The 57,671-nt window shown below is 42.2% G+C and carries 54 protein-coding genes (1 of these 54 running past the window's edge); 12 read left to right on the top strand and 42 right to left on the bottom strand.

The window, feature by feature from the left end; genetic code table 11:
• From A0765_RS07710 to A0765_RS07685, 6 genes are all read right to left on the bottom strand, one after another.
• Positions 1-214 carry the 5' portion of an RNA polymerase sigma factor gene (locus A0765_RS07710; protein WP_179856155.1) on the bottom strand. It extends 257 nt beyond the left edge of the window, so 214 of the gene's 471 nt are visible here — the first part of the coding sequence; its start codon is at positions 212-214; its stop codon lies beyond the left edge, outside the window.
• Positions 215-485: 271 nt separating this feature from the next.
• Positions 486-1,421 carry a DUF805 domain-containing protein gene (locus tag A0765_RS07705; protein ID WP_062005782.1) on the bottom strand — a complete coding sequence of 312 codons (936 nt, stop codon included), beginning with the start codon at positions 1,419-1,421 and terminating at the stop codon, positions 486-488.
• A gap of 107 nt (positions 1,422-1,528) precedes the next feature.
• The gene (locus A0765_RS07700; protein ID WP_062005781.1) at positions 1,529-3,769 is read right to left on the bottom strand and encodes a DNA internalization-related competence protein ComEC/Rec2; all 2,241 of its coding nucleotides are present in this window, start codon (positions 3,767-3,769) and stop codon (positions 1,529-1,531) included.
• Positions 3,750-4,445: a helix-hairpin-helix domain-containing protein gene (locus A0765_RS07695; RefSeq protein WP_062005779.1), complete on the bottom strand. Its 696-nt coding sequence runs from the start codon at positions 4,443-4,445 to the stop codon at positions 3,750-3,752. Before A0765_RS07695 ends, A0765_RS07700 begins: the two co-directional genes overlap by 20 nt.
• Positions 4,446-4,592: 147 nt before the next feature.
• On the bottom strand, positions 4,593-5,141 hold the full coding sequence (locus A0765_RS07690; RefSeq protein ID WP_179856154.1) for an HXXEE domain-containing protein: 549 nt from the start codon (positions 5,139-5,141) through the stop codon (positions 4,593-4,595).
• Positions 5,142-5,213: 72 nt separating this feature from the next.
• Positions 5,214-5,954 (bottom strand): lysophospholipid acyltransferase family protein, encoded by a 741-nt coding sequence (locus tag A0765_RS07685; protein ID WP_005590662.1) that lies wholly within the window; start codon positions 5,952-5,954, stop codon positions 5,214-5,216.
• 156 nt (positions 5,955-6,110) lie between these two features.
• Here A0765_RS07685 and A0765_RS07680 point away from each other — a divergent pair, with 156 nt between their 5' ends.
• The 3 genes from A0765_RS07680 to A0765_RS07670 all read left to right on the top strand — a co-directional run bounded on the left by A0765_RS07680 (position 6,111) and on the right by A0765_RS07670 (position 9,542).
• Positions 6,111-8,450 (top strand): cation-translocating P-type ATPase, encoded by a 2,340-nt coding sequence (locus A0765_RS07680; protein ID WP_062005775.1) that lies wholly within the window; start codon positions 6,111-6,113, stop codon positions 8,448-8,450.
• 92 nt (positions 8,451-8,542) lie between these two features.
• Positions 8,543-9,289, top strand: coding sequence for a tRNA1(Val) (adenine(37)-N6)-methyltransferase (locus A0765_RS07675; RefSeq protein ID WP_062005773.1), 747 nt, complete (start codon positions 8,543-8,545; stop codon positions 9,287-9,289).
• Positions 9,279-9,542 (top strand): GIY-YIG nuclease family protein, encoded by a 264-nt coding sequence (locus A0765_RS07670; RefSeq protein WP_062005772.1) that lies wholly within the window; start codon positions 9,279-9,281, stop codon positions 9,540-9,542. The genes A0765_RS07675 and A0765_RS07670 overlap by 11 nt, the downstream gene beginning before the upstream one ends.
• A 39-nt stretch (positions 9,543-9,581) precedes the next feature.
• On the opposite strand, the gene lacD is transcribed toward A0765_RS07670, so the two are convergent.
• From lacD to cshA, 10 genes are all read right to left on the bottom strand, one after another.
• The gene (lacD, locus tag A0765_RS07665) at positions 9,582-10,562 is read right to left on the bottom strand and encodes a tagatose-bisphosphate aldolase (protein ID WP_062005770.1); all 981 of its coding nucleotides are present in this window, start codon (positions 10,560-10,562) and stop codon (positions 9,582-9,584) included.
• A 1-nt stretch (position 10,563) separates the two neighbouring features.
• The gene (locus A0765_RS07660; RefSeq protein ID WP_062005767.1) at positions 10,564-11,493 is read right to left on the bottom strand and encodes a tagatose-6-phosphate kinase; all 930 of its coding nucleotides are present in this window, start codon (positions 11,491-11,493) and stop codon (positions 10,564-10,566) included.
• Between the two features lie 10 nt (positions 11,494-11,503).
• A complete protein-coding gene (lacB, locus tag A0765_RS07655; RefSeq protein WP_005590668.1) occupies positions 11,504-12,019 on the bottom strand; it encodes a galactose-6-phosphate isomerase subunit LacB in 516 nt (171 codons plus the stop codon).
• A 148-nt stretch (positions 12,020-12,167) separates the two neighbouring features.
• Complete coding sequence (lacA, locus tag A0765_RS07650) at positions 12,168-12,593, bottom strand: galactose-6-phosphate isomerase subunit LacA (RefSeq protein WP_005590669.1); 426 nt, start codon at positions 12,591-12,593, stop codon at positions 12,168-12,170.
• Between the two features lie 145 nt (positions 12,594-12,738).
• Complete coding sequence (locus A0765_RS07645) at positions 12,739-13,635, bottom strand: aldose 1-epimerase family protein (protein ID WP_062005765.1); 897 nt, start codon at positions 13,633-13,635, stop codon at positions 12,739-12,741.
• A gap of 157 nt (positions 13,636-13,792) precedes the next feature.
• Positions 13,793-15,268: a PTS galactitol transporter subunit IIC gene (locus tag A0765_RS07640; RefSeq protein WP_062005763.1), complete on the bottom strand. Its 1,476-nt coding sequence runs from the start codon at positions 15,266-15,268 to the stop codon at positions 13,793-13,795.
• Positions 15,269-15,320: 52 nt separating this feature from the next.
• Positions 15,321-15,626 (bottom strand): PTS sugar transporter subunit IIB, encoded by a 306-nt coding sequence (locus A0765_RS07635; RefSeq protein ID WP_005590672.1) that lies wholly within the window; start codon positions 15,624-15,626, stop codon positions 15,321-15,323.
• Positions 15,627-15,646: 20 nt separating this feature from the next.
• Entirely contained in the window at positions 15,647-16,123 is a 477-nt protein-coding gene (locus A0765_RS07630; protein ID WP_048763634.1) for a PTS sugar transporter subunit IIA, read from the bottom strand.
• A gap of 324 nt (positions 16,124-16,447) precedes the next feature.
• Positions 16,448-17,194: a DeoR/GlpR family DNA-binding transcription regulator gene (locus A0765_RS07625; RefSeq protein ID WP_005590674.1), complete on the bottom strand. Its 747-nt coding sequence runs from the start codon at positions 17,192-17,194 to the stop codon at positions 16,448-16,450.
• Positions 17,195-17,481: 287 nt separating this feature from the next.
• Positions 17,482-19,056, bottom strand: coding sequence for a degradosome RNA helicase CshA (gene cshA / locus A0765_RS07620; protein WP_062005761.1), 1,575 nt, complete (start codon positions 19,054-19,056; stop codon positions 17,482-17,484).
• 357 nt (positions 19,057-19,413) lie between these two features.
• Here cshA and A0765_RS07615 point away from each other — a divergent pair, with 357 nt between their 5' ends.
• A complete protein-coding gene (locus A0765_RS07615) occupies positions 19,414-19,764 on the top strand; it encodes a hypothetical protein (RefSeq protein ID WP_062005759.1) in 351 nt (116 codons plus the stop codon).
• Between the two features lie 297 nt (positions 19,765-20,061).
• On the opposite strand, the gene pyk is transcribed toward A0765_RS07615, so the two are convergent.
• The 6 genes from pyk to ftsW all read right to left on the bottom strand — a co-directional run bounded on the left by pyk (position 20,062) and on the right by ftsW (position 31,489).
• A complete protein-coding gene (gene pyk, locus A0765_RS07610; RefSeq protein ID WP_005590680.1) occupies positions 20,062-21,567 on the bottom strand; it encodes a pyruvate kinase in 1,506 nt (501 codons plus the stop codon).
• Positions 21,568-21,619: 52 nt separating this feature from the next.
• Complete coding sequence (gene pfkA / locus A0765_RS07605; protein WP_005590682.1) at positions 21,620-22,630, bottom strand: 6-phosphofructokinase; 1,011 nt, start codon at positions 22,628-22,630, stop codon at positions 21,620-21,622.
• A gap of 84 nt (positions 22,631-22,714) precedes the next feature.
• Positions 22,715-25,825 carry a DNA polymerase III subunit alpha gene (locus A0765_RS07600; protein ID WP_062005758.1) on the bottom strand — a complete coding sequence of 1,037 codons (3,111 nt, stop codon included), beginning with the start codon at positions 25,823-25,825 and terminating at the stop codon, positions 22,715-22,717.
• Positions 25,826-26,148: 323 nt separating this feature from the next.
• Positions 26,149-27,153, bottom strand: coding sequence for a catabolite control protein A (gene ccpA, locus A0765_RS07595; protein WP_005590686.1), 1,005 nt, complete (start codon positions 27,151-27,153; stop codon positions 26,149-26,151).
• A 227-nt stretch (positions 27,154-27,380) separates the two neighbouring features.
• Positions 27,381-30,227: a phosphoenolpyruvate carboxylase gene (ppc, locus tag A0765_RS07590; protein ID WP_062005756.1), complete on the bottom strand. Its 2,847-nt coding sequence runs from the start codon at positions 30,225-30,227 to the stop codon at positions 27,381-27,383.
• A 47-nt stretch (positions 30,228-30,274) separates the two neighbouring features.
• Complete coding sequence (ftsW, locus tag A0765_RS07585) at positions 30,275-31,489, bottom strand: cell division peptidoglycan polymerase FtsW (RefSeq protein ID WP_062005754.1); 1,215 nt, start codon at positions 31,487-31,489, stop codon at positions 30,275-30,277.
• A 227-nt stretch (positions 31,490-31,716) separates the two neighbouring features.
• Between ftsW and A0765_RS07580 the strand changes: the two genes are divergently transcribed.
• The 5 genes from A0765_RS07580 to lysS all read left to right on the top strand — a co-directional run bounded on the left by A0765_RS07580 (position 31,717) and on the right by lysS (position 36,272).
• Complete coding sequence (locus A0765_RS07580; protein ID WP_062005752.1) at positions 31,717-32,562, top strand: glycoside hydrolase family 25 protein; 846 nt, start codon at positions 31,717-31,719, stop codon at positions 32,560-32,562.
• A 133-nt stretch (positions 32,563-32,695) separates the two neighbouring features.
• Positions 32,696-33,538, top strand: coding sequence for a DUF368 domain-containing protein (locus A0765_RS07575; protein WP_062005750.1), 843 nt, complete (start codon positions 32,696-32,698; stop codon positions 33,536-33,538).
• Positions 33,538-34,014 (top strand): aminoacyl-tRNA deacylase, encoded by a 477-nt coding sequence (locus A0765_RS07570; protein WP_005590691.1) that lies wholly within the window; start codon positions 33,538-33,540, stop codon positions 34,012-34,014. The genes A0765_RS07575 and A0765_RS07570 overlap by 1 nt, the downstream gene beginning before the upstream one ends.
• Before the next feature lie 33 nt (positions 34,015-34,047).
• Positions 34,048-34,689 carry a histidine phosphatase family protein gene (locus A0765_RS07565; RefSeq protein ID WP_062005748.1) on the top strand — a complete coding sequence of 214 codons (642 nt, stop codon included), beginning with the start codon at positions 34,048-34,050 and terminating at the stop codon, positions 34,687-34,689.
• A 92-nt stretch (positions 34,690-34,781) separates the two neighbouring features.
• Positions 34,782-36,272 carry a lysine--tRNA ligase gene (lysS, locus tag A0765_RS07560; protein ID WP_062005746.1) on the top strand — a complete coding sequence of 497 codons (1,491 nt, stop codon included), beginning with the start codon at positions 34,782-34,784 and terminating at the stop codon, positions 36,270-36,272.
• 98 nt (positions 36,273-36,370) lie between these two features.
• Here the strand turns inward: lysS and A0765_RS07555 are convergent, their stop codons facing one another.
• Genes A0765_RS07555 through A0765_RS07545 form a run of 3 tightly spaced genes read right to left on the bottom strand, consistent with a single transcriptional unit; the run spans position 36,371 to position 39,460 of the window.
• Positions 36,371-37,627: an ABC transporter permease gene (locus A0765_RS07555; RefSeq protein WP_062005744.1), complete on the bottom strand. Its 1,257-nt coding sequence runs from the start codon at positions 37,625-37,627 to the stop codon at positions 36,371-36,373.
• Positions 37,627-38,325: an ABC transporter ATP-binding protein gene (locus tag A0765_RS07550; RefSeq protein WP_048763610.1), complete on the bottom strand. Its 699-nt coding sequence runs from the start codon at positions 38,323-38,325 to the stop codon at positions 37,627-37,629. The genes A0765_RS07555 and A0765_RS07550 overlap by 1 nt, the downstream gene beginning before the upstream one ends.
• A complete protein-coding gene (locus A0765_RS07545) occupies positions 38,309-39,460 on the bottom strand; it encodes an efflux RND transporter periplasmic adaptor subunit (RefSeq protein WP_005590698.1) in 1,152 nt (383 codons plus the stop codon). Before A0765_RS07545 ends, A0765_RS07550 begins: the two co-directional genes overlap by 17 nt.
• A gap of 213 nt (positions 39,461-39,673) precedes the next feature.
• Here A0765_RS07545 and gorA point away from each other — a divergent pair, with 213 nt between their 5' ends.
• Both gorA and A0765_RS07535 read left to right on the top strand, forming a co-directional pair.
• The gene (gene gorA / locus A0765_RS07540; protein WP_062005742.1) at positions 39,674-41,023 is read left to right on the top strand and encodes a glutathione-disulfide reductase; all 1,350 of its coding nucleotides are present in this window, start codon (positions 39,674-39,676) and stop codon (positions 41,021-41,023) included.
• A 644-nt stretch (positions 41,024-41,667) separates the two neighbouring features.
• A complete protein-coding gene (locus A0765_RS07535; RefSeq protein ID WP_062005740.1) occupies positions 41,668-42,222 on the top strand; it encodes a biotin transporter BioY in 555 nt (184 codons plus the stop codon).
• Positions 42,223-42,231: 9 nt separating this feature from the next.
• On the opposite strand, the gene A0765_RS07530 is transcribed toward A0765_RS07535, so the two are convergent.
• Entirely contained in the window at positions 42,232-42,447 is a 216-nt protein-coding gene (locus A0765_RS07530; protein WP_005590703.1) for a YdbC family protein, read from the bottom strand.
• A gap of 89 nt (positions 42,448-42,536) precedes the next feature.
• On the opposite strand from A0765_RS07530, the gene A0765_RS07525 reads away from it, so the two are divergent.
• Positions 42,537-42,893, top strand: coding sequence for a hypothetical protein (locus tag A0765_RS07525; RefSeq protein ID WP_062005738.1), 357 nt, complete (start codon positions 42,537-42,539; stop codon positions 42,891-42,893).
• 146 nt (positions 42,894-43,039) lie between these two features.
• On the opposite strand, the gene A0765_RS07520 is transcribed toward A0765_RS07525, so the two are convergent.
• The 16 genes from A0765_RS07520 to ybeY form a co-directional block, all read right to left on the bottom strand.
• Positions 43,040-44,326, bottom strand: coding sequence for a peptidase U32 family protein (locus A0765_RS07520; protein ID WP_061422553.1), 1,287 nt, complete (start codon positions 44,324-44,326; stop codon positions 43,040-43,042).
• A 208-nt stretch (positions 44,327-44,534) separates the two neighbouring features.
• Positions 44,535-46,241 (bottom strand): C69 family dipeptidase, encoded by a 1,707-nt coding sequence (locus A0765_RS07515; protein WP_062005736.1) that lies wholly within the window; start codon positions 46,239-46,241, stop codon positions 44,535-44,537.
• Between the two features lie 325 nt (positions 46,242-46,566).
• Complete coding sequence (gene tehB / locus A0765_RS07510) at positions 46,567-47,430, bottom strand: SAM-dependent methyltransferase TehB (RefSeq protein WP_062005734.1); 864 nt, start codon at positions 47,428-47,430, stop codon at positions 46,567-46,569.
• A gap of 313 nt (positions 47,431-47,743) precedes the next feature.
• The gene (locus A0765_RS07505; protein WP_235285270.1) at positions 47,744-48,727 is read right to left on the bottom strand and encodes a hypothetical protein; all 984 of its coding nucleotides are present in this window, start codon (positions 48,725-48,727) and stop codon (positions 47,744-47,746) included.
• Positions 48,728-48,879: 152 nt separating this feature from the next.
• A complete protein-coding gene (smpB, locus tag A0765_RS07500) occupies positions 48,880-49,347 on the bottom strand; it encodes an SsrA-binding protein SmpB (RefSeq protein ID WP_002894882.1) in 468 nt (155 codons plus the stop codon).
• Entirely contained in the window at positions 49,310-51,658 is a 2,349-nt protein-coding gene (gene rnr, locus A0765_RS07495) for a ribonuclease R (RefSeq protein ID WP_062005732.1), read from the bottom strand. The genes smpB and rnr overlap by 38 nt, the downstream gene beginning before the upstream one ends.
• Before the next feature lie 83 nt (positions 51,659-51,741).
• Positions 51,742-51,975, bottom strand: a complete 234-nt coding sequence (secG, locus tag A0765_RS07490) for a preprotein translocase subunit SecG (RefSeq protein ID WP_061422549.1) — start codon at positions 51,973-51,975, stop codon at positions 51,742-51,744.
• A 41-nt stretch (positions 51,976-52,016) separates the two neighbouring features.
• Complete coding sequence (gene rpmG, locus A0765_RS10020) at positions 52,017-52,166, bottom strand: 50S ribosomal protein L33 (RefSeq protein WP_005590723.1); 150 nt, start codon at positions 52,164-52,166, stop codon at positions 52,017-52,019.
• Positions 52,166-53,362: a multidrug efflux MFS transporter gene (locus A0765_RS07485; RefSeq protein WP_371259520.1), complete on the bottom strand. Its 1,197-nt coding sequence runs from the start codon at positions 53,360-53,362 to the stop codon at positions 52,166-52,168. The genes rpmG and A0765_RS07485 overlap by 1 nt, the downstream gene beginning before the upstream one ends.
• A 10-nt stretch (positions 53,363-53,372) precedes the next feature.
• Complete coding sequence (gene coaE / locus A0765_RS07480; protein WP_062005727.1) at positions 53,373-53,969, bottom strand: dephospho-CoA kinase; 597 nt, start codon at positions 53,967-53,969, stop codon at positions 53,373-53,375.
• Positions 53,970-53,974: 5 nt separating this feature from the next.
• The gene (gene mutM, locus A0765_RS07475; protein ID WP_062005726.1) at positions 53,975-54,799 is read right to left on the bottom strand and encodes a DNA-formamidopyrimidine glycosylase; all 825 of its coding nucleotides are present in this window, start codon (positions 54,797-54,799) and stop codon (positions 53,975-53,977) included.
• 24 nt (positions 54,800-54,823) lie between these two features.
• Positions 54,824-55,033, bottom strand: coding sequence for a helix-turn-helix domain-containing protein (locus tag A0765_RS07470; RefSeq protein WP_005590727.1), 210 nt, complete (start codon positions 55,031-55,033; stop codon positions 54,824-54,826).
• Positions 55,033-55,524 carry a hypothetical protein gene (locus tag A0765_RS07465; RefSeq protein ID WP_062005724.1) on the bottom strand — a complete coding sequence of 164 codons (492 nt, stop codon included), beginning with the start codon at positions 55,522-55,524 and terminating at the stop codon, positions 55,033-55,035. Before A0765_RS07465 ends, A0765_RS07470 begins: the two co-directional genes overlap by 1 nt.
• A gap of 131 nt (positions 55,525-55,655) precedes the next feature.
• Positions 55,656-56,555 carry a GTPase Era gene (gene era / locus A0765_RS07460; protein ID WP_062005722.1) on the bottom strand — a complete coding sequence of 300 codons (900 nt, stop codon included), beginning with the start codon at positions 56,553-56,555 and terminating at the stop codon, positions 55,656-55,658.
• A 15-nt stretch (positions 56,556-56,570) separates the two neighbouring features.
• Positions 56,571-56,975, bottom strand: a complete 405-nt coding sequence (locus tag A0765_RS07455) for a diacylglycerol kinase family protein (protein ID WP_062005720.1) — start codon at positions 56,973-56,975, stop codon at positions 56,571-56,573.
• The gene (ybeY, locus tag A0765_RS07450; RefSeq protein ID WP_062005718.1) at positions 56,956-57,453 is read right to left on the bottom strand and encodes an rRNA maturation RNase YbeY; all 498 of its coding nucleotides are present in this window, start codon (positions 57,451-57,453) and stop codon (positions 56,956-56,958) included. Before ybeY ends, A0765_RS07455 begins: the two co-directional genes overlap by 20 nt.
• Positions 57,454-57,671: the final 218 nt, after the last annotated feature.

The raw sequence follows: 57,671 nt of genomic DNA, 5'->3' as shown, positions 1-57,671 counted from the left end.
GCAAAATTTCTAGATAATGCCGATCGCGCCTATAGCGATCGATGTAGCGGCGGATGGAGACCTGATACATCCAAGCTCGCATCTTCTCTGCTGGGATGACCAGATCAGTCTCTAACATTTTGACAAAAACATCCTGCACCACATCCTCTGCCTCGGCCTTAGAAGCTCCTGACTTTTGCAGGTAGAAAACAATCTCTCGGGCAAAGCCAATCAAGATGTTTTCGTATTCATCCAGTTTGATAATCTCACCTCCCCACAACTTCTCCTAACATCTCTCTTTATTTGTACTTCTTTAAAAAGAATAACAAAAAAGCCTTTCTATCCCAAATCTCGCAGCTGCTATTTTTCATTTGAAACTGCTTTTCTATTCTTCCCCCTTTCTACTAGTATAACGAATAGAAAGTCATTTTGGTTACAAAAGTTTAAAAGACGACAAAGAAACCCCAGATAGATTGAAACTATCTAGGGTTAATATCTTATAGATTTTATTGAGAGATTGACTCTGAGTTAGTGATTTGTTCAGAAGCAGTTCCCAGAGCCTGTTCTGCAGTTTCAGCTTGAGACTGATGAGTTTCTACTGAATGAACTGATTCAGCTGGTTCTGAAACTGAGGCTGAGAATGCTGATTGAGTTGATTCTTGAGTTTGGGCTTGGCTAGCAGCAAACGGTTGAGTTGGCTGGTTCACTTGATTCTGACCAAAAGGTTGCTGAGGCTGACCAAATCCTTGATTTTGAACTGGTGCTTGTTGCTGAGCAAATGGTTGCTCTTGGTTAACAGGCTGACTAAACTGTTGGTTTTGAGCTGGCTGTTGAACTTGACCAAATTGTGGGTTTTGTGTCGGCTGTTGTTGTCCTTGGAATCCAGGCTGAGCAAACTGTTGGTTTTGAACTGGTTGTTGAGCTTGACCAAATTGCTGACCTTGGAATCCTTGTTGACCATAAGGAGCCCCTTTAACTTGCTGAGCTGGTTTGCTAGCTTGGCAAAGCAAGACAATCAGAGCAATACCACATGGCAGAGAAACCAAAGCAGCTAAAATATTCAAAATTGGAATGAAAGAAGCTATTGTTGGCCCTACTCCCAGAAAAATAAATGCCCAGTGGAAGCCAGCGTCGCGAAGACGACGAACTGTGATAGCAAGATGGGGAACGATCGTTGCAAGCCAATAGATGGTAAGCAAGAACATGATGAACACAGCTAAACCAGCGCCAGCCATAGCTCCAGATAAATCAGGTTCATAATCGTACAATCCCGCATAATAAATTTCACTAAAAAGTGGAATGAGGAAGCCGAAAAAGGCAATCAACGAAAATGGTAGAGTAATCAAAAAATTACATAGGACAACCCACCAGTAATCCGAACGGCTTGAACGACCACTAAAGTCTGCATAACGAGTCCAAAATTTTTTATAAGCAGAAAACATAGAAATCTCCTCTAAATTTTTATTAACAGAATTCATTGTATCATAATTTTAGCTCGAAATCAAGGTAAGTTATCTCTAGCTCGCTATTAGAGCAAGGAAACAAAGCTTTACTTTACCGTCTCAATCTGCCATGAACCCCAGCCGCTGAAGCGAATAGCTCCTTGTTCATCTGTTCGGAAAATCTGTGTCTGAATGTTCTCAAATCTGTCCAGAGTTTCCTGATGGGGATGCTTGTAGCGGTTATTCTTACCAGCAGAGATGAGGGCAATTTTGGGTTGAAGCTGATGTAAAAATTCTGGGCTAGAGGAGCCCTTAGAACCGTGGTGTCCTGCTTTTAAAACATCCACCTTGAGTTGCGGAAAACGCCGCATCAAGGTAGCTTCGCCTTTCTCCTCTAAGTCTCCCGTAAACAAAAAACTGGTTCCAAAAAATTGCCCATACAAGACGACAGAGTCGTCATTACTACCGTCGCCCGTCTCCTCAGGATAAAGAACCTGCAAAGCTCCATCAAAAATCGGAAGCTTATCCCCTACCTCTACCGCATGGACTCTCGTCTGCATCCGCTCCAGTTTCTCAACAAAATCCGACTGGGTCAAACTTCCCTTAGATACATAAATTTCCTTTATAGAAAAATGCTTGGCTACTTCCAGCATATCGCCCATATGGTCCGTATCGGTGTGGGTCAAAACCAGCACATCCAAGCGGCTCACTCCCCGACTTTTCAGATAGGGAATCAAGGTCTTTTCTGCATTTGTCGAAGAAATCCGCTTCTGCCATGCTTCTTTCTTGCCAATCTCCACTCGACCACCTACATCAATCAGAACAGATTTTCCCCGCCAATCGCGCAAGAAAATGCTATCTCCCTGCCCAATATCAATAACTGTAATTTCATTTTGCAAGGGATGCTTAGTGAGGAAAAATAGCAGAGCAAGAGCCAAGCTAAGTAAGGTCACAACTTTCTTCTGTCTGCGAAAATCATAGAGCATGCCTAGAGTGACAAGCAGACCTAGCATCATCCAGATAGATGGCTGACCAAAAATCACTGGCCGTGAGGAAATAGACGCCGTCCAACGGATTAGCCCTTCTAACAGTTCAAATAAGACATTGACCTGAGTGATTTTCAAAAGAGGTGATAGGGCAAAAATAAAGGTCAGAGCTGGAAGCATAAAAAGATCAAAAACAACTGAGAATAGAAAGGTCAGCAGAATAGACCATGGCTGAAATTCGGAAAAATAGAAAATCAGAATCGGCAAAATTCCCAGCGAAATAGTCAGACTTTCTGCCAGCACCTTTCTTATAGAAGGTAAATGCTCAAAATCCATGACAGAGATGACAAAAGCATAGGCGCAGGAAAGAACGCCACCCGTCGTCAAGAGAAAATTGGGCATGAACATGGCTAAGAGCATGATTGTCAAAGCAAAGTTGTCCAGCTTAGTCACACCAAACTGCGAGAGCAGCTTTTGTACTAAACTCCTCACAACCGATACTGAAAAGCCCGTTAAACCTGCATAGATAAAGAAAAAAGGGAGTTGTATCCAATCAACAGTTTCTCTTTTTAAACCAGATTTGAGGAGAAGCTTGCGAAAACCATCCATGAAATAGCCGACCTGCATGCCAGATAGGGCAAAGAGGTGGATAATCCCCAGACTGGAATAAAGTTCATTCATCTCAGCAAAATCTGTGTCCAAATCGCCAAACAAGAGTCCAGTCATATAATGGTTCATGGGACTAGGAAAGTTTTCTTTGATGTAAACTAAGGCTTTTCTCCGCCAAACCGACAGCCAGTCCCAAGGATTAAGACTGCTAAAATGCTGACTGGACTTGATGTGATTGATTTTCAAAATCCTGTAAATCCCTTGCGTTTTTAGATAAGCCCGATAGTCAAAGCCTGAAAAATTGCGTTGGTCTTCTGCTAAACTGAGTTCTCCATCAATCTTCAAAAGGAGTTGATCGTTCAGCTTTTGAAAAGCTTGTTTTTCCTTTTCTGACTGGATTTTATAAAAAGCCTGATAGGTTCGACCATTGGAATAGCCACGAAAAGAAAGCAAGTCGCCATTGACTTTGATCGTATCTGGCTTAATTACAATGGCAGAAATGATTTTCGGTTCATCTTGAAAGGCTTGATTAGCCACTTCTCTCCGAAATAGGAAAAATCCTGAAAAGAGACTCAAGAACGCCAAAACAAGCAGACTATTTCTGGTCGAATAAAGCCAAAAGAGCCGAACAAGGAGGACTGCCAAACCTAGATAAGCTGGCAGACTACTAGTGTAAATCGCAAAGTAGGCCAGCACCAGCAAAAGACAAAAATAGATGGGTTTGATAGGAAATTTATTTATCCACTGTGACATAGTCTTTTAATTTTTCTAAGGTTTTTGCACCGATTCCTGAAACATTTTTCAGCTCGTCTACTGACTTAAACTTACCATTGGCTTCCCGATAAGCAATGATGTCTTGCGCTTTCTTTTGACCGATGCCTGAAACTGTCTGAAGTTCAGCTTCGGTCGCCGTATTGAGATTGACCAAGCCAGACTTCCCTTTCTCTGTTCCCCCATTTCCAGCTGGCGTCTGACTAGTTTGCGTCACATCTGCCCCTTCCTCACCGACTTTAGCTACATAAACAACCGCTTCATCTGTTAATTTTTGAGCTTGGTTGATAGATTTGGACTCAGCATCCGGCAGTAAACCACCTGCTTTTTGTAGGGCATCATGCACACGCGCTCCTGCCTGCAACTGATAAACTCCTGGATTTTTGACAGCTCCTTTAACATCAACTGTTACTTCTTCCTCAGATTCCTCTGAATCCATATCTTTTTCTGAGTCGATTTTTTCCTGATTTGTACTTCTTTTTTCTGTATTGGTTTCAGATGAAGCTGATGTAACCACTTCCTGAGCCAGTGCACTGACCTGATTCTGTGGCTGAGGATTGCCCTTCAACAAGAAAAAGCCAGCCAAGACGACCCCCAATAAGGAAAGTCCAACAAAAATTTTGTATTCCTTTAATTTTTCAATGATTTCTTCAAGCATATTTTTCTCCTTTGTCTTTTTATTCGTAAAAAATTCAAAAAAAAATATGACAAACCGAGAGAATTTTCAGCTTGTCATATTTTAAAATCTTTATTTTGCAAGAAGTAGTAGATAGAAAGGACATTGATGAAAATAGAAGCTGTAATATCAATCTGCTTTGCTTATCCTGTATATCCAAGCTTCTATCTTTTGAGCTCTGCTATGTAAAAAAGCCAGATTTGCCAAAAGAAAAGCCATCACAAGCACGCTTAGAATCAGAAGCAGCGGCCAAGAAACTGAATGCTGACTCAGATAAAGGACCAAGACTAAGATAAGCATAGGAAAAGTCGTCAAAGCTGTGAAGCCGCCCGGTACCCAGCGACGAAAGCGAAACACTTGCATGATATGGCCCAGCAGATGGAGGGTATGACAGAAGCCAATAGCCAGAGCCAGCTCGGGAATGCGAAATAGAATGGCAAGCAGCAAGAGAATAAAAGCCAGTAGAAATTCCTCCGCAATCATCAGAGCAATGCTTTCAGCAGAAAGATAACTTCCTCTTCTGGCAATGAACATCTCCTTTTGATAGCCTTGATGGTTTTGATTCTGAGAAATCCAAGGCCGAATCAGGATAATCTCATCAAACTCGTGCAGCATAAACAGTGATAAGGTTACAAAAGATAAAAAAGCAAGAGACATAGCATCCTCCTTATAAAACATACCAACATTATAGCTCACTCGCATAAAAAAATCAGCTCCCAAGCAAGATTGCTAAGGAAGCTGATTCGTATCTTATTTTCTATGCTTATCTGGATCCCAGACAAAGCTTGCAAGGAAACTAAAAATGAAGGTCAAAATACCAATCAAAGCTGCTGGGATAAAGGCAATTGCTCGTAAAATCCGCCAGAAGATATTTGGTTTTTTACCTGTCTGGTAGGGCGCTACTTCTGCATCCAAGCGGTCAAACTCTGCCTGAATCCGGCGAGCTACTTCCTCAACTCCTTCATCATTCATCTTTTTGATATCCGAAATATCAATTGGATTACCGAAGTTCATATCCACGCGCTCCCCAGCTGCCAAGCCTTTGAGGCTCATGGGACCAGCATAGACTACAGGCATGATACGGACCTTAGCCATCTTAGCAATCACTGCCACTCCTCCCTTGACATCCGTAGAATGACGGCTGCCGCTCGGGAACATAATCAGAGAGCGATTGCTCTTTTTCAGCATATTGACAGGGTATTTGATAGCTGACGGGCCAGGATTTTCTCGGTCGATAGGAAAGGCACCACACATGCGAATCCACCAGCCGAACACCCGATTTTCAAAGAGCTGTTTCTTAGCCATGAAAATAAACTGCTTGGGCTTGGTCGCAAAAGCCATGTAAACTGGATCCCACCATGTTCGGTGAGGAGCCACTAAGATATAGTTTTCATCTTGTGAAGGAATCTTCTCTTTATTATGGTAATGGGCATTGCCATTCAAAGCCCAGAGAATAAAAATCACCAGACCTCGCAAATAGGTATAAAACATAAACTCTCCTTATTTAAACTGTGATTATACTTGCGATCTTTTACATCCTTTCCCATTATACCCTATCCCCTTGTAGTCTGCAATATTTTTCCAAACTTTGGCTGTAACAGCTGATTCTGATAGCCATTTCCATAAAAAAATGGTATCATTAGTCTCATGAACAAGAAAGAATTAATCGGTTTAAACCAAACCCAAGTAGATGAAAAGATTTCGCAGGGCTTGACCAACGATTTTACAAGTGACACCAGTACTAGTAACTGGCAAATCGTTAAGCGGAATGTTTTCACCCTTTTTAATGCCCTTAACTTTGTTATTGCTGTAGCCTTGGTCTCTGTCCAAGCCTGGAGCAATCTGGTCTTCTTCGCAGTCATCAGCTTTAACGCCGTCACTGGTATTATTACAGAGCTGCGAGCCAAACACATGATTGACAAGCTCAATCTGGTCAGCCGAGAGCTGGTCACAGTCATCCGAGACGGCCAGGCAGTCAAGATTCAGCCAGAAGAAATTGTACTGGGCGATCTGATCAAGCTGTCAGCCGGCGAGCAAATTCCCAGTGATGCCCGTGTAGTAGAGGGTGTTGCCGAGGCCAATGAAGCCATGCTGACAGGGGAGAGTGACTTGGTTCTCAAGGAAGAAGGCGCTGAACTGCTGTCTGGTAGCTTTCTGGCCAGTGGGCAGATCTATGCTAAGGTGCATCATGTCGGCGCAGACAACTATGCCAACAAGCTCATGACTGAGGCTAAAACTCTCAAGCCGATCAACTCGCGCATTCTTTACAATCTTGGGAAAATTTCCCGCTTTACCGGAAAAATTATCATTCCTTTCGGATTGGCACTCTTTTTTGAAGCCCTGATGATAAAGGGACTGCCTGTCAAGAACTCTGTCATTACCAGCTCGACAGCCCTTTTGGGTATGCTACCTAAGGGAATCGCCCTGCTGACAGTCACGTCACTCCTGACAGCTGTCATCAAGCTCGGCATGCGCAAGGTGCTTGTTCAGGAAATGTATTCTGTTGAAACTCTGGCCCGGGTAGATACTCTCTGCCTGGACAAGACCGGGACAATTACCCAAGGTAAGATGACTGTTGAAGCCTTGCATAGTCTGTCAGATAAGTTTTCTGATGAGACAGTCGGTCAAATCTTAGCAGCCTACATCCAAACCAGCGAGGATAATAACCCAACTGCTCAGGCTATCCGCAAGGGCTACGGCCATCTGGACCATGCCTATACTAGCGACAATGTCATCCCATTTTCTAGTGACCGCAAATGGGGCGCTATGCATTTATCCAGTATCGGAACCATCTTTCTGGGAGCGCCCGAAATGCTGCTGGACAGCAATCCTGCAGCGGTTAGAGAGGCTCAAAAACGCGGATCGCGGGTTTTGGTGCTGGCTCACAGCGACCAAGTGCTAGACAAACACAGTATCCAACTGCCTGAAGATATGACTGCTCTGGCTGTTCTGGAAATCACTGATCCTATTCGCGAGGGAGCGGCTGAGACACTGGACTACCTGCGCTCTCAAGATGTTGATTTGAAAATCATCTCTGGTGACAATCCTGTGACCGTTTCGCATATCGCGAGCCAGGCTGGATTTGCCAACTACGACAGCTACATCGACTGCTCTAAAATCAGCGATCAAGAACTGGTTGAGCAGGCAGAAGAAACAGCCATCTTCGGCCGAGTTTCTCCTCATCAGAAGAAGCTACTCATCCAGACTCTTAAGGCCGCCGGTCGTACAACAGCCATGACAGGAGATGGTGTTAATGATATATTGGCCTTGCGTGAAGCAGACTGCTCCATCGTCATGGCCGAGGGCGACCCCGCAACTCGGCAAATTGCCAACTTGGTCCTTCTGAACTCCGACTTTAACGATGTCCCTGAGATTCTTTTTGAAGGCCGCCGAGTCGTTAACAATATCGGCCGGATTGCTCCGATTTTCTTCATCAAGACCATTTATTCCTTCCTCCTAGCTATCATCTGTATCGCCAGCGTCCTGCTAGGCAAGCCGGAATATCTATTGATTTTCCCATTCATCCCGATCCAAATCACCCTAATTGACCAGTTTGTCGAAGGTTTCCCACCCTTTGTCCTCACCTTTGAACGCAATATTAAGCCGGTTGAAAAGCACTTCCTCAAACGCTCCCTGCAGCTGGCTCTGCCAAGCTCCCTCATGATTATCTTCAGCGTGCTATTTGTTCGCATCTGGGGCAGCAGCCATGGCTGGAGCGACATTGAAATGGCCACTCTGACCTACTACTTGCTAGGCAGCATCAGCTTCTTGTCCGTCATCCGGGCCTGCCTGCCACTCAACCTCTGGCGCGCTCTTCTGATCATTTTTTCAGTCGCAGGCTTCTATCTATCAGCCTTTGTCCTGCAACACCTTTTGGAAATTGCAACGCTGACAGCCGCAACCTTGCCAGTCTATCTGATTCTCATGGTTTTCTTTATCGGAATTTTCATCGCTTGCACCATCAAGCAAAAATATGAATTCAACTAAAATTCGCACCTGACAGACATAGTCAGGTGTTTTTTCCTATAAAATTTCTCTTTCTTCTTTGGAATAGCACTTAATCATGCTATAATGTTGGTATGACAGAAGCAAAATTAAAAGACGGGGAAAGAGTCAACCAACTCTTTTCCACTGATATAAAAATCATTCAAAATAGCGAGGTTTTTAGCTATTCAGTCGATAGTGTCCTGCTTTCTCGCTTTCCAAAATTACCCAAACGAGGGCTCATCGTTGATCTCTGCGCTGGAAACGGGGCTGTTGGTCTCTTTGCTAGCACACGGACTCAGGCCCAGATTCTAGCGGTGGAAATTCAGGAGCGTTTAGCCGATATGGCCCAGCGTTCCATTGAATTAAATCACCTTACTCAACAGATGCAGGTCATCCATGACGACTTGAAAAATCTAGGCGCCCATATATCTGGCAGTAAGGTTGACATCATTCTCTGCAATCCTCCCTATTTCAAGGTTGATGAACATTCCAATCTCAACGGCAGTGAACATTATTTGTTGGCGCGTCACGAAGTTGCTACGAATTTAGAAGAAATTTGCACGATTGCCCAGCGAGTTCTCAAGTCCAATGGTCGCTTAGCAATGGTTCACCGTCCTGACCGATTTTTGGATATTTTAGAAACTATGAAAAACCATAATCTAGCGCCCAAGCGCATCCAGTTTGTCTATCCCAAGCAGGGGAGAGAAGCAAATATGCTCTTAATCGAGGCTATCAAAGATGGTTCACCAGACGGCCTGAAAATCCTCCCGCCCCTCTTTATCCACGAGCAAGACGGCAGCTATACACCAGAAATTCAAGAGATTTACTATGGAAAATAAAGCCTATATGTACGTCCTTGAATGCGGGGATGGCACCCTCTATACAGGCTATACCACCAATGTAGAAGCTCGTCTAAAAACACATCAGTCTGGAAAAGGAGCCAAGTACACCCGTGCCCGATTGCCCGTCACACTCATCTATCAAGAGGAACATCCCGACAAATCTGCAGCCATGTCGGCTGAAGCCCTCTTCAAAAAGAAGAAACGAGCTGAAAAACTAGCTTATATAGAAGAAAAACGTAGTAAGTCCTGAAACTTACTACGTTTTTTGATTTCTACATTCAAGATTAAATTAGATGCGTTCTTTCCATGAAGTCGCTGTTGTTTGAAGAACCTTGTTGAGTTCATCAATGTTCTCAAATCCAGTTGTGCGAAGCCATTCACGAGCTGCCGCCTCACCGTCTTTGATGTAGGCTTCAACTGATCCAGCCCAAGTTGCACGTCCACAAAGAACACCATTGAAGTTTGCGCCTGATTCATGGGCAAATACAAGTGTTTCTTGAAAGAGTTTAGCTGACACTCCCGCACTCAAGTAGATGTATGGCAGGTTAGTTGCTTCATCTTGCGCTTTGAAGAAGGCTGCTGCTTCTTCACGAGTATGCACGATTTCACCATCGCCAAAACCTTCAACGTATTTAACATTGACTGGAACTTCTACTTTCAAGACATCGATGTTAAAGCGTGGGTCTGAGAAGACTTTCATGGCACCGATAACCTTGTGTGGTTTTACTTTAGCGTATTCAGCAGAACCTGCGTCAGCGATTTTTTCATCGTAAGCCAAGATTTCAAGGAAGAATGGAATGTCTTCTGCCACACACTCAGAGCCGATGCGTTCGATGTAGGCTTGTTTTTGTTGGTTGAGTTCGTCAGAGCTGTCTACGTCATAGTAAAGCAAGAACTTAACAGCATCCGCGCCTTGTTCTTTGATACGTTTGGCAGACCAAACATCCAAGCAGTCTGGCAAGCGTTTGGTGCTAGTTGTGTCATAACCTGTTTTTTCATAAGCAAGGAGAAGCCCTGCATTTGGTGCAAGTGCTTTTGTAGCTGGAAGTCCGTACTCAGGGTCAAGAAGCATAGATGAAGCGTATTTAGTCAATTCATCTGCTACCAAGACTTTAAGTTCTTCCATTTGAGCTACTGTTGGTTCTTCTGTTTGGTGTTGAGCCATGAGGCGTTTCAAAGCACCACGTTGGTCAAAGGCAAGAGCTGAGATAATGCCGTTCTCGTCAGAGAGTTTTTCTAAATATTTACGTTTTTGTTCTGTTAAAGCCATTTTATACCTCTTTTACTATTAATTGATCATATAGAGCTTGATAGTTGGCCATATTGACATGACCTGTCATTTTTTCTTGAGCATTGAGCATACCAAGGACATTTGCCTTGATGAGAAGTTCTGCATCTGATTCCTTATGAAGAAGTCCTGATGAAATGCCTGCAACAGTAGAATCTCCAGATCCGACAGGATTGACTACCTGAATTCTTGGAATATCTACCTTGTAGAAAGTATCATCATGTTTGGCAAAAGCTCCATTAGCACCAAGTGAAACGATAACCCACTCAATCCCTGCAAATAAAGGTTCTTGAAGAACTTCTTTTAATTCGTCCAAATCCTCCGAAACTTCTTTCCCAAGAAGTTGAGATAATTCTTCGTTATTTGGTTTAATTACTGTTGGTTTATGTGGTGATTCAAGAACTGCCTGAAGGGCAGCACCTGAGCAATCCAGAACAACTGGTTTTCCTGCGCGATTAGCAAGTTCTACCAAGTTTGCATAGTAGTCAACTGGAAGACCTGCTGGCAGACTACCAGAGATAGCCACTACTTCCACAGTGTCAAGAAGATTTTCAAAATGAGCCAAGAAATCTTGACCTTCTTGTTCCAGAACTTCGGGCCCTTTCTCAAGAATTTCTGTTTGGTTGTCTCCGTGTAGGATAGCGATACAGTTACGAGTTTCTCCTTGAATGGAGAAGAAACGTTTCGTTACTTTATCATCGATATGTTCTACCAAAAACTCACCAAGTTTACCCCCAACTAAACCAGTAGCAGCAACAGAATCACCAAATTCTGAAAGAACTCGTGTAACATTGAGACCTTTACCACCAGCTGTCTTGGTCACGTCCACCACACGGTTGACAGTGTCAATTTTCAATTTATCCAAAGGATAAGAAATATCAATGGATGGATTCATTGTGACTGTTAAAATCATGCGTCACCTCTTAGTCGTGGTATTCACCGCGATCCCATTTTTCAAGGAATTCTGTAAAGAAGTTTGCATCTGCTTGATGAGCATTGTGACTTTCAACGTGCTCGATTTTCGCAATTAATTTTTTGTTTTCTTCAGATGGTTTGTATTCAGCATTGATGAAAGCTTCGATGATATCACACATGAGCAATTCACCAGTGATTTTTCCACCAAAACCAATAACGTTGGCATTCAACTGTTCTTTAGCGTAAAGAGCTGTTGTCATATCACGAACCAAGGCAGAGCGTACACCTGGAACTTTGTTGACAGCGTTATTGATACCAACTCCAGTACCACAGATACATACCCCAAGATCAGCTTGACCGCTAGTTACAGCTTCCCCCACTTTTTTACCAAAAATTGGGTAGTGTGTACGAGCATGGTCGTAAGTACCAAAGTCAATGACTTCATGTCCCTTTGATTTCAAAAATTCTGAAACCGCCATTTTTTCATCTGTTACGATGTGATCACATCCAATTGCAATTCTCATTAGTTATTCCCTCCGATTAATTATATAAATCTCATATCATTTATCCTTACTCAAGAAAAATCAAGATTAGCTTAGGAAGCGAGCTGCGAGCATAACTGAAGTTAGCTAAAGGGAGCTGACGACAGATTATCTTGATTTTTGAAGAGTATTAGCACATTTTGTTCAACATATCGACACGAATCTGGTGACGACCACCGTCGTATTTACCATTAACAAAACCTTTAGCAATGTTTTTCGCCAATTCATCACCAACAGTTTCTGCTCCCATAGTAATCATACGTGAGTTGTTGTGTCCACGAGTCATATAAGCTGAACGTTCATCAGATACTTCTGCGGCAACCATTCCTTTAATCTTAGTTGCAACCATGAACGGACCAGCACCATAGGCATCAATCACGATACCAAGGTTTTGTTCTTCTTTGTTTACTTCTGCAGCAACAGCAAGAGTCACATCAACAAAGTCTTGACCTTCAGCCGTAACATCCACTACGTGGAAGTTTTCTTTTTCCAAGAAGTCTTTCACAACTTCTTTCAATCTCAAACCTGCAGCATCTGCACCAATGATAATAGACATATTAAGTCCTCCTTTAATTTTCTATATAATGAACTAAAATGTTTTAAAACATTAAACGTTATTTGATTCACAAGTTTATAATACAACATTTTGTGTTCGTTGTCAACATTATATGTTTGTTTTTAAACATTTTTAAAATTTTTCTTTAAAAAATAGTAATATCAAATCCAATTTCTTCTTTTTCTCCTGCTGGGAGTAGACGGACATTTTTCTTGCTTTCTAAATAATCTCCCTCTTCTAACGAGGTCGACAAGCCTGACCAAGGTTCCAAGGCTATAAATGGTCCTTTGTTAATAGTTGACCAGATGATTAGATTTGGAAATTCTTGAAAATCCAAACGTAACCCTTTATCATGATTCCGAGAACGAAGAGCAACAGTCCGCGATTTTAGCTCATCAAGAGTCACTGCATCTTTAGCAAAGATAGCATAGCCCAAATTTAGTTCTTTTTGATGATCTAGGAAACTTGAACGTTCGAGAAAGTTCAACATACCAGTTTCAGGATAAGAGAGAGGAACACTGCAGGTTTCTTCCTCTTCAAACTCCAAATAGTAATCCTCATACTTTTCATCATCAAATAAAGGGCAGTTAAATCCCGGATGACCTCCGATGAAGTACGGCATAGCGCCACTATCTCCACGATTTTCTACGATATACTGGGTACGAAGCTTCTTACCAGTTAAGCTATAGCGAATCGATAAGCGGAAATGATAGGGATAGTTCTGAAACATCTCCTCTGTGTCCTCAATAGCAAAAGTCACACTCGTATCCGTTTGTTCTACTAATTCAAATTCTTTCTTGCGAACGAGCCCATGCCGAGGAATGACTCCACTCGCTTCTTGACCATCTTTTAATACATAGTGAGCGGTGTCATTGCGCAAACTCCCACAAATGGGGAAAAGAACTGGAGCTTGACCACTCCAATAGGTCGCATCTCCCTGCCAGAGGTATTCTACACCATCCTTATCCTTGATTGAAGAAAGTGCTCCTCCCAATTTCTCAAACTGCACTGTCAATTCATCATTTTCTAGCGCGATCACCATCCAAATCTCCTCTCTACTTCAGAGAAAAAGGCAGGCTTCTGACTTCTCTCTGCTTTGTATTCATCACATAGGAAAAGCTAGATTATCAACATTCCCATTTGGAAATGGACAATCTAGCTTCCCTAGTCTTACAATATTTAACAATAGTTAACGGATATTATTTTGCTTTTGCTGCATATTCTGCATTCCGTTTGATCATTTGCTTTCTGTACCAAGCAAAGATTCCAATATAAGCACCAAGGAAGACAATAGCACCAATGATAGCTTTAATATCACCTGTAGTAGTATTACCAATAGTCCAGCCCAAGAGTTTTTCGATTGGTCCTTCAAGTGTTGAGTGAGTGATCAATTGAGACTGGCTAACTCCTTCGGGGAAGGCACCTACGCCTTTAGCAAGTTCTGTTGCAAATGGTGCAATCAGTGTACCTGATAGAAGGAAGAGTGGTAACAAGAGAGTTCCAAAGACAATCATACGAAGCAATTTACCACGAGTAACAACCAGAAGGGCAGGTGTCACACCCATGGCGATGATACCAGCCAATGGCAAGATACCATTTCCTACATTAGAAAGCAGAACTGCTTCAATCAACATGATTGGTGCAAGCACGTTAGCGCAGGCCCAGATTTCTGCACGACCAGCGATAAATGGCCAGTCAAGACCGATGTTGAATTTACGCCCTTGAAGACGTTTTGTTGCTACGTTTGTAATACCTTGTGAAAGTGGTTCAACGGCTGCGATAAACCATGATCCGATAAGTGAGAAGAGCTCCAAGCAGACACCGGCAGTCAAACCAAGAGACAACCATCCTTTGATAACAAGTGACCATTTTGCTGCTTCGGCAACGTCAGACACTGGGTGCGGAGTTCCCATGATACCGATAACTACACCAAGAAGGAAACCGATGAAGAATTTAGATCCCCAGAAACCAATTTTCTTGTTCAAAGCGGCAGCATCAAAGTCATATTTGTCCAACCCAGGGAAGAATTTGTCAAAAATCTTATCCAAAACCATGATAACAGGGTTCATCATGTAGTTCATGTGAGTTGAAGTCATTGGTGATGAACTTGGTGCATTCAACAAATCATCAAAAGTAGGTTTCATCAAGTCAGAGTTGATAATCTTCAAGACACCAACCAAGACAACTGCTAAAGTTGCAATCAAGAGTGACACAGCAGGACTTACATGGCTCTTATCTGCATACCATTTGATGAGCAAGCCAGTAATTGACAAGTGCCAGATATCAAAGATATCCACGTCCAATGTATCTGTTTTTTTCATAGCTAACATTGCCACATTGACAATGAGCATGATGAGCAAGAAGTACAAGGTCCATGGAGAACCCCAAGTGATGGTTGCAAGTGGTGCCCAACCAACGTCTGTGATATTCAACTGGATACCAGTGTTTTCAACGAATTTAGCAAGTGATGCTGAGAAAGCTCCGTTGAGCATACCGATGATGGCACCGATACCAGTAAGAGCGATGGCAAGTTTGATACCACCTTCAAGCGCTTTGGAGAATTTCACTCCAAATAGTAAGGCCAATACTGTCAAGATGATCAGCATGATGATAGGACCACCCATTTCCAAGACTGGCTTGAAAATCTTATTGGCTAGGTCAATAATGACATCCATAATAATTCCTCCCTTTTTTTGTTATATGAATGTTAACAAGATAAAGAATAGATTAACTTAGTCCGTGCTCTTTAATTGCTGCTTCAATATTGTCAAACACTGGAGCGCTCATTGCAGGAATACGGAACAAGATTGGCCCAGCTTCGATAACTGGGATTCCTGGTTCAAAACCAAGATCTGTTGCAGCGATTGGCGTGAAGATATCATAACCTTGCATTAGATCTTCATTGACATCCTTAACCATCACGGCATCACAATGTACATCATAACCGCGGTTTGACAACTCTTCCTCAAGAGCACTCTTGATTTGGTGACTTGAGTTTACCCCTGCTCCGCAGGCTGCTAAAATTTTAATCATAATAAAATCCTCCGATTTATTTATTTAATAACTTTTGAAATATATTGGAACAACTCTTCTTTTGAGTTCAAAGAAGCTAAACCAGCTAGATTTCCTTCGCTAGTGAAGAAATCCATTAACTGTGCTAAGATATTGGTCTGGCTTGAGCTAGAGTTGTTGATAATAAAGAACAAGAGAGACACTTCAACGGTTTGCGTAGGAGAAATCATATTGTGGAAGGTTACAGGCTGATCTAGCTTAACAACTACCACATTTTCAGTCAAATTATGCGCAATATCCGTATGAGGTATGGCAACATTCGGCAAGTCCTTGCCTAAAAATTCCATATCCAATCCAGTTGGAAACGCCTTTTCTCTTTCAAGTAAAGCGTTTCGATAAGAAGAAGTTACAACTTCTCTTTCTTCTAATAAATCAGCTACTTGATGAAAAAGATCTTCTTGATTTTCCGCATGTAAACAAAACACTAGATTTTCATCAAATAATTGGGCAAGCGCCATTTTATCATCTCTCCTTTTGTTTCTTTTTGTTCGTTTAATTAATTATATCATTATGTGATAGCGCTGTCAATAGTTTGTTTTGTTATTTTTTGTTTATTTACCTAATAACTTAAAATTTTAATGTTCATATGAAGATAGAACATTTCATCATTATGCATGGCTGAAGAATAACACGAGTCATAAAAATATCCTTAGCAAGTCTAAGTTGATATACAAGAACTTTTCGTCCGCTATTAAATGCAATTCATTTGAAACAAGAAATAAAAGCTACGAAATTCGCAGCTTTCAGAATCTAAAATCAACATTCATGACAACGCGACCAAATCAGAGAACCTTGGTGTAAGAACTATATTTTGCTCTCACTTTCGGAGAGATATGGTCATCCGTTACAATCGCGTCAATATTGTCCAAACGGTAAAAACTATAGAAAGAATAGCTATCAAATTTGCTATTATCTGCAACAATGTATTTTTCAATTGCATTGTTGAGAATAATGGCATTCCCATTCCCCTCTTCTTCATTGGCAGTCGTCACATTGTGGCCGTCAATTCCGTTCACTCCAATAAAGGCCTTTGATACCTTGATTTCTCGTAAAAGTTTATTGGCAAACTGCCCCACAAAAGTCTGGGTCTTGACCCGATAGCGTCCTCCGATCAAAATCAAATCAAAATTAGGGTAATCCTTCAATTTTTCGAAAATAGGGAGTGAATTGGTTACAATACTGATATTTTTCCCCTCTAAATAATCGCCGATAAAATCCGTTGTAGTACCCGATCCGATAAAAACTGTATCTCCTTCAGCAATCAAATCAGCACATTTCTTAGCAATCAGCTTCTTTTCTTCGATATTTAACATCGTTTTTTCAGAATGCGAAGCTTCATTCAAGCTATCTTTCACCTTTTTATGAGCCCCACCATGCACCCGAATCAAAAGTCCTTGCTTCTCAAGATCAATCAAATCTCGCCGAATGGTCATATCTGTTACATTCAGCAATTCCTTCAGATTTTTAACAGACACAACTCCCGTCTGGTCCAGCTCTTGTAAGATCACTTTATGACGACTTTCCTTCATGTACAATCCTCCTTGTTGTTGATGTCTAGAGACGTCTCATCAAAGTTTCCCCTTTGATTTCTTAGGTTCCTTGGACACCTCAAATCACTTTAATGTCCATGCACCATTGCTTATATCATTATACTACAATTTTCTCATATAAACAAAAAAATGTATACTTTTTTTCAAAAAAATAGATTATTGTTTGTTTATGCGTTTTCATTGTGCTATTTTCAAACAAATCTTGAAAGATCTTCAAATTATTTTCAATAGAAAAATCCGATATCAGCTGACATCGGATTTTCTGTTTATTTATCGCCTTTATTACGGATAACAAAGCCGGTTTTCTTTTCGCTGGAAGTGCGTTGTGGGCGTTTATTTCCTCTGCTTTCGAAGTCGCGACTCTTCTTGTTTGACTTACGTTTAAAGTCACGGCGACCGCCCTCTCGATCTTCACGTCCGCCACGGCGGTCACGGCCTTGGTCGCCTCGACGGCCGTTGCCACGACCACTCTTACCTTTTCCACCAAAACCGCCACCAGATGCTTTAAATGGCAATGGTTTTTCACGGGCAATTTCTACTTCAGGAAGGGAATCTGGATCCTGCACCGTCAAGCTGAGGATATACATAGCCAGCTCTTCTGGGCTGAATTCTGCTGCCAGCTTGCGGGCATCCTTACTGAATTTCTCAAAGTTAGAACGGATGCTTTCGTCAGCAAAATCGCGTTCAATCTTCTTAAGGGCAACTTTTTTCTTAGCTTGGAAAGCTTCCTCTGCAGTCGCTGGCTTGAGGCCTTTCATACGCTTCTTGGTCAGATTTTCGATAATCTGCAGATAGCCCATTTCATTTGGCGCTACGAAAGTGATAGACTGACCTGACTTACCAGCACGACCAGTTCTACCAATCCGGTGAACATAACTTTCTGGATCCTGAGGAATATCATAGTTGTAGACATGGGTCACACCAGAAATGTCCAATCCACGCGCGGCCACATCTGTCGCCACCAAGACATCCAGATTGCCGTTTTTAAAGTCTCGGAGAACGCGGAGACGCTTGCCTTGATCCAAATCACCATGGATCCCCTCTGCACGGAAGCCACGGATTTTAAGACCACGAGTCAGCTCATCGACCCGGCGCTTGGTCCGCCCAAAGACGATAGACAGCTCTGGCTGCTCCACATCCATCAGGCGGGTCATGGTATCAAATTTTTCATTTTCTTTGACACGGATATAATACTGGTCTACCAGCTCCGTTGTCAGCTCTTTAGCAGCAATCTTGACATGCTCAGGCTCCTTCATGAACTTGACACCGATGCGCTTGATAGCATCAGGCATGGTCGCTGAAAAGAGCAAGGTCTGACGTTCTTCTGGCACACGGGAAATGATAGACTCAATATCTTCCAAAAAGCCCATATTAAGCATTTCATCCGCTTCGTCCAAGATTAAGGTTTCAATCTGATTCAGCTTAAGCGCCTTGCGTTTGATCAAGTCCAAGAGACGGCCAGGTGTTCCTACGACGATATGAGCACCAGATTTGAGGGCCTTGATTTGCTTTTCGATGCTGGAACCACCGTAGACAGAACGCACCTTGACACCCTTGCTGCGGCCAAAACGGAAAAGCTCTTCCTGACTCTGCACAGCCAATTCACGAGTTGGAGCAATAATCAATGCTTGCACAGCAGGATTATCTGTATCAATCTTCTCCAGAGTCGGAAAGCCAAAGGCTGCTGTCTTTCCTGTCCCTGTCTGGGCCTGACCAATGACATCCTTACCTGCCATAGCAAGCGGAATCGTCTGCTCTTGAATAGGACTCACTTCTACAAAGCCAGCTTTTTCAATCTCTGCTAGTAATTCAGTAGATAAATGTAATTCATTAAATTTCAATGTTCTTCTTCTTTCTAAAGGCGGTGCGAAGCCACCTTATAAGGCTTTTGATACTCAACTATCGAAACATACCAAGTTCTTTTCCCTTACTAAATCTCGATTTTTTGAGAGTATTCGCTCTTCTCTTCATAAATATGGTCTCTCAAGTCTAGGCACTAAAAAAGCGCCGACTCGGTCGCTAGTTCCCACTGAATAGAAAAACTGTATTTCTGCAACTAATCTAGTATACCACAAAAGTACCTAAAAAGATAGGACTTGCTTGTAAAATATTTTATTAGAGCTTTCTTTTGTAAAAAATGAAAACTTAAAAATCATTTTCAAAAACATTATAATCTATAAAGAAGAAAGGAGACAGGTATGAATAAATTTTTACGAGTGACTTTCATTTTACTGATCTTAGCTATGTTGGGCGCGTCTATAATCCAGATTTTCCAGCCCCAGCTCTTGGGCAATGAGTCCATCTATGGTCTAGCTCCCTACTGGCAGCGGGAAATTGGTTTCTGGAATCTGGCTATTCTTCCTTTAGTCATTGCCGCCAACATAAAGTATGATTGGTTCTATCTGCGTATGACCTTGCTAGCACTAATTCTGGGCGGACTGGGCTTTGGCACCAATCATCTGCTAGGCTATCTGGAAAAAGCGAATCAAGCGAATCTATTAGGCTGGATTGAAAATTACCTACTCGTCTGCTGCTGGATCATCGGTTGAGTATTAGAATCTAGAAAAGAGAAAAAGTGATATAGAGAGTATCCATTATTAACCAATAATATAACGATAATCCATAATTATCATCTTTACACTATTGGTTCTTTGACTCCTTATTAACTGTGGTCGATTGAAAAGTCAAAAATCTGGAGAAGATCATAAGGTTCTTCTCCTTTTTGATATGCAAAATGTTAATATTCTTATTTTGAAGTTTTCACAATTACGAAATCAATTAAAAATTCTAGAACAAAAAAAAACCGATAGAATGGATCTATCGGTTTTTGCATACTATGAAATAAATTAACGTACTGTACGGATACGCATTGTGTTTGTACGAACAGCTTCGCCAAGTGGCACACCTGCAACAATAACGATATCGTCACCAGATTCTACAAGACCTGCTTCAACTGCTTTACGTTCAGCAATTTCGAACATGTCATCAGTTGATGAAGGTGCTTCTGTCAACATTGGGATAACACCCCAGTTCAACATCAAGCCACGTTCTGTCAATTCATCGAATGTCAATGCCAAGATATCAGCATTTGGACGGTATTTAGAGATCAAACGAGCAGTGTGACCAGTCTTAGTCAAAGTAACAACCAATTTGATATTCATTGAGTTAGTAGCATCTTTAACAGCTGAAGCCATAACTTCTGTCTTAGAGTTACGTTCGAAAGTATCTGAGTTCAAACGTCCGTATTCGTTAAGAAGAGTTTGAGCGTTCTTATCGATTGTAGCCATTGTAGTTACTGACTCAAGTGGGTATTTACCATTTGCAGACTCACCTGAAAGCATTGTAGCGTCAGTTCCGTCGATAACAGCGTTAAATACGTCTGATACTTCTGAACGAGTTGCACGTGGTTTTTCAGTCATTGTTTCAAGCATGTTTGTTGCTGTGATAACAACTTTACCAGCTGCATTGACTTTAGTAATGATCATTTTTTGGTAAACTGGAACCATTTCGAATGGTACTTCGATACCCATGTCACCACGAGCGATCATGATACCGTCAGCAGCTTCGATGATTTCATCCAAGTTGTCAATACCTTGTTGGTTTTCGATTTTAGCGAACAATTGAACATGTCCGTTACCAGTTTCTTCACAGATTGCACGAACTTCGTTAACGTCTTTTGCAGTACGTACAAATGAAATCGCGATGAAGTTGATACCTTGTTCAAGACCGAAGCGGATATCGTCGTTATCGCGCTCAGCAAGAGCTGGGAAAGGAATTTTAGTGTTAGGGATGTTTACACCTTTTTGTTTAGCGATAACACCGTCATTTTCAACTTCAACTACAAATTCACGGTTTGCATCGTCTTTTTCTACAACGCGAAGACCAAGTTTACCATCGTCAACCAATACTTGGCGACCTACTTCAACATCGTCGTAGATATCAAGTCCACCAGCAACGTTCAAAGCAATCACATCGCGAGTTGATTTGATTCCTTGTTTTGTCGCAACGCGAATTTTTTCACCAGTTTTGTATGAGTACTCTTTTGCGTCACCTTCGAACAATTCTGTGCGGATTTCTGGACCTTTCGTGTCAAGAAGGAAACCAACTTTTTTACCAGCGATTTCTTCCGCACGTTTAACAGTTGCCATACGCTCACCTTGTTCTTGGTGGTCACCGTGTGAGAAGTTGAAACGGAAAGTGTTTGCTCCTGCTTCAATCAATTTTGCAATATTTTGAGCTGAAGCTTCAACGTCCAGTTTTTCACCCCAGTATCCGTCTTCACCGAATTTTTTACCGCCACGGATTTCTACCGCAGGACCTAAAGTTGCAACGATTTTTACGCGTTTGTTCATGATATTAAGAAACTCCTTCTACTATTTGGGGATTTCACCCCTGATTGACCAATTAAATATTAATGCTGCGATTAAGCTCTGCTAAGCCGATATCAGCTTTATGTGGATTGTTGACAACGATTTTGCCGTCTGCAGTCAGGCTAAAGAGTGCGCCTTCTTCAGCAGTTCCCAAGATTGGGCTTTCCACCATTTTTTCATTACGGATACCTACGGCAACACCACCGATACCTTCTTTAAGTAGTTTAACGGCATGCGCTCCCATACGAGAAGCCAATACACGGTCGCGAGCAGTTGGTGAACCACCACGTTGGATGTGACCAAGTTCAGTCACACGGAGATCGCTAGTATCACCAGCTTCTTTCAGCTTTTTACCAAACTCATCTGCTGACATAACACCTTCAGCAAGAACAATGATATTATGCTTCTTACCTTTTTCATAGCCACGTTTGATGCTGGCAACGATATCTTCAATCTTGAAGCCTTCTTCAGGAATGATAATTTCATCTGCACCTGTAGCAATACCTGCCCAAAGTGCGATATCACCAGCGTTACGTCCCATTACTTCAACAACGAAAGTACGACGGTGACTGGATGATGTATCACGGATTTTGTCGATCGCGTCCATTGCAGTTGTAACAGCAGTATCAAAACCGATAGTGAAATCTGTTCCGACAATGTCATTGTCAATAGTTCCAGGTACACCAACAGCTGGGAAGCCATGCTCTGTTAAGCGCATCGCACCATGGTAAGAACCGTCTCCACCGATAACAACTACACCTTCAATACCGTGTTTCTTCAGTTGTTCGATTCCCTTTAATTGCCCTTCAAGTTTTGCAAACTCAGGGTAGCGTGCTGAATGAAGGAAAGTTCCTCCACGAGAAATAATGTCTCCAACTGAAGTCGCATCAAGTGGATAAATATCACCAGCAACCATTCCAGCGTAGCCGCCATAAATCCCATAAACTTCCATTCCTTCGGAAATTGCTTTACGAACAACTGCACGAATAGCAGCATTCATACCAGGGGCATCTCCACCACTGGTCAAAACAGCAATACGTTTCATTTCGTAATGTGCTCCTTTATCTTTTTAACATTCTTATAGATTATACCACAATCAGAATAAAAATTCTCTTATTTTCCTGATTTTTTACCGAAAAACCGTTTTCATGCTGTAATTTTCTAGTTCAGCTTGAAGTTGGTCTGATTTTTGAACTTGAAAGCCTGATGCAGGAACCGTTTTCTTCTCATTCTCATAGCGTAGCACCACGGGAATATCCCCTGGGTATCGCTGCAGGATCTCCGCAATCTGCCTGTCATGACTAGTATCAGCTAATTGGATCCAAAAGCGTTCCGAGCTTGCTTTTTCCACCTCTGCTAGAACCATTTGTAACCGGCCATCCCTCTCCTGAATTTTTCCAGTCAGATAGTAATAGCCTTTTTCTTGGATTAGTTGAGCAAAGCGGCGATAAACTTCAGGGAATAAAGTAACATCTAACTTTTTCTTGGTATCCGTCACTTGCATAAAGGCCATGTTTTCACCATTTTTTGTGCGAATCACCTTGATAGACTGGACTTCAACTAGAATGGTCGCCTTACTATTATCGGCCAGCTCTTCAATCCAGACAAAAGAACGATTGGCTTTCTTGGCTAGGCTAATGAGTGGATGGTCACTAAGTCCAATTCCAATCAAGGCTTGCTCCTGCTCAAACTTTTCTGCAGCAGTAAAATCCTCGGCATCCGTCCATGAATAGCTAGTATCAGCAAATAAACTTCCCAGCTCATCTGCAAAGACAAAAAGATTCGGTAGATTGTGCAAAATCTTCTGCCGATTGGGCTCAAAAACATCAAAGAGCCCCAATTGCACCAAAGGGCTTAAAAGTGGCAATTTATGATAATTCTGCGGCAGGCGTAAGATAAAATCTTCCACACTGCTGAAGGGATTCTTTTGACGCTCTTCTATGATCCAGAATGCAAAATCTCTTGGTAAGCCCTTGATATTTTTCAGGCCAAGATAGATTTTTCGCTCCTGAAACTTATCTTTATAGGGAATGTTATGGATGGTCAAGGGAGCTAGCTCAAAGCCAAAGCCGAGTGCATCTGTTATATAGTCCGAGCTAGAATAATTAAGCATGACATCAAAGAAGATGTCTGGATAGTGAGCCTTGAAATAGGCCAGCTGAAAAGCTAGAGCCGAGTAAGCATAGGCGTGGCTACGGTTGAAGCCATAGCCGGCAAATTTCTCCATGACCGCAAAGACTTCCTTGGCTTTAGTCTCTGAGTGCCCCAATTTGACAGCTCCCCTGACAAATTCTTCCTCCATTTTATGCATTTCAGCAGCATTTTTCTTGCCCATCGCCCGTCGTAAAATATCGGCCTTTCCCAAACTAAAACCACCAAAGCGCTGGGCAACCTGCATGACCTGCTCTTGATAAAGCATGATGCCATAAGTTGGAGCCAAGATATCCTCCAAGCTCGGATCAATCATCTCCACGCGCTCGCGACCGTGCTTGCGCTTGACAAAGTTATCAATATAGTCACTAGCTCCAGGACGATTGAGAGAGGTGGTAGCTACTACTTCTTCAAACTTTACAGGTTGGACTCTTTTCAAAAGACTGATGGCACCCGCTTGTTCAAACTGGAAAATACCCTTGGTATTACCCGCTGCAAAAAGGCGCAGAGTTTCCTCGTCCTCCAAGTCAATACCAGCAATATCAATATCAACTCCGTATTTGTCTAGAGCTGCTTCTTTCATCCGCTGGACAAAGGTTAAATTGCGCAGGCCCAGAAAGTCCATCTTAAGCAGTCCATTGCTTTCGACACCGTGGGCATCGTACTGGGTGAGATACATGTCTTCCCCATATTTTAAGGGAATTTGATTGGTCAAATCATCGTCACTCATGACGACACCAGCAGCATGGATTGAGGTCTGACGTGGATTGCCTTCGATTTTTTTGGCAATTTCAAAGGCCTTCTGGTATTCTAGTTTGCTATTGATAATCTGACGAAAAGCTATATTTCGCTCATAAGCAGTGGTTAAGTTGTCTCGAAAGCCGATTTTTTTGGTCATATTGGTCAGCTCGTACTCTGGCAAACCAAAGCGCTTAAAGACATCTCGGATGGCCTGCTTGGCTCCAAAGGTTGAGTAGGTCACAATCTGAGCCGCATGCATGCTGCCGTAGCGATCTCGGACATAGCGGATAAACTCCCGCCGATACACATCGGGAATATCAATATCAATATCGGGCATGGTATAGCGCTCCAGATTTAGGAAACGTTCAAACAGCAGATTCTTTTCTACGGGATCAATGCCTGTAATTCCCAGAATATAGGCCACCAGACTGCCAACTGCAGAGCCACGTCCCATCCCCATGTAATAACCTTGACTGCGGCCAAAGCGCAGCAAATCCCAGACAATAAGGAAATAATCATCAAAGCCCATCTGATGAATGACATCCAGCTCCTGATCCAGCCTTACTTGATAGACTTCCCCTGCAAGTCCCCGCTTGGCCAATCCCATCTCAGCCAATTCTCGCAGCTCCTCTACAGCTGGCCGCTCTGGATTGAAGCGTGGAAGCTTCAAGTCAGTATTGATTTCATAATGAACATTAGCTATCAATTTCTCCAAGTTGGGCAAACTCTCTGGAAAGTTTTCAGCGAAAGCTTCTTCTAAAGAGGCTGGCGCTAATAAAAATTCATGGCTCGACAGATGACCGACCTCCCGCAAGCTAATGTTATCCCGAATCGCCCTCAGCATTTGCAAGGTTTCTAAATCTCCTTGCTCAAAGTAACGAACCGTGTGCAAGGGCAGGAATGGCCTGCTTAATGCCTGTCTTGGCGTATCTGGAAAGACTCCAACATAAAAGTCTAAACCAAGATCTAGTTGATCCACGCCCTCAAAAATTGGCACAATCAGAGCCAGCCCTTTAAAAAGATGTTGAAAGTCTTCCCAATTTTGACGATTCATCATTTTCAGAGTCGAAATCTTCATCAAATTGCGATAGCCCTGACTATCCAAGGCCAACAGTCTCAGATTGAGAGGATTTCCATCTTTATAAATTTCCATTTCTAGACCTAGCAAGGGTTGAAGTCCTGCCGCTTTTGCCTCCTCTAGAAAATGATAAGCCCCATAAAGATTGTCCACATCCATCATGCCTAGACTTTTGTAGCCCAAGTCCTTGGACCGTTGAACATATTTTTTGATAGAGACTAAACTATCCATAAAACTATAAACAGTCTTGGTATCTAGTTGTGTAATCACAAAATTCTCCTTGATACAGCTACGATAAATGATGCCTACTAGTAAAAAGAAGACAGAAAAAATGCGTTTCCACTTCTTAATTTTTTCGTTTTACTGAAAATCTATCCCAAGCTCTAACTAGCCTATTTCTTCTTAACCTTCGTCAGTCAAGTAAGTAGAACAAGAACTAATTTCAGCATTCCTGCTTCTATTATACCTAAATTTCTGTAAAGAAGAAACTCAGAGTCTCTTATATTCGGCGACTGTGTTTAACCAAAATAAAAAAACGAGACAGAACTAAATTCTTTCAAAATTTAATTCTGTCCCATTCCGTATCAATTTTATTATTTACGAGTTGATTTACGTTCATTGATCGTATGAGCTAGGAGAACTTCGCGCTCTTCCAACTCTTCTTTATGCATAATCTTCGTCAGCATCCGCATACTAATCGCACCGATATCATACAGAGGTTGTCCAATAGTAGACAGATTAGGGCGAGTAAAGCGAGCAATTTGCGAATCATCGCTAGTAATGATTTCAAAGTCTTCAGGAATACGAACACCTCGATCAGCCAAACCATTAAGCAAACCTGCTGCCAACTCATCTCCGGTCACAAAAGCCGCCGTTGCCTTTGAAGCAATCAGACGTTCAGCTAGATGATAACCGTCATCGTAGCTATACTTAGACTCGAAGACCAAGCCTTCGCTATATGAAATTTTCTTGCCCTTCAGAGCTTCTTTGTAGCCAGACAAGCGGATTTTACCATTGATATCATCTACCAAAGGACCGCTGACAAAAGCAATTTTCTTGTTGCGTTTAGCCAATAGTTCCACAGCATCAACGGTTGCCTGTTTATAATCAATATTGACACTTGGCAATTGATGCTCTACATCCACCGTTCCTGCTAGAACCACTGGTGTCCGTGAACGTGAAAACTCTGAACGAATTTTCTCTGTCAGATGGTAGCCCATAAAAATAATACCATCTACTTGCTTAGAGAAAAGGGTATTAACAACCGAAACTTCCTTGTCATCATCTTCATCGCTGTTTGCTAGGACGATATTGTACTTATACATTTCGGCAATATCATCGATCCCTTTAGCTAAAGTAGAAAAGTAACTATTCGTGATATTAGGAATTACAACACCAACTGTGGTCGTCTTTTTGCTGGCCAAACCACGGGCAACTGCATTGGGACGATAGTCAAGACGTTCAATTACTTCTAGTACTTTTTTTCGTGTATTTTCTTTTACATTCTTGTTACCATTTACAACTCGGCTGACTGTCGCCATTGAAACTCCCGCTTCACGGGCGACATCATAAATGGTTACTGTGTCGTCTGTGTTCATATAGTTTCCTTTCTTTTGTTGAAAATATCGTTTTCATTTTTCTACACTTATCATTGTATCACTAATTGTAAACACTTACAAGTATTTTAGCGCACAGATATGAAAACTTTTTCATTTTTTATTTACACGAATCGCAGGAAATGAATTATTGACTCAAAATAGTTTAAACTCAATAAAAAATCGGCTCAAAAGCCGATTCTTTTATATCATTTAAAACTGCTTATACATCAACCAGAATTTCGTAGTCCTGTCGCAATTCCATTGATGGTAATGTGGATCAAACGTTCTTGTTCTGGTGAAAGTTCTCCTCGCCGCTGACGCTTGATCAGCTCAAGCTGGATATAGTTCAAAACATTGAAATAAGGCATCCGATAGTTCAAGCTATCCTTGAGATAGGCATTTTCTGCTAAGAGCTCGTCATGGCCTTCAATCGCCAAGATAACATCCTTTGTCAGCTGCCATTCGTCTAGGATTGTATTGAAAATATCGCGTACATTTTGGTCTTCACAAAGTTGCGCATATTCAAAAGCGATATTCATATTAGATTTGGACAGCACCATATCAACATTTGACAAGAGGGACTGGAAGAATGGCCATCTCTGATACATAAATTGAAGGAAGGCCAGATTCTTTTCAGGATCTTCATCGATAAATTCTTTGAAGCTAGAGCCAACGCCATACCAACCAGGGAACATAACCCGACTTTGAGACCATGAGAAGACCCAAGGAATGGCTCTCAGGCCGCCGATTTCAGTTATCGTTTTACGGGCCGCTGGACGAGAACCGATATTAAAGCTAGAAATGGCCTTAATAGGACTAGACTCAAAGAAGTAATCGTAGAAACGTTCGTCGCCAAAGACTAGATCGCGATAGATTTGGTAGCTTCGATCGACCACTCGATCCATCACTCTCTCGTATTCATTGCTCGTATTACTATCACTCTTCTTATAGCTTATCATACGGTTAATAGCTGCCGATACGAGCATTTCCAGATTGTAGTAAGCAGCGTCCTTATTACCATATTTATTGCCGATAACCTCACCCTGCTCTGTCAGGCGGATACGATCATTGATACTTCGCAATGGTTGCGAAGTGATTGCCTCATAGGTTGGGCCACCGCCACGACCGACAGTTCCTCCACGACCATGGAAGAAGGTAATCTTGACGCCAAACTTATCACCAATAGCTGTCAGTTGTTGCTGAGCCTTATAAAGTGTCCAGCACGATGATAAATAGCCACCATCCTTATTACTATCTGAGTAGCCCAGCATGATTTCTTGGTAGTTGTTTTTAGAAGCGATCCATTTTTGAGCAATTGGCAGAGACAGATATTTCTCCATAGTATCGCAGGAATTATCCAAGTCCTCAATCGTTTCAAAAAGTGGAACAATCTGCACACGCGCACCTTCCTCATCAATCAAGCCAACTTCCTTGAGCATAATTGCCAACTCTAGTAAGTCTGATACGCTAGTGGAATGAGAAATAATATTTTGCTTGATAACATCTTCGCCAATCGCATCCTTAAGCTGACGAGCCGTCTTGAAAATCTCTAATTCCTTTTGTAGAAGTTCAGATTTAGGTGCATGAGTGGCTGACAGGATCCGTGGATCCTCCAGAAGCTGCTTGAGAAGGACTTGGCATTTTTCTTCCTCTGACAAGCTGCTATAATCCTCCACAATATTAGCAGAAGCCAAGAGCTCAGCCACACAAGCCTCATGGACACTAGAATCCTGACGCATGTCAATGCTGGCTAAGAAGAAACCAAAAATGTCAACTGCTTGTAGCAATTCAGTAAGTTCTCCAGTCACCAGGGCTTGTCCATTGTGCTCCAGCAAAGAATCACGAATAACAAGGAGATCTTCCTTAAACTCTTGTGCATCTTTATAAGATGGAAGTTGTTCTTTTCGTAATTCATCTAAACTACCACTAAGTTTAGACTGGATATAATTTGGAATAATTTCCCTACCATTATGGCTAACCGAGGTAGCAGCATTTGCATGCAGGACTGCTTCAGCTTTATCAGCCAAACGGTGCCCTTCACCAGAAAAATTACCTTCTTTCAGATAAAGTAAGGTCTGAATCAACTTGGACTGAATGTAATGAAAAGCACGGCGATAAGGCTCATTTTCCCGATAAACAGACTTGTCGCTTGACAAAGCTGCCATCTTTGCTACAGCTTCACTGGTTTTTGAAAGATTAGTAGATAGGGAGAAGTTACGATAGAGCGTATAAACCTTGTCAATGTAGTAGTTCAGAATAACTTCGCTCTGTACCGTTGCAGACAATTTCAGAGTTTCAGCGGTTACAAATGGATTTCCATCACGGTCACCACCAATCCACATTCCCATGGTGATTGGTTTAGGATTTTCCAAATGGATTCCTTTTTCTTCTGCTAAGCGTTTATACTCTAGCATCAGGTTCGTGATTGCTTGAAGAAAAGAACTGTTATAGTATTCCATAACGTTAGTGATTTCATTGGTAACCTTAAGTTTCTTTTCCCGAATCATATCAGTCTGCATCATCAGCTCGATATAGCGACGGAGATTGGCTAACCATTTCTTTTCGTTCACCAGACCAGCCTTAACATCACGATGCTGGCGCAACAGTGTGTGAATATGATTGGTCAAATCCAACATGGTCTTGCGCTGAACCTGAGTCGGATGAGCAGTCAAAACGGGAACAACATTTAGATTTTCCAAGATTTCTTGTGCATTTTCTCGTGTGGAAACCAAATCAATCGTCGTCGAAAGCTTACCAAGGTAATCTTGGTCGATATTATTTTGATGATTGATCTCATAAGCCAAGTCAACATCTTCAGAAATATTGATGAGTAGAGGTAAAATAGCAAAATAGCGTGAGATATAGACCATATCATCCGTGGATAATTCTTCTACTACTGCTTTCAGCTCTTGGTATTTAGATTGGACTGCTAGTTCTTCAATCATGGAGATTTTAGCAAAAGTGTCAGGACTGAGAATATCCCGGGTAATATCTACCAACAAGTCCGTTAAAATAGAAACTTCTTCTCGAATCATTTCTTTATTGCTATAATTTTCTAATTTTGTAAATGACATTATTTACACCTTTCTATTGTTGAAGAGCTAACATACAAGAAGATCTTTTAGGATTGACTTACTTCTAGTTCCTGATACATGGCGTTTCGTCGCTCATTAGCATCAATATTTAAAACAAAGGCAATGGCAACTGATAGAACCAATAAACTGTTTCCCCCCTGAGATAAGAATGGGAAGGTTACACCGGTTGAAGGGATCAAGCCCGAAATACCACCAATATTGACAAAGGTTTGCATCAGAATCATACCGCCAATTCCCAAAGCCATCATAGAATTAAATGGATCCTTAGCTCTTGTACCTACGAGAATAATTCGTAAAATCAAGAAAAAGAGCAGGGCTAAAATTAAAGTAGCTCCAAAGAATCCGACTTCTTCAATAACGATCGAGAAAACAAAGTCTGTATGAGCCTCTGGTAGGTAACCTCGTTTTTCGATAGAATTTCCTAAGCCTAAGCCAAACCAACCACCATTACTCATGGCATAGTAAGAATTGGCCAACTGGTGACCTGAGCCGGACAAATCGTCGAAAGGGTTGAAAAAAGCACTAAAACGCTTTGCGACATACCCAAAAACAGGAACTTGCTCAACACGCTTGACACCTATCAACCAAATACTCGCTAAAACTGCTGCCGACCCTCCTACAACAGCACCCAGCATGGTCGAGAACCATCTGTAAGCAATTCCGCTGGTGGAAATTACAATCAAAACTGTTAAGAGCAAAATGGTCGCATTTCCTAAGTCGGGCATGATAACCACAAGACCAATCAAGAAAGCAACAATAACCCGCCAATCCGTAACAGCACGTGGAATCAACTGATTAAAAGTGATTGCTTGATAATCATATACTTCTATTTGCTCTTGTTTCTTAGAAAACTGTAGGGCCAAATACCAGACCAAAATAATCTTCAGGTATTCTGCTGGCTGAGCAGTAACTGGACCGACTTTGAGCCAACCGTGTGCCCCATTGATCGTTCCTGTGATAAAGCGTGAGAGTAAAAGCAGAATAATTTCAGCTATGATAACAAACGTAATCACTCCTGGCCTCTTCAGAAAATCCAGCTTCATTCGGTAAATAATCCCAATCATCACCAAGCTGAAGAGCCAAAAACCTGCTTGAGTGGCGACCATTCGAAAACTATTGAGCCCATTTTGAATGAGGATGGGGCTCGTCGTGGAATAAACGACAATCAAGCCAATGCCAGATAACAGCATGTACGGAATCAAAATTGAGTAATTCAATAAATGCTTTTTGTCAATTTTCATATTTCACCAATTTATTCTAAAAATTCAAACTTCATTATACCACTTTTTGATTTGAAAAAAAAGCATTAGGATGGCCTCCAAAGATATTTACTTATTTATCGCCTCAAAAATCCATTTATTTCAAATTGTTTTATCTTCTATTGCAATCAGATTACATTTTCGTATTTCGCTGGAAATATAGATAAATACTTTGCTTTTCTATTTATTTTACGTTACAATGAAACAGTATGAGAAAAAGGATTAAACCGCTTGCACTCTTGCTATTCTTTGCTTGCTTTATTCTATATATTGTCATAAGTAAGCACCATCTTGATGTGCAAATTAAACAAGCCCAAACAAAAAAATCTCAAGTCAGTCAGGTGACAACCAAGAAAAAAAAGGAGGAAACTCCTTCAGACGAACCTGAGGAAGAATTGCTTAATAAGCCTATCGTTGACCTTTCCGGTTGGCAATTGCCCAGCGAAATAGACTATGATACCTTATCAACAAATATTTCTGGTGCTATCATTCGCGTGCATAGTGGAGCTCAAGCAAAAAAAGAAAATGTTGCCACTCATTTAAATGGACTTGACAAATCATTTGCTACCCATATCCAAGAGTTTCAAAAACGAGGGATTCCTGTAGCTGTCTATGCTTATATAGCAGCGGGCAATATCAAAGAAATGGAAAAAGAAGCTGAAAGCTTCTACAAGGCATCTTCGAAATATAAACCTACCTTTTACTGGCTTGATGTTGAAGAAAAGACTATGGGCGACATGAACGCAGGAATCGAGGCCTTTCGTGCCAAGCTTGAAAGTCTTGGAGCTCAAAATATTGGTATCTACATTGGTACCTATTTCATGGAAGAGCATAGTATCTCAACTGAGAAATTTACTGCCGTTTGGATTCCAACTTATGGCTATAATGACGGCTACTATAACGCTGCTCCAAATACTGAACAGCCCTATGACCTACATCAATACACCTCAGAAGGTAAATTGGAAGGTTTCCCACATAACTTAGACCTCAATCAGCTCTCTCCTGTACAGGATAAAAAAGAGACTTACAAGAAATTATTTTCAACACCAAAATAAAAAAGATGCAAGATAATTGTTAGGAAATCTCGTATCTTTTTTTCTCTGTACAAGATATTTTTCTTGCTTTTTTCAGAAAAGTATGTAGCTTTATGGTACAATAGTCTAATGAAAAAACTTGTAGGGAGATATTATGATTTCATGGATTGCTAGAGTTTTAAAAGGAATGATTATCGCACTTGGCTTCATCTTGCCAGGTGTGTCTGGCGGTGTATTGGCCGCGATTTTGGGGATTTATGAGCGAATGATTCGCTTTTTAGCCCATATCAAAGAAAATTTTATCGAGAATGTTCTCTACTTCACTCCTGTGGCTATTGGGATGGTTTTAGGGATCGCAGCCTTCTCCTATCCAGTCAATCTCTTGCTGGATAATTACAAGGTTATCGTTCTCTGGGGCTTTGCTGGAGCCATCATCGGTACCATTCCCAGCCTGATCAAAGAATCCGTCAAGGAATCCGACAGAGATCGAGCTGATACTGTTACCTTCTGGCTTAGTTTCATCTTGTCAGGGATCTTTCTTTACTCGCTGAATGGAATGGTGGGAACACTGCCAGCTAACTTCCTGTCCTTTGTTTTAGCGGGTGCTCTTATCGCTTTAGGAATCTTGATTCCGGGACTCAGTCCTTCAAATCTGCTATTGATTCTAGGACTCTATTCTCCCATGCTGACAGGATTTAAACGCCTGGATTTATTTGGCACTTTCCTGCCAATCGGCATCGGCGGCGCTCTGGCTCTGATTCTCTTTTCAAAAGCCATGGACTACATTTTGAAACATTATCATTCCCGCGTTTACCATTTTATCATTGGTATTGTATTGTCCAGCACCTTGCTCATTGTCCTCCCCCAAAGCGGCAACAATGAGAGCATTAGTTATGCAGGCGTATCCATTTTCACCCTTGTTCTTGCTGCCTTTTTCTTTGGACTAGGTATCTGGCTAGGAATTTGGATGTCCCAATTAGAAGAGAAATATAAATAATGGCTAAAAAGACAAAACTCAAAAAAACACTGGTCGAGCAAATTTTAAACAAGGCAAAAATCGAACACCAAGGCTTGCAGATTAATGCCTTAGATGATAGCCTGACAGAGGAATTTGACCGCTCGCAAATTTATAAAACACTGGCTTTAAACGGAGATAAAACAGGAACAGTCATTGGCATCCTACCTATCACCGAACATCTGTCCGAAAAGAAATTAGCAAAAATTTCAGGCAATAAAAAAGTCAGTATGATTCCGCAGAAAGACTTAGAAAAAACAACTGGTTACATCCATGGCGCCAATAATCCTGTCGGCATTCGCCAAAAACACTCCTTCCCCATTTTCATTGACCAAACGGCTCTGAGTCGCGAAAGCATCATTGTTTCTGCTGGTGAAGTCGGCCGTAGCATCCAGATCAAGGCTCAGGATTTGGCTGACTTTGTTCAAGCACAGTTTGCGGACTTGAAAGAGGACTAGGCTATTCGCTTCAAAAGGAAAAAGGATCTTGATATGAAATTGTATTTTATCCGACATGGAAAAACCGAATGGAATCTAGAAATGCGTTTCCAAGGAGCCAGCGGAGATTCTCCACTGCTGGCGACATCCATTGATGAGCTCAAGCGCTTGGGCAAGCATTTATCAAACGTTCAATTCGATAAAATCTACTCTAGCGATTTGTCGCGCGCTTACCGTTCTGCAGAAATTATCCAAAGTGAAAACCAGTATCAAACCGATATTGTTCCAACTCCTCAACTAAGAGAGTGGGCTCTTGGAAAATTAGAAGGAGCCAAAATTGCTACTGTAGAAGCCACTTATCCTCAGCAGATGTGGGCCTTTCGCCACGATTTATCCCAGTTTGATCACCAACTATTTGGAGCAGAATCTGTCGATCAAACTACTCAGCGGACAATTTCCTTCGTGAAGTCTCTCAAAGGGAAAGATTTTCAAAATGTCTTGATTGTCGGACATGGGGCCAACCTAACTGCCAGCATTCGTCGCCTGCTCGGTTACGAAACATCTTCGCTCCGTAAGGACGGAGGCTTGGCCAATGCTAGCGTCACCATTTTGGAAACAAACAACTTTGACTCTTTCAAGTTACTTGCTTGGAACAACTTAGATTACATGCTAACTGATGAAACTGCGAATCTTTAAACATCGCAGGTTTTCTATTTTTATATCTAATTATTGCTGAATTTCCTTTTGTTTTGTGATAAAATAGAAGGGAAAGCCTTAGGAGGAAGAAAATGACTACTGAACATATTGAAGAATTAAATGACCAGCAGATTATTCGCCGTGAAAAAATGGCTGCGCTAGCTGAGCAAGGAATTGATCCATTCGGAAAACGTTTTGAACGCACTGCAAATTCTGCTCAACTTAAAGAAAAATACAGCGACAAATCCAAAGAAGAATTACATGAATTGAACGAAAAAGCAACTATTGCTGGTCGTCTCATGACCAAACGCGGAAAAGGGAAAGTCGGCTTTGCCCACATCCAAGACCGTGAAGGCCAAATTCAAATTTACGTTCGTAAGGACGAGGTCGGTGAAGAAAACTATGAGATTTTCAAAAAAGCTGACTTGGGTGACTTCTTGGGAATTGAAGGCGATGTGATGCGCACAGATATGGGAGAACTCTCTATCAAAGCAACGCATATTACTCACCTTTCAAAAGCTCTGCGCCCCCTTCCAGAGAAATTCCACGGTTTGACTGACGTAGAAACTATCTACCGTAAACGTTATTTGGACCTGATTTCCAACCGCGAGAGCTTTGAGCGCTTTGTCACTCGTTCAAAAATTATCTCAGAAATTCGTCGTTACTTGGATGGACAAGGCTTCCTTGAAGTTGAAACACCTGTTCTCCACAACGAAGCAGGCGGTGCTGCTGCCCGTCCATTTATCACCCACCACAATGCCCAAAACATTGACATGGTACTGCGGATTGCGACTGAGCTTCACTTGAAACGTCTTATCGTCGGTGGTATGGAACGCGTCTATGAAATTGGCCGTATCTTCCGTAACGAAGGTATGGACGCCACTCACAACCCTGAGTTCACTTCTATCGAAGTTTACCAAGCCTATGCGGACTTCCAAGATATCATGGACTTGACAGAAGGCATTATCCAACATGCTGCCATTTCTGTAAAAGGAGATGGACCAATCAACTACCAAGGTACTGAGATCAAGATCAACGAACCATTTAAACGTGTTCATATGGTGGATGCCATCAAGGAAATCACTGGCGTAGACTTCTGGCAAGATATGAGCTTTGAAGAAGCTGCTGCCTTGGCTAAAGAAAAGAAAGTGCCGCTTGAAAAGCACTTCACCGAAGTAGGACATGTCATCAATGCTTTCTTTGAAGAATTTGTTGAAGAAACCTTGATTCAGCCAACCTTTGTCTATGGTCACCCTGTCGCTGTGTCACCTCTGGCTAAGAAAAACCCAGAAGACCCACGCTTCACGGACCGCTTCGAGCTCTTCATCATGACCAAAGAATATGCTAATGCCTTCACTGAGCTGAACGATCCAATCGATCAATTATCTCGTTTTGAAGCACAAGCTAAAGCTAAAGAACTTGGCGATGACGAAGCAACTGGCATCGACTATGATTACGTTGAAGCCTTGGAATACGGTATGCCACCAACTGGAGGCCTCGGAATCGGTATCGACCGTCTTGTAATGTTGCTCACAGATGTGACTACCATTCGCGATGTATTGCTCTTCCCAACAATGAAGTAATCTCAAACTTACACAAGTTTAAAAAAACAAATCCCGCTGAAATTCCAGCGGGATTTTTCACATGACAAAAAGTCTGGTCTCCCAGACTTTTGCTATCATTATTCATATCTCAGCGCTTCAATCGGATCTAGTTTAGAGGCTTTATTAGCCGGCAAGATACCAAAGACAATACCAACCATGGCTGAGAAGACAAGGCTTCCAACTGCTGCAGTGACAGAGACAACTGGTGGGCCTCCAAATACGTTTTCAGGCACGACTGCAGCTAGCAGAGCATTGATTCCGTAGGCAAGGCTAAGACCAAGCAGGCCACCAATAAGGGTCAATACCATAGATTCAATCAAGAACTGCGTGAGAATATTTCCACGCGTTGCTCCAAGAGCTTTTCGCAAACCAATTTCCCGTGTCCGCTCTGTAACGGATACCAACATAATATTCATCACACCGATACCACCAACAAAGAGGGAAATTCCTGCAATAGCTCCGATAACACCGGTCATAGTTCCTGTAATTTGATTGTACTGCTCCAGCAAGGTATCCATATTCAGGATTTGATATTCTCCTTGACGAGCTCCTGAAAGAGCCGTCAATTCTTTGGCCGCTTCTACACCAACTTCGTTGATACGATCCACTTCTGGCACATAGATATAGACAGTTGCAATTTCATCTGTATGAAATTCAGATGCTACCTGTGTATTAGCCATCAGGGCGCTACCTGAGCTCATACTCATGCTCTGACCAGCATTGGGATCCTTATAAATCCCAACAACCCGATAGTTGCTGTCACCGACTGAAACTATTTTATTCAGGGCTTCTGCACTACTTCCAAACAGGCTGGTTGCCACTGTTTCATCAATCATCATCACATTAGAAAAACTTTGATAGTCACTAGGCAAGAGAGTCCGTCCAGCTAAAATCTCATATTTTCTAATTTTAAAGAATGTAGCATTCACTCCCGTAATGTTGACCTTATCAGACTTCTTGTTCTGATAAGAAAAGTCAGCTGTCGAACCGTTGGTCACATAATAGCCCTTGACTCCGTCAATTTTGAGTAGTTCCTTGACCCAAGACTCTTGGACAACAGGTGGTTCCTCTAGTATCTCACTATCTGCATCTGGACCACCACCGACATCCATCAAGTTGACTCCCATCGTATAATTATTTTTAGTGGGAGAATAAAGCAAGCTTACATACTTCTGTTCTTTTGTGATGCTCTTGGTAACTCCCTGTTGCATTCCATTTCCCAATGCCAAGATGACGACAACAGACGCAACCCCGATGATAATCCCGATCATGGTCAGAAAAGCCCGCATCTTATGCCCAAGAATGGAACTAATGGCAAATTTAAAATTTTGCATTAATCACGTTCCTCCTTCTCAGCGCTATCTGAAGAGATGACTCCATCACGAATGACAATCTGACGCTTAGCATAGGCAGCAATTTCAGGTTCGTGAGTAACCATGATAATCGTTTTTCCCTCAGCGTTCAACTCCGTCAAGAGTTCCATGATTTGCTCTCCAGTTTTGGTATCGAGGGCTCCTGTCGGCTCGTCGGCAAGAATAATCGAAGGATTATTTACCAAGGCACGCGCAATGGCAACACGTTGCTTCTGTCCCCCAGACAACTCTGATGGCAAGTGGGTCATACGAGTACCCAAATCTACTTTTTCTAGATACTGCTTAGCTAAATTTTTTCGACTTCCTTGTGACACCCCCGCATAAATCAAAGGGAGTTCTACATTTTGAAGGGCGTTTAATTTAGACAAGAGGAAAAATTGCTGAAAAACGAAGCCGATTTGATTATTTCGAACCTTGGCTAACTTCTTATCACCCAAGTTTGCAACATCTTCATTTTCTAAAAAATACTCGCCAGTAGACGGGCGATCCAACATCCCGATAATATTCATCAGGGTGGACTTCCCGGAACCAGACGGCCCCATGATAGCCACAAACTCGCCCTCTTCAACTGTCAAATTGATATTTTTTAAGACTTTAAGTTCTTGGTCACCATTCCGATAGGTTTTATTAATATTTCGTAGATCAATGAGTTTTTTCATCCGCTTTCACCTCTTGACCATCTTTCAAGCTATCTGTTGGATTAGTGATAACTTTACTGTCTTTTGTCAAACCAGATGAGATTTCTTGATTTTCAGCATCAGCATTTCCTAAGGTTACTTCCACTTTCTTTGCTTTACCTTTTTCGACAGTCCAAACGTAGTTCTTGTCTCCGTCTGAGATGATACTGCTTGCTGGTACAAGAATCCCTTTTGTATTGTTTTTCACTTCAACGCTGACAGAGAAACCTTGCTTCAAATCACCAATTTCACTTGTGATATCAACTGTAAATGGATATTTTGCAGAGGAAGCCGCGCCACCTGTATTGGTTGATGAAGCTTGCTGTCCGTCCTTAGGATAGTTGGAAATATAGCTAATTTTACCTGTCCATTTTTTATCTGGATACACTTTTGAGGTAATGGTTACTTCTTGTCCAACTGATAAATTAGCCAGATTGTACTCAGAGAGTTCTCCCTTGATTTGAAGGCTACCGTTGCTGACAATATGCACCAAGGTTTGGTTGGTTCCTGTTGTTGATTTGGATACATCGCGATTTACTTCTACTACTGTTCCCTCAACAGTGCTTGTAACAGTCGCTGCATTCAACAATGCTTGCGCCTTGTTCATATTGTCCACAGCGTCTGAACGTGCATCGCGCAAATCAGCCAGTTGAGAATCGACGGTACGTTGAGCAGAAGCAAGGGATTTACTATCCGTCTCTTCATCGCCAGTTTTTTCTACTGTCGCCCCATTAGTCTGTAAGTCATTAATCTGACGGTCAGCCTTATTGACAGCACGAACTGCTGCATCATAATTTGCTTGAGCTTCTGTGCTCTTATATTGAACAAGTGCTTGTCCTACAGCTACTTGGTCGCCAACATTGACTAGGACGGACTCCAAGTCGCCCTTGGTAGCATCATAATAAACATATTGCTCTGAGTTAGCCGTTACGGTCCCTGTCAACAGAACAGATGAGGCTATACTACCTTCTTTTGCCTGCTGCACAATTGGTGCAACTTCCTTAGGTTCTGTTGTAGAACTAAGATTACTCAGGACTATTGCAGAAATTGCTCCCAATACAACTACAACAGCAACTCCGATAATACTAAATAGCTGCCATTTTTTCAGCTTTTTCATCTTTTTTCCTCCTCTTGATGAAAACCATTTTTCTTTTATACTACATTATATCATAAGCCTAACATATTGTGATAGGAAAAGGGACAAAATCCCTAAAAGACCATTTTTCCTCTAAAAACGCTGCAGGATCTCTAAATCATAGCAGATTTTTGCATTCATTTTCTAAAAAAGGTACAATTACTTCATATTGATTAAAGGAGCTTCTATCTAACTATGAAAGAATTCGATATTATTGCAATTGGCGGGGGTAGCGGGGGTATTGCTACCATGAATCGTGCTGGTGAGCATGGCGCTAAAGCAGCTGTCATTGAAGAAAAGAAATTAGGGGGAACCTGTGTCAATGTCGGTTGTGTCCCTAAAAAAATCATGTGGTACGGTGCTCAGATTGCCGAGGCCATCCAACACTACGGACCAGACTATGGCTTTACTTCAGAAAATCAGCACTTTGACTTTGCTACCTTACGAAAGAATCGGGAAGCCTACATTGACCGTGCTCGTTCATCCTATGATGGCAGCTTCAAACGCAACGGCGTTGAACTGATCGAAGGTCGCGCTCATTTCGTTGACAAGCATACAGTCGAAGTCAATGGAGAATTGATTCGCGCCAAACACATCGTTATCGCAACAGGTGCTCATGCAGCCATTCCTCAGATTCCTGGTGCCGAATACGGTGAGACTTCTGACGATGTTTTTGCTTGGGAAGAGCTGCCCAAGTCTGTTGCTGTCGTCGGAGCAGGCTATATCGCAGTGGAGCTTGCTGGTGTCCTCCATACTCTAGGTGTCAAGACGGATCTCTTTGTCCGTCGCGACCGTCCTCTCCGTAATTTCGATAGCTATCTGATTGACGGATTGGTAGCTGAAATGAAAAAATCTGGCCCTAGTCTTCATGCTCACAAGATACCCGAACGAGTGGAAAAACTTCCTGATGGCCAACTACAACTCTACTTCCAAGACGGTAGTAGCCATATTGCTGAGCGGATTATTTGGGCTATTGGCCGCAAGCCAAATGTCCAAGGGCTCAATCTTGATGCTGCAGGGGTTACCCTAAATGACCGAGGCTTCATCGCTGTGGATGAATACCAAAATACTGTCGTACCTGGCATCTATGCCTTGGGCGATGTGACGGGCGAAAAAGAGCTGACACCAGTAGCAATCAAGGCTGGACGCACCCTGTCTGAGCGCCTCTTTAACGGCAAGACAGATGCCAAGATGGATTACTCCACTATTCCGACTGTCGTCTTCTCCCACCCCGCTATTGGCACAGTAGGGCTGACGGAGGAAGAAGCTATTCGAGATTATGGCGCTGAGCAAGTTCATGTCTACACCTCTAGCTTTACCTCTATGTACTCAGCTGTCACCCAGCACCGCCAGCAGGCCAAGTTTAAGCTTATCACTGCTGGTCACGATGAAAAAGTTGTCGGCCTCCACGGCATTGGCTATGGCGTAGATGAAATGATTCAAGGCTTCGCTGTTGCTATTAAGATGGGAGCTACCAAAGCCGATTTCGACGCCACCGTTGCCATCCACCCAACTGGCTCCGAAGAATTTGTCACCATGCGCTAAAAGTTTCTTCTTTCGCCTTTCTAAAGCTCATTATTATCATAAAATAAAGAATAAAGGGCAACCATAACTTATCCTTTCATTTTGGATCTTTATCTTACATTTTTGTAAGAAAGAAGTCTTATGCCATTTAGATAGAACTAGTCACACTATCTGGATTTATTCTTTGACTTCTTACTTTATTTTAAAGCATAAGATTCAATTATCATTCAAGAAATTCTAAATTATTTCTAAAATTGAGGAAGATTTATTTAAAGGATCTTCCTCTTTTTTATTTAGTTGGCTCACTTCTTCTGGACAAGCTTATAAATTGTAACTTGTCAAGATAATCCTATTTTCTTGAAATATTTATAACTTCCCAACCATCTTTTACCCTTTCTGCTATTCAAGAAGAGGAATTTTTGATATGATAGGAAGAAATACTAAGAGAAAGGGGTTTGGAAATGAGCAAAACGAAAAAATTATTAGCAGCTCTGGGAATTATTTTCTTTAATATTTTTGGCTTAATCGCCTTTATCTTCCTCCTCATTCGGAGTCGTAAAAAGCGGAAATAAGCAAACAACTGTCTAGTCTGATGTAAAAAGACTTGACTTTTTTTTATTTTGATTTAGAATAGTTACCGTAATTTAAAAAAGAGGTTTACTATTATGAAAAAGAACAAAGCTTTTCTTCTTGCCCTTCCAGCTATTGGTTCCGCTTTCTTAGCTGTACTCTCCCAGCTTAGTTTCTCCATTGGACCGATTCCCATTACTCTACAGACCTTTGCTGTCGGCCTGATTGCAACCATCTTTGAGCGCCGCGAAGCTATCTTAGCTGTTTTCTTATATTTGCTTCTCGGAGCTATTGGATTGCCGGTTTTTGCTGGTGGAAGCGGAGGCTTTCAAGCACTTCTTGGACCAAGTGCAGGTTATCTTTGGGCTTATCTGCTCTTTGCACTGGTCACTTCCAGTTTGACAAGCAAAGATAGCAAGTTTTACACGATCTTTTTGGCTAACCTGCTCGGAGATGCACTGGTTTTTGTCGGTGGCGTAATCGGACTTCATTTTCTGGCTAACATGGGATTTTCTAAGGCCATTGCTGTTGGTGTCACACCTTTCATTCTTCCTGATCTTTTAAAAATGGTCGCAATCACGCTCATCAGCATTCCTTTATTTAGAAGCCTAGCTTTTCATCCCTATTTTTCAGACAATAAAAACGGATAGACTTTCAGTCTATCCGTTTTTAAATGCATCCAAAAGAACTTGAAATTCTTCATTAGAAAGGGTAATGCCCTTGCCCATCTTGCTGTGGTCAGGACTCCAAGTGCGAATATCGTACTTGGCAGGTGCACCGTTAAAACTTACGCGGTTGAGCTCCTTGGTCCAACCTTTTTCATTTTCTGATAAAACGAGCAATTTTTCCTCGATTTCAAATTTAAAATCTGCCATACTTTACCTCTTTTCTACTTTCTATCTCATTATTCGTAAAAGATTTTACTTTTTTACTTATTTTATTATATAATATATTGTAACAAGTTATGGAGATTTTATCTATGAAAAAATATCTCGAAATGATTTTACAAAAGACGAATGAGTTTATCAATTATAAAAAGACAGATCAGGAAGAGGATGACAAGAGTCATATCCTACATACGATTGAGTTAGCTCTTCGGAAAAATTCTGGTGTCCATGTTATTTTTCTGGATAAGAATTTTACTGGAGATATTGTCAAATATGACCGTGACCGCCAACAGTTGATTGTCAAAAATTTCAAAAAAAGCATGACGACCATTATCCGTGTGCCTGATATCCATCGCATCAGTCTAGTTCCCAATAACATCCGTGAAGCCCAGAGAAAAGATATTCGACCCGAAAGCCGCAAATTCAAAAAATAACTCTTCAAATCAAAAGCGATTTGAAGAGTTTTATTTTTTAAAAGCAATAGCAGAATTTTTAGAATAAGGTCTTCCACTATCTATTCGTATCCACCATGTAGGCAATATCTACTTGATAAGCACAATTCTCCAACTTTCGCGCCTGATTAAGCCCGAACAGTCACACTAGTGCCATCTTCTTTATACAAATTGATTAAACCTTCCTTGCGGGCACGAACCATATCACCAGGTTGGACTGGCTGCGGAACTGTAATCGTCAGTAATTCCATTGGGTTTGGCGCACGGTCGATCTTATTCCCTTTTTCATCATGGAGGTCAGTAATATAGGTTTCAAAATGGCGGAAACCAGGTCCATAGAATTCCACCTGATCGCCTTCATGGATGACATTCCGCTGGCGAATAGTCGCAGTTTGTGTAGCCTCATCATAAGCAACTACTTCTGCTACAAACTTGTATTCTGGAATCTTACGACGGGCTCCAAAAAGCTGCTCATTCTCAGTTGGCGTATGGTAGTAAAAACCAGTTGCCAGCTCGCGTTGAGCTACTTTCCACATTTCATCTACTAGATCTTGCTTAATAGCTTCAAATTTTTCTGGGCTTTCCAAATAGGCGTCCACAGCTGCTTTGTAGCAGTTTGTCACCGTAGAAACGTAGTGAATGGACTTCATCCGACCTTCGATTTTCAAACTATCGACACCATTTTCAATCATATCAGGAATACGGTCAATCATGGACATATCAACAGCTGACATAGAAAATTCTTCTGGAATTTCCCCCTTCAAACTCTTGCGTTCTTGTCCGAAAGGCATGTCATACAAATCGTATTTCCAACGACAAGATTGCGAGCAACCGCCACGATTGGCGTCGCGCATGCTCATATGATTGGAAAGGGTACAACGGCCAGAGTAAGAAATACACATCGCTCCATGAACGAAGGCTTCGATTTCTACATCGGTACGCTTGCGAATCTCAGCTAGCTCAGCCATGGAAACCTCACGCGCCAAAACGACCCGTGTCAAACCAAGATTTTTCCAAAACTCAAGCGTCTCATAGTTGGTTGCACTAGCCTGAGTTGACAAATGAATCTCCAGACCAGGTGCTTCAGAAGCTGCAATCGCAATCAAGGCCGGGTCAGAAACAATAACAGCCGCAATCCCGATATCCCGCAAACGACGGAACCATTCTCCAGCACCTGCTTCGTTTCCTTCGTGCATGACCATATTGGCCGCTACATAGACCTTGGCACCATGCTCAGCCGCAAATTGGACACCTTCTTCCATTTGCTCAAAAGTGAAGTTTCCCGCACGACTACGCAAGCCATAGGCTTGACCACCAATAAAAACAGCATCTGCTCCATAGCGAACAGCTACTTTCAACTTTTCTAACGTACCAGCTGGTGACAGCACCTCTGGACGTTTTAATTTTTTTGTCATCTTTTCTCCTATTTGCAATATAAAAGTATTGATGTTTAACCCTATCTATTTTATAGCAATTTACCGCTAAAAGCAAGATGGAGCCTAGTTTTTTGACAATTCTAATCTTCTATCCTCATCTCCTTACTAAGTATTTTAGGATATAGATTTATTATCTGAGAAAGGAAAAAAGCCAGAAGTCTTAAACTTCTAGCTTTTCTTTCAAAATTTATTCTTCCTCCTTCTTTTTATTAAATTGTTTGTATCCGAAGAATCCAGCAACTAGAACAACCAATACGCCGATGACAATCCAAGTAGTTTGACTTGAGCTATCTTTCTTCGTATCGCTAGCTTTATCCGCTGATTTTCCTTTTTCTGCTTCAGCTAGGAGATTCGCTTTGTTATAGCCTGTATAGACAAGATCTGCATCTTTACCTTTTTCCTTCTTAATCTTTTCTTCCATCTCTGCTTCGACTGCTTTGATTTCTTTAAAGATTTTTTCTGAGCGTTCCAAGGCTTCCTTCGTCACCTCTGGTCCAGCGGCTTTGGCTTGTTCATCTGTGTAGTTTGCATATTTGGCGTCGCGTTCGGTTTGTTCTTTATCCCATTCAGCTTCTTTTGCTTTCCATTTTTCTTGGATGCTGTTACCAAAAATTTCTGGATATTTCATAACCATTTGGTCAATATGCCAAACAGTCCAATACCAAGATTTTCCGTCATATTTAGTAGAACGGTTCTTGAAAGCTTCGTAAGTATCTTCTACATTACCGTATAATGGTACATATGGTGTGTTGCGACTTTGTGCCAGACCCAGCCACATAACACCGCCAAAGGCATTTGGTAGGTTTGGTTTGATTTGATAGACGTGGGCGTCGATTACGTTTTCGTTACCTAGCGCATATTTGTAGACATTGCCATCGATCTTCTTACCGACTTCAACTAAGTCATCCGCTTTATATTCTGGCAAGTGTTCAAAACGATTTCTTTGTTCAGCGATCACATCATGAACTGTGTATTTCTTATTTGGATCAGTTGGTTCGCGCAAGAGATCAAAAGCTTCATCGTCATAATTTACTTTTGCTTGTGGATCCATCCACTTGATACCTGCATAGGTCCGAGAACGGTTACGTTCCATATATTTATCTGGTCCATAAGACTTAGCAATCATAAAGTTGCCATCTTTGTCGGTCTTATAGTTGTCTGCTTTTTTAGCTACTTCTTCCACATCTTTAGAAGCAATGACATTTTCCTTATCGTTCAAGTCAACATGACCAAGATAGTAAGTGTTCGCAAAGACAGCATACTTATTTGTTGGGAATTTGATGGCTACATATTGGTGACCAGACAGGATTTCCATGTACCACAGCTCATTCTTATCTGCTGCAACGATGATATTTCCTTCTGCTGATCCTTTTTCGTCTAGAACTTTCGCAACTGTCTCAATAACTTCACGTGCTGTTTTTGCACGAGGCAAAGCCAGGTCAACTAATGATGCTTCTGGAAGACCATCTTTTACAAGTGGATCTTCTTTTAACACTTTATCATTTGGTGTTGCTGAAACGGTCGCTGTCATAGCTACACCAAGTTCATTAAAGCCATGCGCAGCGAAGTTTCCGTTACTTCCGTTGTCACGATCAGAGTCGTAGACAGCTGTGTATTTCATTTCATTCGCCAAATGAGGATAGGTAAAGCCATTTGACTCATCTTCTATCTTATCGCCATCTTTATAGGTCTTAGCTGGCACAACTACATAGTTTTGATTGTGCCGACCACCGTCAGGGGCGTATGGATAGTCCTCTGTCCGACCAAATAGAGTAGAGCCATCTGCTGTCAGGTCTTTACCGACAATAAAAGCAGAACAAGCCTGCGCAATATGAACAGGTAAGAGAGCAACTAACATCGCAAGGAACATTAGTTTGAACAGTATTTTCTTCATAGTCTATCTCCTTTTGACTATCTGCGGGGCTGGAATCAACTCTCAGTCTAAACAACATAAACCGTAATACCTTAACATTCCTACTTTAGTATACTCTCTTTCTAATCTTTTTGCAAGCGTTTACACAAAATTGTGTATATTTTTTATCTAATCTATATTTCCTCTACTTTTTTATCAATCCAGACCAGATAAACTAAAAAATAGCCCCATCTTATTTAGAGGAGAGGCTATTATTTTTTATCTTATCAGAAAATATCCTGCTATAAAATCTTTATAAGCAATTCACTATAGATTTTGGCAGAGCCGACTTGAGCTTTAAAGGAATTTATCTCACTTTTTTAGCCAGCATAGTCGCAAAGCGGAGCTGAATTCGATTACCGTTTTCATCACGGCGATGGAGGTGCCCAGGATTTTCATTGTACTTAACCAGCTCCCAGTCTTTATAATACTCAGCAAGCTCACCTTCCTTAAAAGTAAATGGAAAGGGAACAGAGCATGGGAAGTCTTCTGTATCCATGGCACAGACGATGAGATTGTAGCCGCCAAGCGCTGTATGCTCTTGCATATTGCGGATAATATCTGGAATCCGCTCCGCCTGCAGGAACATCAGAACAACGGTGGAAACGATCAAATCATAAGTCTGAGTCAGACTAGCTGAATTGATATCGTAATTACCCACTGGCAGATCTAAATCCTCCTGCTCCACAATACTACGTAAAATTTCCAGTGCCAGCTCATTCTGATCTACAGCTGTCACTTCAAAGCCCTGCTTGGCCAGAAAGAGAGCATTGCGACCTTGACCACAGCCGAGATCTAAGGCCCGTCCTGGTCGAACCGTCTGCATAGCTTCCAAAACCTCTGAGTGCACTGGATTGCTACCGTATTTCTTAGGGAAGTAATCCTCAGGCCGACAGTAAAACTCCAAATACCACTCCAAATCATCTGTCAAGGCTTCGACCCGATGCCAAGCTTGGGGCTGGGCAAAAGGATTGTCCTGACCAGCTTCAAAGATGTGCTCAGCCAGCTCCTCACCTTCCTCTGACATCTCGACAAACTTAAGACGTCCCTTGAGAACAGTAATTTTGCCCCAAGTTCCTTCCTTGGTATTGTGCTTTCTCTTGACTGCTTCTGGCATGGTCTCAGCAGTCCACACTGGCATACGTTTATAGGCTAGTAATTCTTCTGTCATAAAAAATCCTTTCTCTGAAAGCAAAACTTTAAAATTTCAACTGACTTTATCATACTCGAAAAGGGCAGACTTTACAAGTACCAGATCAATCAAGGTCTCGCTAGCAAAAAAGCAAGAAATGATTCAGTAGTCAATTCTTGCTCATATCATACATTAAGTTTTATTTTATAAATTATATCCCTGTATCTTATACGACAGCTTGTCCTGAAGATCTCTCATCTTGTATTAAAGTTCTTCATTTGTCTTGCCATGTTGCGGTTTTGCTCGCGGAGTTTGGTGAACTCGCGCTTTTATACTCTTTATTCTCTCAGGATCAATTCGTTTCATTTATATTCCTTTCTGATCGTTGTTTTTCAACCCAGGCTTGATATTCTGCATAAGTCGTAAGTGGGGTATCAGAAACCTGACCCTTACTATCTATACCATAAATCGTCAGTTTCTCTTCTCCCTTAGGCGCCATCCAGTACAAAACTTTGTCATACCATTCCTCTAGGGTCACGTATTCTACTTGAGGATAAAGACTCCAATCTCCTTCAGTTATTTTTTTCTCAATTTCAGGATATTCCTCAAAGAGATTGATGTTGGTATCAATAACCTTGCCCTCCTCTTTAAAAGGCAAAGAACTATTAATGAGCCGACCTACTACATACCCCTTATCTTCTGCATACTGATCCAGTGTCGTATAATCAAAGTAAGGACCCGCTTCATACATATCTGAACGCAGTTGATTCACTACTCCTACTTTTCCACTATCAATGTTTAAAATTAAGATTTTCCTATCACCTTGATTATCTTTGACTTCTATATTGATGGTGTTTTTAGGATTATCACGATAGGTAAAAATCTTGAAATCAATTGGAAAAAAATTACTATCATAGTCTGCGACTACTTTGTTTAGATCCACTTCTTTAACGACTAAGTCTTCTGTTCTATAGTCATAAAGACGAATCTTCCAATAATCTGATTTGGGCATGTTTTTTCTTTTGGTTAAATCAACTCCATATTTATTTGTCATCACTTTCCGCTCGGTTGTATAGAGATAAAATTCGCCCCCAAAATTCACATTAGAACCTCTTCTCAATAAGACGAATTTTCGTTGATTCCCGAAAAAATATACGTTTTCCTTTACAGAATGGTATTTCTCAATAGAATATTCGACTTTTTCAGAATATTCGACTTTTTCAGGTTCTTTAAATAATTGTTGTAACCCAACAGTACCTACTATAATAAAAGGGATAAGAATTAGGCTAGCAAACACAAATTGAAAAACACGCTTATTTTTTAATATCTTCCTCATCGTATCAGTTTCCTCCTGCACCAACTCCAGTTACGTATTTCTTGCTTCTTCATTTTATTCTCCTTTTCTCAATCATCCTCAAACCTTATCTCCATTATAGCATAAATCCAAAATCATAGTTGAATGTTAAAAAAGACCGGTCACCCAGTCTTTCATCTTGTATTAAAGTTCTTCATCTGTCTTGCAATGTCGCGGTTTTGCTCGCGGCGTTTGATGGATTCGCGCTTGTCATAGTCGTGCTTCCCTTTGGCTAAGCCCAGGAGCAGCTTGGCATAGCCGTCCTTGAGATAGACCTTGAGCGGCACCAGCGTCATGCCGGTTCCCTTGGTCTCCTGCTCCAGCTTTTGGATCTGCTTCTTATGCAGCAGCAGCTTTCTGCGGCGCTCAGGCTCTTGGTTCCAGATATTGCCCTCTTCATAAGGCGCAATATGGACATTGCTGAGCCAGGCCTCACCGTTCTTGATTTGGGCAAAGCCGTCTTTGAGATTGATGCGGGCGGCACGGACACTCTTGATTTCCGTCCCTGTCAGCACCATGCCAGCCTCGATGGTATCTACGATGGTGTAGTCGTGTCTGGCCTTCTTATTTTGCGCGACGACCTTTCCTTCTCCCTTTGCCATGCTTGGCTCCTTTCTTGACTAGTTCCTTGTAAAATGCCTTCTGGCTCTTGCCTTTCTTGGACTTCTTATCTTTCTTATCTCTGTTGCCTTTTTCTTTGGAAGAATGGCTGCGCTTGTCATCTTCGCGGCGTCTATTTCTCCCTGACCTGCCTCTGCCACTCTTTCCAGTCTTTTCTACCAGGTCAAATTCACTTGGCAGGTATTCAAAGTCAATCTCGCCTGTAGCCTTATCCGCTCGGACCAGCTTGATGCGAATCTGCTGACCGACCTTGAAGACCACGCCAGACTTTTCTCCTTGCAGGGTCATCGTCCGCTCATTGTAGCTGTAAAACTCTGGCAGGTTAGTGACATGAATCAAGCCTTCGACCGTATTGGGCAGTTCGACGAAGAGACCAAACTTAACCACGCTTGAAACCACGCCGTCAAACTCTTCTCCAACGAATTCTTCCATGTACTCAGCCTTCTTCATAGCTTCGACTTCACGCTCGGCTTCGATAGCCCGACGCTCTCGGCTGGAAGACTGACTGGCAATCTCTGGAATCACTTTCTCAAAATGCTCTGCTATTTCTTTAGACTTGCTATAATCCCGCACCATCCGATGAACCAGAAGGTCTGGATAGCGGCGAATCGGACTGGTGAAATGCGTATAAAACTCCGCTGCCAGACCATAATGGCCGTGATTGTGCTCAGAGTAGCGAGCCTGCTGCATGGAGCGCAGAAGCATCATAGATAGAATATCCTCATAAGGCTGATCTTTGACCGCCTCCATAATATCCTGCAGAGCCTGCTGACTCATAGAGTTAGCCGTCCCATATATCCGAATGCCAAAGCTAGAGGCGTAGTCGATAAACTTCTGCACCTTCTCCGCCTTAGGCTCCTCGTGGATCCTATAGATGAAGGGCAGATTCAGCTTAGCAAAATGCTCAGCTACTGTCTCATTCGCTACCAGCATAAAGGACTCAATCATGCGCTCAGCAATCCCACGCTGACGCAGGACAATATCCACCGGCCGGCCTTCCTTGTTGACGATAATTTTAGCTTCATTGGTGTCAAAGTTGAGCGCACCGCGTTTAAAACGCATGCTTTCTAGAATCTCATGCAGACGCACCATGCTGTCTATGCTAGGTACAATGTCCTTAAACTGCGCAGCCTTTTCCTCATCACCTGCGATGATGTCGTTGACATCACTGTAGGTCATGCGGAAGGTCGTCTTGATAACAGTCTGGGTGATGGCATGCTTGACCACGCACCCCTTGGCATCAATCTCCATGATAGCCGACTGGGTCAGACGGTCCACATTGGGATTGAGCGAGCAGATACCGTTGGACAGGCGCTCTGGCAGCATAGGCACCACGCGGTCAGTCACATAGACTGAGGTTGCCCGATTGAGGGCTTCCTTGTCCAGCTCAGAGCCTTCTTTGACATAGTAGGATACATCTGCGATGTGGACGCCCAGCTCAAAGTTGCCATTTTTCAGGCGCTTGATATGAACCGCATCGTCCAAGTCCTTGGCATCTGCTCCATCGATGGTGAAGGTAATCTCTTCACGCAGGTCCAAACGTCCTTCCAAATCACTCTCCGTCGGTGCGTCTGGAACTCGCTCAGCTTCTTCCAAGACCTTTTCTGGAAATTCGGAGACAATATCCATCGACTCCAGCACTTCCAGTACATCTATACCTGGATCGTTGACATGACCGACTACATCAATCAGACTAGCCACAAAGAAATCGTGTTTCTTGGTTGGATATTTGTCAATAGCGACCTTAAGCACCTCTGTGCCATCCAAAACCATGGCTGGTTTTTTGACATAAATAGGCTGGCGGATTTTCTGATTTTTCGAGCGGATATAGCCCGCATACTTGGGCTTTTCCTCATCTAACACCAGCTGGCCAACCGCTGACGTCAGGCTGTGCTCCAAAATATCGATAATCTTAGCTTCGGCTGACGTTCCCTTGATACGATCTGCCACCTTAGTAATGACCACTTCCACCGTATCGCCATCAATGGCATGATTGACATCATTACGGCTGACAAAAAGATCATCCTCTTCTTCATTCAGGGTGACAAAGCCAAAGCCATTTTTGTGGGCATGAAAAATACCCTTGAGCGTCAGACGCTCCTGTTTTTTCTTCTCGTAAAGCTCAATCCGCCCCTCATCATCAAAGCGAATCTGATGCTTTCTTTCCATTTGGGAGATCATCTTGACCAAGGCACTAAAGTCCTTGGAAGACTCTTTCCCCAAAGCAGCTGACAGCTCATTCACACTGGCCTGCTGCTTTTCTTTTAAATATTCTATAATTTCTGCTTTCATACTTTCTTTCTATACTATGAGGGACTCTTGTTATTGCCCCTTTTAAACTTTAAAAAAAGGCCAAGACAAAGTCAGAGCCCATTTTATTTACTAGATAATACTGCCAATATCAAGGCAATCAGTAACCAGACGAAGATCAATAATCCGGTCAAACGCTGCATCACAGCTTCAAATCCACGTGCTTTAGACCGCTCAAAAAGGTCGTTGGCACTCGAATCAAACACGTTACTAGATTGGTTTTTAGTTGGTTGCATGAAAATAGCAATGACAATAAAACCTGATAAAATGACTAAAATCGTTAATAATAGGCTATACATAAATAAAACTCCTTAAAATCCTTTCTATTTTATCATAAAATCTATTTAGATTCAAGATGTAAGGTTACTTTTCTTTCCTTGGGGCAGTACTTCAATACCTCAATCTTATCAGGATGAGTCTTACTATTCTTACTAGTCAGATAATTCTGACTGCCGCAACTGGAGCATTTCAAATGAATTTTAACGCGCACTAGATTTCCTTCTTTTTCAATAAATTTCCAAAACAAAAAAGGTTGATAAGGAGACTCAGTCCCACTAAGCCTGCTGTAGCATAAAAGACTGAATGATAGCCTGCTGTCGCTGCAATAGCCGATCCTGACATGGGGCCAATGACACCACCCAGATAAAAGAAAATCTGGTTGTAGCTAAAGATTCGAGAAATCCCAAACTTAGGCGTGATTTTACTTAATAGAGCATTGACCCCCGGAACCAAGGCTCCCGTTCCTAAACCAAACAAGAAACGGTAAAAACCGAGTTGGAGCGAAGAGCCTGCATGAGCACAAAGCAGGTAAATGATAATGGAATAAAACTGAGCTAAAACCAGCAAACGATGATTGCCCATCCGATCCCCCATACGACCTAAAATACTCGAGCTCAGCATACTGGACAGTCCCATACTTGAAACAATCAGGCCAGATACAAAAATCAGATTGTCCGTTTGACCCAACTCCCGAATGTAAAGGGAAAGAATTGGGCCAATAGACTGGGCTGCAAACTGGATCACAAAGCTAGTCAGAAAAAGAGTAGGTAAGAGCCTGGGATATCTAATCTGACGAATGAGATCCCCAAAGCCAATCTCCTCTTCCTTGGTAACTGGTCTAAAATCTTCTCTGATGAAAGCAGCCGTCATCAGGGTCGCAATCAGAAAGAAAAAGCCAATCAGTAGAAAGACATTGCGGATGCCAAAGACTTCAGCAATCACTCCACCAATCAAGGGCCCCATAAGATTACCCGCAACAACACCTGTTGCCAAAGTTCCCAGCGCATAACCAGTCTTTTCCTTAGGAGCCTGACTGGCAATCAAGGCTGTGCTGTTTGGCACATAGCCCGCAAAAACACCGTTGAGAAAGCGTAAGACCAAGAGCCAAAAAATATTAGGCACAAAGGCAATGCCGCCCATGGTAAAGACCATAGCCGTAGCAGCCCGAATCATCATAGGTTTACGGCCATAGCGATCAGCCAAACTACCCCAGACAGGAGAGAGAAAGGCCGCTGATACAGCCGAAAGGGCAATACCCAGACCTGCATAATACTCCACCTCATGACCGCTAGCACCCAGCTGCTCCACAAACAGCGGCATGAAAGGAGTGACCAGGGAAATACTGGCACCTGTCAGGAAGTTGCCAAACCAAGCGATTTTCAGATTATGTTTCCAATTTACTTGTATCGTGATAGAATCATCTTCTTTCTAATTTCTGCAAAGCATCGCAAATCTGCTGTCGTGTTCCCTCAAGCAAGCTATTATTATCAATCAGCATGTCCGCCCTCTTTCGTTTTTCTTTTAAAGATAGCTGTGCCGCTATGCGTTTTTCTGCTTCTTCCTGACTGAGATCGTTTCGAGCCATAAGACGACTGAGCTGAGTTTCCTCCGTCACATCCACCAGCCAGATTTGGTCAAACCAGTTATCATATTCTAACTCAAACAACAAGGGAAGATCCATGAAAAAGACAGCTTCTGTCTCTGCTAGTAGGTCACGCCTGTGAGCCAACTCCTCTCGGATTATTTCGTTCTGAAGCTGGCTAGACTGCGCCAAGAGGTCTGGATTCCCAAAAATCATGGCTCCCAGCTTGGGGCGGTCCAAGCGACCATCTTCCTGTAAGATAGCTGAGCCAAAAGTAGATAAAAGAGCTTGATAAAGTCGTCCCCCCGGCTCCTGTAGCTCATGCACCACTTGATCCGCATCAATGACTTTGTAGCCCTGCTGCCGCAAAAACTCTGTCACTGTTGACTTACCCGAAGCAATGCCACCCGTAATCCCGATAATTTTTGCCATGACAATCACCTCGCTTTTTGACAATGAGGGCAGAGATGAGTACCGCGTCCACCTAGCTTGATTTTCTCAATCGGACTGCCACATCTAGCACAAGGCTGACCAGTCTTTCCATAGACCTGCAGAAAATCCTGCATCGTGCCATCTTCGCCCAAAGCATTGCGATAGGTCCGAATGGTCGAGCCTCTCTTTTCAATCCCAAGCTGCAAAACTTCTATAATCTGCTCACGCAGCCGCTTGACTTCAGCTGGTTTCAGACTAGCTGCTGGCCTTGCCGGATGAATCCGCGCCCGCCAAAGGGCCTCGTCTACATAGATATTCCCTAACCCAACGACTAAGGTCTGCTCCAGCAAATAGGGTTTGATGGGCTTCTTGGAACGACTCAAAGCTGCAGTAAAAGGCAGCAAAAGAAAGTCCGTTTCTGTCGGCTCAGGACCCAGCTTTCTGGCAGTAAAATAAGCCTCCAGTTGGTCCTTTCTCAGCAATTCCATGGTCCCAAACTTGCGGACATCCTCATAAACAAGCGTCCCACCATCCGTCATCTCAAAAAAGATATGAGCATGCTTGCGCTCAGGCACCGCATCAGGATAAAAAAGATACTTACCTTCCATTCGCAGATGGGAAACCAGCACTCCATCCGTCAGGTAAAAGAGCAAATACTTGCCCCGACGGCCAATCTTTTCAATGGTCTGACCTGGCAAGTCATGGACAAAGCTATCCACTCCTGTACCAATCATCTTAGCATAACGGACCCGCACCTGCCCAATCGTCTTGCCAACAACCAGACGTTCCAGACCACGCCGAACCGTTTCCACTTCAGGTAATTCAGGCATAAAGCTCCTTTCTTATTCTATTTATTAGTCAGAAATATACTCTAAAATATCAGCAGGCTGACAATCCAGCGTTTCACAGATAGCCAGCAAGGTTGCAAAGCGAATACCTTTAGCTTTACCTGTTTTTAAAATGGACAAATTTGCTTGTGTAATACCAATAATGGTCGCCAATTCTTTCGAGGTCAGGCCTTTTTCTTCCAACACTTTATCTAAATTAACCTTAATTTTTCCCATTACACAAAACCATCTACATCTTCTTGAATTGTCTTCCCGTTTTTTATGACAAGATGCAAGACCCCTAGGACAATTACCAAAGCCAGACTATTCATATAGGGAAGAAATATATTATCTACAAGCTCTAGCCAAGTCTGTATAGATCTTTGTCCGATAAAAATATCCCATATGACACTTCCAATAGGTAAACAAGTGACTAAAATTAACATGTATTTGCTAAGCCTATAACTTTCATCCGTAAAAAGTTGATGGTTTATCATGCTGTGTAAAAATCGTCGAATCAGTCCAAAAAGCAAAATAGGAAGCAACCCCAACCAGATCATCTCATAAGATAACCTCAATAATTCTCCAAGTGGAGTAGCAGTTAATTGCCAGTTATAAATCATCAAGATAATGCCTACAAAACCTCTAGCTAAAAACCAGAAGGCACAAAATACTTGTACCAAGAAGGTAATTGTGGATATCACTTGCTTCAAAATTTGCATTTTCATAGCTTGCCTCCTTATTGTTTTACGATAATTTATTCTTATAATTATTATAAAACAATAATTCAATTCGGTCAAGAAATATTGTAAAACGATAATTCTAAAACTAAGAAAATTGGTTTAAAACCAATTCTCTTTTAATATTCCTTCTCATTATAGCCAAAGTCTGCCAAATCCAGCTTCTTGTCCCGCCAGTTTTTCTTGACCTTGACCCAGGTTTCAAGGAAGACCTTGTCTCCAAGCATGAGCTCAATATCTCGTCGAGCCATAGAACCGATTTTCTTGAGCATGGAGCCACCTTTACCGATGATAATGCCTTTTTGGCTGTCTCGCTCGACCATGATCGTCGCTCGGATATGGACCTTGTCCGTCTCCTCGTCTCGCTTCATGCTGTCAACAACCACCGCGACTGAATGGGGAATTTCTTCACGAGTCAGGTGTAGAACCTTCTCGCGAATCATTTCTGAAACCAAGAAGCGCTCTGGATGGTCGGTAATCTGATCTTCTGGGAAATATTGGAAACCTTCCTCTAGATTTTCACTAAGGATGTCAATTAAACGGGAAACATTGTTGCCCTGCAGAGCCGAAATCGGAACGATTTCTTTGAAGTCCATCTGCTGACGGAAATCATCAATTTGCGCCAAGAGCTGATCCGGATGGATTTTATCAATCTTATTGACCACCAAGATCACTGGCACCTTAGCCGCTTTCAGGCGTTCGATAATCATGTCATCGCCCTTGCCACGCGGCTCATCTGCCGGTACCATGAAGAGAACCGTGTCCACCTCACGCAGCGTACTGTAAGCTGCTTCCACCATGAAATCGCCTAAAGCCGTCTTAGGCTTGTGGATTCCCGGCGTGTCGATAAAGACAATCTGCTCCTTATCCGTCGTATAAATGCCCATGATCTTATTGCGGGTCGTCTGAGCCTTGTCACTCATGATGGCAATCTTTTGCCCCATGACATGATTCAAAAAAGTTGATTTGCCGACATTTGGTCGGCCTAAAATGGCTACAAAGCCTGATTTAAAAGTCATTGTTCTATTCCTTCTCTAAAAAATAATATCCCACAGTTTTGGCAGAAAAATAATCAAACCTGTGATAACTGCAAAACCAGAAACCACCAAAACTGCACCAGCTGCCATATCCTTGGCATTCTTAGCCCGCATAGAAAAGTGATAATCACTAGCCAGATCCACAACATTTTCAACAGCTGAATTCATGATTTCAAAAGCGATCACCAAAAAAATACTTAGCAGCAATAAGAGCCACTCCGTCGCTGAAATCCGAAAAATCAGACCTGCAATAATGGCAGCTAAAGCTGAAAGAACATGGCTCCGCATATTCTTTTCTTCCTTAAAAGCGGTGAAAATCCCCGTCAGAGCGAACTCCAAACTCGATATGACATCTCGATTTTTCCACTTGCGCTTGTTATTGTTATTGTCTTGTAAGTCCATAAGCTGTCAAAATTTCTTCCTGTAAGCCAAACATTTCTGCTTCTTCTTCCGGCGTATAATGATCATAGCCATTGATATGCAGAAAACCATGCACCGCCAAAAAGCCCATCTCCCGCTCAAAGCTGTGGCCGTATTCTTCTGCCTGCTCCCGCGCCTTGTCCACAGAAATGAAGAGCTCGCCGATATAAGCGTCAAAGTCCTCCAGCATCTCAGCCAGCTCAGGATTTTCTGCCAAATCTTCCTCATCAAAGGCAATATCCAGCTCTGGCTTGTATTCCAAACTGATGACATCCGTCGGCCGATCTGTGTCTCGGTATTCCAAGTTGAGCTCATGGCTGCGCTCATTGTCCACAAAAGTCACAGCCATTTCCTTATTTTCTTTGCCCGTTTTCTGAGCCGCAAACTCTAAGATTTCCTGAGTTTGCTTGATGATTTCTTGAGAAACCTGACCGGTTTCATCCACCATTTCGATATACATATTTTACCTGCCTTGCTAATATTACTTTTATTATATCATATTTGGGCGCCTATGAGGACTCAAGCACACATTTTGAACTAGGAGAAATCCTGATTTAAAACCAAAAAGAGAGTGGGACAGAAATCGGTAATTCGTTAGAATTCGATTTCGTTGTCCCACCTCCGCACAGTTGAGTAGGGCTGTAAAAGCTGATGAAATCAGCCTAGTAGAGCCCACTC

The sequence above is a fragment of the Streptococcus cristatus genome, assembly GCF_001588905.1.
Classification (GTDB): Bacteria; Bacillota; Bacilli; order Lactobacillales; family Streptococcaceae; genus Streptococcus; species Streptococcus cristatus_N.
This window is presented reverse-complemented; position numbering and strand designations above follow the sequence as displayed.

Bases quoted from the DNA above. Each gene is read 5' to 3' on its own strand.
- pfkA (WP_005590682.1), bottom strand. From the start codon at position 22,630: ATGAAACGTATTGCTGTTTTGACCAGTGGTGGAGATGCCCCTGGTATG.
- A0765_RS07700 (WP_062005781.1), bottom strand. From the start codon at position 3,769: ATGTCACAGTGGATAAATAAATTTCCTATCAAACCCATCTATTTTTGT.
- lacA (WP_005590669.1), bottom strand. From the start codon at position 12,593: ATGTCTATTATCATTGGTGCAGATGCTGCAGGTTTGAGATTGAAAGAA.
- A0765_RS07630 (WP_048763634.1), bottom strand. From the start codon at position 16,123: ATGGCGCTTGCCCAATTATTTGATGAAAATCTAGTGTTTTGTTTACAT.
- A0765_RS07470 (WP_005590727.1), bottom strand. From the start codon at position 55,033: ATGGGAAAAATTAAGGTTAATTTAGATAAAGTGTTGGAAGAAAAAGGC.
- tehB (WP_062005734.1), bottom strand. From the start codon at position 47,430: ATGACAGAAGAATTACTAGCCTATAAACGTATGCCAGTGTGGACTGCT.
- A0765_RS07675 (WP_062005773.1), top strand. From the start codon at position 8,543: ATGACAGAAGCAAAATTAAAAGACGGGGAAAGAGTCAACCAACTCTTT.
- ppc (WP_062005756.1), bottom strand. From the start codon at position 30,227: ATGTCATTTACAAAATTAGAAAATTATAGCAATAAAGAAATGATTCGA.
- A0765_RS07580 (WP_062005752.1), top strand. From the start codon at position 31,717: ATGAGAAAAAGGATTAAACCGCTTGCACTCTTGCTATTCTTTGCTTGC.
- A0765_RS07570 (WP_005590691.1), top strand. From the start codon at position 33,538: ATGGCTAAAAAGACAAAACTCAAAAAAACACTGGTCGAGCAAATTTTA.
- coaE (WP_062005727.1), bottom strand. From the start codon at position 53,969: ATGGCAAAAATTATCGGGATTACGGGTGGCATTGCTTCGGGTAAGTCA.
- A0765_RS07695 (WP_062005779.1), bottom strand. From the start codon at position 4,445: ATGCTTGAAGAAATCATTGAAAAATTAAAGGAATACAAAATTTTTGTT.
- ybeY (WP_062005718.1), bottom strand. From the start codon at position 57,453: ATGTATATCGAAATGGTGGATGAAACCGGTCAGGTTTCTCAAGAAATC.
- A0765_RS07555 (WP_062005744.1), bottom strand. From the start codon at position 37,627: ATGCAAAATTTTAAATTTGCCATTAGTTCCATTCTTGGGCATAAGATG.
- A0765_RS07615 (WP_062005759.1), top strand. From the start codon at position 19,414: ATGAATAAATTTTTACGAGTGACTTTCATTTTACTGATCTTAGCTATG.
- A0765_RS07530 (WP_005590703.1), bottom strand. From the start codon at position 42,447: ATGGCAGATTTTAAATTTGAAATCGAGGAAAAATTGCTCGTTTTATCA.
- ftsW (WP_062005754.1), bottom strand. From the start codon at position 31,489: ATGAAAATTGACAAAAAGCATTTATTGAATTACTCAATTTTGATTCCG.
- era (WP_062005722.1), bottom strand. From the start codon at position 56,555: ATGACTTTTAAATCAGGCTTTGTAGCCATTTTAGGCCGACCAAATGTC.
- rnr (WP_062005732.1), bottom strand. From the start codon at position 51,658: ATGAAAGCAGAAATTATAGAATATTTAAAAGAAAAGCAGCAGGCCAGT.
- A0765_RS07705 (WP_062005782.1), bottom strand. From the start codon at position 1,421: ATGTTTTCTGCTTATAAAAAATTTTGGACTCGTTATGCAGACTTTAGT.
- A0765_RS07640 (WP_062005763.1), bottom strand. From the start codon at position 15,268: ATGGATGTCATTATTGACCTAGCCAATAAGATTTTCAAGCCAGTCTTG.
- smpB (WP_002894882.1), bottom strand. From the start codon at position 49,347: ATGGCAAAGGGAGAAGGAAAGGTCGTCGCGCAAAATAAGAAGGCCAGA.
- A0765_RS07525 (WP_062005738.1), top strand. From the start codon at position 42,537: ATGGAGATTTTATCTATGAAAAAATATCTCGAAATGATTTTACAAAAG.
- mutM (WP_062005726.1), bottom strand. From the start codon at position 54,799: ATGCCTGAATTACCTGAAGTGGAAACGGTTCGGCGTGGTCTGGAACGT.
- secG (WP_061422549.1), bottom strand. From the start codon at position 51,975: ATGTATAGCCTATTATTAACGATTTTAGTCATTTTATCAGGTTTTATT.
- lacD (WP_062005770.1), bottom strand. From the start codon at position 10,562: ATGGCTTTAACAGAACAAAAACGTAAATATTTAGAAAAACTCTCTGAC.
- A0765_RS07575 (WP_062005750.1), top strand. From the start codon at position 32,696: ATGATTTCATGGATTGCTAGAGTTTTAAAAGGAATGATTATCGCACTT.
- A0765_RS07635 (WP_005590672.1), bottom strand. From the start codon at position 15,626: ATGATTAAAATTTTAGCAGCCTGCGGAGCAGGGGTAAACTCAAGTCAC.
- lysS (WP_062005746.1), top strand. From the start codon at position 34,782: ATGACTACTGAACATATTGAAGAATTAAATGACCAGCAGATTATTCGC.
- A0765_RS07660 (WP_062005767.1), bottom strand. From the start codon at position 11,493: ATGATTTTAACAGTCACAATGAATCCATCCATTGATATTTCTTATCCT.
- A0765_RS07520 (WP_061422553.1), bottom strand. From the start codon at position 44,326: ATGACAAAAAAATTAAAACGTCCAGAGGTGCTGTCACCAGCTGGTACG.
- A0765_RS07690 (WP_179856154.1), bottom strand. From the start codon at position 5,141: ATGTTTTATAAGGAGGATGCTATGTCTCTTGCTTTTTTATCTTTTGTA.
- A0765_RS07455 (WP_062005720.1), bottom strand. From the start codon at position 56,975: ATGGACTTACAAGACAATAACAATAACAAGCGCAAGTGGAAAAATCGA.
- A0765_RS07685 (WP_005590662.1), bottom strand. From the start codon at position 5,954: ATGTTTTATACCTATTTGCGAGGTCTGGTGATTTTTATTCTCTGGGCT.
- A0765_RS07625 (WP_005590674.1), bottom strand. From the start codon at position 17,194: ATGAAGGAAAGTCGTCATAAAGTGATCTTACAAGAGCTGGACCAGACG.
- A0765_RS07670 (WP_062005772.1), top strand. From the start codon at position 9,279: ATGGAAAATAAAGCCTATATGTACGTCCTTGAATGCGGGGATGGCACC.
- ccpA (WP_005590686.1), bottom strand. From the start codon at position 27,153: ATGAACACAGACGACACAGTAACCATTTATGATGTCGCCCGTGAAGCG.
- A0765_RS07680 (WP_062005775.1), top strand. From the start codon at position 6,111: ATGAACAAGAAAGAATTAATCGGTTTAAACCAAACCCAAGTAGATGAA.
- pyk (WP_005590680.1), bottom strand. From the start codon at position 21,567: ATGAACAAACGCGTAAAAATCGTTGCAACTTTAGGTCCTGCGGTAGAA.
- gorA (WP_062005742.1), top strand. From the start codon at position 39,674: ATGAAAGAATTCGATATTATTGCAATTGGCGGGGGTAGCGGGGGTATT.
- A0765_RS07515 (WP_062005736.1), bottom strand. From the start codon at position 46,241: ATGAAGAAAATACTGTTCAAACTAATGTTCCTTGCGATGTTAGTTGCT.
- A0765_RS07505 (WP_235285270.1), bottom strand. From the start codon at position 48,727: ATGAGGAAGATATTAAAAAATAAGCGTGTTTTTCAATTTGTGTTTGCT.
- A0765_RS07535 (WP_062005740.1), top strand. From the start codon at position 41,668: ATGAAAAAGAACAAAGCTTTTCTTCTTGCCCTTCCAGCTATTGGTTCC.
- lacB (WP_005590668.1), bottom strand. From the start codon at position 12,019: ATGAGAATTGCAATTGGATGTGATCACATCGTAACAGATGAAAAAATG.
- A0765_RS07645 (WP_062005765.1), bottom strand. From the start codon at position 13,635: ATGGTGATCGCGCTAGAAAATGATGAATTGACAGTGCAGTTTGAGAAA.
- A0765_RS07545 (WP_005590698.1), bottom strand. From the start codon at position 39,460: ATGAAAAAGCTGAAAAAATGGCAGCTATTTAGTATTATCGGAGTTGCT.
- A0765_RS07550 (WP_048763610.1), bottom strand. From the start codon at position 38,325: ATGAAAAAACTCATTGATCTACGAAATATTAATAAAACCTATCGGAAT.
- A0765_RS07565 (WP_062005748.1), top strand. From the start codon at position 34,048: ATGAAATTGTATTTTATCCGACATGGAAAAACCGAATGGAATCTAGAA.
- A0765_RS07465 (WP_062005724.1), bottom strand. From the start codon at position 55,524: ATGAAAATGCAAATTTTGAAGCAAGTGATATCCACAATTACCTTCTTG.